Consider the following 55,333-nt stretch of genomic DNA (forward strand, 5'->3'; position numbering starts at 1 on the left):
GGCCATGCTCGACACAGGTCGCTCCCCGCAGAGCCTGTCGTCATCGCCCCTCCCCCTTTGTTCCCTAACGCCCCCCAACCTCGACATCTGTCGCAGATTGCACGGTGCGGGCGGACCGCCGCGCCAGCCAGCGCTGGCAGTGCTTAACAGCATGGGAGAATGCCGAAAGCGTCTCCAATCGAGTGATGTTTGCAACTCTTCTGATTGGCATTGCACAGCGCCAGGGGCTCAGATGGCGTGCCACCGGAAAAGGGTGGCCGGGCTTCGAACACCCGAGTTGATGTTGATGTATGCGCTTGCCAGCCGGCGCCACCTCAGCGTGGCGCCGGCTGGCAATCCGTCTGCCGGCTATGGCGGGCGGTGCGTGGGGGCCTTCGGGCCCGCCGGACTGACATCAACCCGGTGTTCGAACCACGTACCGTCCGCCACTTTTATGAGTGGCGGCTGCCGATTGCCCTGCACGGAGCCTTGCCATGAACGAATCGGACTTCCCGCCTCTGCACGCCTACCGCAGCGCCGCCACTGACGACGGTTCGCCACCGGCTTCGCCTGCGATTGACCGGAACACCTTCATTGCCAACCTCCACCGCATCGGCTCCGGTGCGGCGGCCGACGGGCAGCCCTGGCCGGAGCGTCACCAGCTGCCCGGCCGCTGCCTCGCTCTGGCCGACGCCGATTGCGCATTGACCGGGTTGCGGGTGGTGCTGGAAATGCTGCTGGCGGCCGAACGCACCCGGCAGAACGGCGAACCCGGGCAGTACGTGGGCGACCGGGTGATGGAGGGGTTGGTCATGGCTTGCCAGTCGCTGTGCGCCCAGGCGGTGGGGCGGTTGCAGCCCGAAGGGTGAATGTCATGTGCAACGCCCTTCAGCGAGAACCGCCTTCCACCCGACATGCCAGCGGCGTAGCGCCCTTCGCCGAGGGAATCGCGAGTACATTCCAGCGCTCGGCCAAGGTGCGTTCGACGCGGAAAGAAAATGACCGTGCCTCGGCGGGCATCTTCCCTTCAGAGAAGCCGATGGCTATCTCGAAGCGATCCAATCCGAAGTTCCCCGCCTCCAGTCCAGAGCCATCTTCCCGCTTCACTCCGACGTAGACGACAGGGCGCTTCACGTCCACCTTTGCTCTGGCAAGCTGGCGATCCAATTCAGCGCTGCCATCGAAGTACTGCATTCCTTCGTCGTTGGCGATAGAGCTGAGGGTCTGCTTGAACCGATTCACGCCCTCTTGGTCATGCACGCAGAACTGGATCATCTTGAAGGGCCGCTTTCCTACAGCCCATGCGCCGCCAGAGAATCCAAGTCCGACTCCAATCAGAAGTAGTGCTGTCAGGATCCTCACCATCATCAAGGCCCCAGTTTGCAGAGTGTGGCGGACAACGTCGCCGCAGGGCCAAAAATCATGACCCCAAACACATCTCCGCTCGGTCTTCTCAGGCCGCTTCCCTTGGATGAGGGAGACCTTGTCGGGGGTGAGGAATCTTGGCACGGAATGTCCTTCAGGGCACTGCACCCGCCATCGGCAGATGCTCGATCCGCCATGTCCTGGCGTAGATGAGAATGACGCTTCCGGTCGAGGTGGTCTCGATACGGAAACACTTCAGGCCGGACAACGGATAGCCGACCGCCTTCCAACGATCAAGAAGATGAGCAAGCCCCGGCTCGTCGTCCTCGACCCTGGCGAACTCTATTCCCTCCTCCCCCAGTACGCCGAAGTTCATGAGCGCCGAGCACCCGTAGGCTTCCGAGAAGCAGACGGTTGCCTGCCGGCCGTCCGGCCAGCGCACGTGGACCTTTACCTCGTCGCATACGCCAGGTTTGCTCCTATCAATGTTGATGGCCAGCAACGTGGCGTCACACCATTCGAGAGAGTTGAAATCTTGGTTCATCTACTGGAATCCACCAGATGCATACCACGGTGGTGCGACCTCGTCCGCCCCTTCCTCTCTCTCACCACTCCTGAAGCTCCCCAAGGTTGAGATCCCGAGCATAGGAGCGCCGACTACTGATCAGCACCGGCTTGGATGCGAACCTCCGGCCGTCCGAGCATTCAACGGCGAATTGGTAGCTCTGGGGTTCCGGCCCTGCAACGACCATAATGGGGACCGCGAATGTGCTTCCAACCGGTTTCGACGAAACTACACCTTCGCCCTCCCCGAGCATGCTCAGCTCACAATCGAGAGCGCGAACGTCACCCTGACCAGGCGGCACGCTTCCCGAGACGCGCACGATCATATCGCCACCCAATGTTGCACAGCCGGCCAGAACCAGACCGGCCATGACAGCTGCGGCACACCTCACCTTTCGCATCCTCGGATCCTCAGTACGCACTGCGACGTCTCACGCATACAACCATTCAGGTACGCATCAACCTCATCAATAGATACCCACCATGATACGAATGTAGTCGTCGAGCGAATCCACCCGCCGATTGACTGCAATACCCCGTTCTTTCGCGAGCGATTGAAGCTCGAATATTAAAACTCCATACCCCGAGTCCCAGCCATCAGCTTCACCAGGCGACAGTTCCTTCGAAAATCGATCTCCAGGACGGAGCTTCCCGGAGGGCAAACGAAGCTCGTCTGCAACATGCTCCAGCAGCTCCACTACGGTTTCCTGATCCAGGCCACTGTCCGCATAGTATTGGTCATAGAAGCCAGTTGGCGACAGCGCCTCTCTTTCTCTCATTTTTTCTTTCATTTCTATTCGCCTCCATCCACCGCCTGCGCTGCAGCCGCAATAGAGCATGGAGCCGACATCCCAGATCCCCTCCCATACAGTCGTCATCACGGCCACGCGCCCCAGGACCTGCCGGAACCTGCGATGCTCTGACAGCGCCTTCCCATTCGCGAACATGGCCAGTGGCGAGGTCGATGTGACCCATGCCCGACCTCGACGCTCGGCCGGAAAGTAGCGAATCAGGCACCGGGAAAGGACATCGCAAAGTGCCAGCCACGCATTTCGCTTCCCAGGCGAGACCGCCCAGCCACTTATAGCGCTATTCCGCTGTAAACAAGGCCCAGCTCTTCATCGCGCATGACCCAGCGACCAACATCACCCTCCGGGAACAGATAGAACTTCCCGGAGTAGCTTGATGCTCGTGACCACGCGCTGCGGGCAAACTGAGGAAATCTCCGCATGACTCGCGCGCCGGACAGCTCCGGCCTGCTCACCAGCCTACATTCTTCGGGCAAAGTAAGAACCCCGCTGGTCAGGTGGAAAACCAGCCACGATTCATTTGTGTCAATGTCGTGCGACTCGCGTATATTGACTGCATCTTCTGGCAACCATGAAGGCAACCATTTGGATTCACCGATTGCTTGCCTTGAGACGGCTTGATTGCGGTCTGCATACTCGGTGCTGGCAACTTCCATGCAACCAGAAAGTGCGATTGACAGCGTCACGATTGGGAGCAGCTTGGGGGCGTACATCTGAGGCATCCGAGTCATCAGCAAGGGAAGTTTCCACCGGGTCGATAGCTCCCGCACATCTGCGAGCAACTCCGCGTACGGCTCATTTGTCCAGATGATCGTCCGAGGCGGTTTGCCAGCTGATCCGCAGCGGAGTCAGCGGTGGAGTCGCCCTTGATGTTTTGATCGAACCACTATAGTTATCGAACCACTATAGTTGTAGAACCACCCGCTCGCATCCGTGGCCTGCTGGCCCGGGAAGCGCAACGCCAGCTCGAACACCACACCATCGCCATCCGGATCGGCACTCGGAAGCTGGTTGCCGAATACCTCGCTCTTGTTGCTCCACTCCCAGATCGCCACATCGCGCACCGGATCGATCACCACGTGCGGTGTGCCCAGATGATCCGGCTGCACGTAGGCCAGCTCCGGCACGCCGGTAGCCGGCACATTGATCAGCGCCACCGGGTAGTTGTCCAGCCAGATGGCCAGCTGCTCCGCCTGGCCGGTGGCCGAGTAGTTGCCCAGCCACTGCCCTGCTTCGTCGTACAGGGTGATCTGCGCTACGCCACTACCCGAGGTAGGCAGCACGCGCACGCCGCGATGGTTGTAACCGTAGCTCTCAATTGTGGCGTCACCCAACTTCACCGAGCTCATGCGGTTGGCATCGTTGCAGGTGAAAGAGAAGCCCCGCGTGGCGGGGCTTCGGATATGCAGCTCACTTAAATTCCTCCTGCACCAAGAAACAGGAGCATCAGCAGAGTAAATAATTGCAGCCCCGCAACGATGATGGCTAACCATTTCGGAATCCTGCTCGCGAACAAAAACATGATCACGTTAAGCCCTACAAACATAGCCGGTATTACAACGTAAAATGTCGCATCTCCAAGATACGGATATGGGAAGCCTCTCACAGCGCCTGGGTAGCCAGGAGCATCTCGTCCTGCGACAACAATGAATCCCAAAATAGATTTTACGAACCATACGAGCAGAAACAGAGCGAACACCAATCGGCGGCTTGAGCCCTTCTTTAGCACATTATTCATGGCCCCAAAGACCTCGCAGCGCGGGAACCGAGATACTCAAAAATCATCGGCCCCATAAGCTTATTCATGATCGGATTCGGCCCGATAACAGCTCCAACGATATGCGCACCCACCACACCGCTCCTCTGTTGAATTGAAATAGTGACCGATCCGCCAATTGGTGACCTGGCAAAGCCACATTCTTGATGGTTCTCTCGCAAGGATCAACGGTCTGATTGATCGGATTTCCTTTTATCAGACTTGGCAGCACAAGGTAGCGGCTTCCGTCTTGCTGGCCCGGGAAGCGCAATGCCAGTTCGAACGCCACACCATCACCATCCGGATCGGCACTCGGAAGCTGGTTGCCGAACACCTCGCTCTTGTTGCTCCACTCCCAGATCGCGACATCACGCGCTGGATCGATCACGACACGCGGCGTGCCCAGATGATCCGGCTGCACGTAGGCCAGCTCCGGCACGCCGGTAACCGGCACATTGATCAGCGCCACCGGGTAGTTGTCCAGCCAGATGGCCTGCTGTTGCGCCTGGCCCGTGGCCGAGTAGTTGCCCAGCCACTGCCCTGCTTCGTCATACAGCGTGATCTGGGCAGTTCCACCGGCAGGGGTACGCAGCACGCGCTCGCCGCGATGGTTGTAGGCGTTGCTTTCCTGCACGGCATTACCCTGCTTCACCGCGTTCATGCGGTTGGTATCGCTGCAGGTAAACGATCTGCTGTCAGAGCGTGGTATTCCCTGCTGCATTAGGGCTGCGTGCAGCGCGACGATTCGCTACCGTCCGCTGCCCCAGGAGCTGCCACCCACTAATCGATCCGTCTGAACAGACCACGCCTCCAAAAGATGCTGCGCGCCGGATTCACCACCATTCTTCAGTACAGAAAGAATCGCATCTAATCTACTTTTAATAGCATTGGACATTGGCAACTTCAAAAGCGTCTTCAGCGTCGCGTCCGCCGCCACGAAATCGCCAAGCCGGATGGCGGATATGTATTTTACCCATTCCGAATAGTCGCTTGTGAAGTCAAGACTGTCGACATAGAGCAACAAGTCTGCCGCCGTTCTCACTGTCTCAAGCTTTTTGGCATGCGCCTCATGCATTCCACAGAAAAAACCTTTATCCACTTCCGCGCTTGCAATCCTCTGACCTAGAGACATGTGCAGGTAGGGCAAATCATCATATGTCGGAATTACGAAGGTCCATACATAGGTAGAGGATGGCGCAGGATCCAACGTGAAACCTGAGATAACATCGCGCGTATGTAACGCAATCAAAAAATTGCCAACGACTCGCAGACCGCTCCTCTTGGCCTCGCGCTTCATTCTCCAAAGCGCAATGGACTTCATGCTAGGGCGCCGACTGTTCAGAAGAACCAGAGGCGGCGCCTGGCCGGCGATCGTACAAAGCGATAAATGCCTCCCAGCCGAATTCCTTCTCAATGGCTTGCCGCACCAATCCCGAAGTCGCGAACCAAGAGGTATTGGTATGCATGTCAAGACCTTCAGGGCCGAACTCGTCCAAGAGGTAGAGCATCTTTCTTCTAGACATCTTCGCCCTCTCGTCCCGAAGAATTGCGCGACGATGTTTTTTCATAAGCAGCCTGAATTGCTTGGCCGTTGTAACACCTAGCCGCGCAAGCTCATCCAGCAGTTCTTCGGGCTCGAAATCACCATAGTCGTGCCGGCGATGGAACAGACTCCCCACTATTTTTCTTAGAGCCCTTGCGGTCAAGGGCGCCAAGTCAATCTTCGCTCGCGAATGCAATGACTTCACTATCAACTCCACGTCCTGTCATCTACAGGCATGCTGCGAACCATCACGGAATCCAGGCCGCATTGTGCCTGGAACCATGAAGATCGACGGATCACTGCCTATCACTGCAAATTCAACGACGGCCCCTCAGTTGAACACATCGCTACATTGGGTCCGGCGAAGTCAACATTGCCACAGACCTCAGGGAACAGAGTACAGAGCGTCTTGCAGGAGGCAAGGTCGCCATTCTCACAGGCTACCTGAAGGGCAACCCGGAGGACCAGACCCGGCCCGATTGCCTTTGGGGGAAGCAGGTAGTGCGGTCTCTTTTTGTACTTCGGCTTGCCTGAATGGCCATCCAGCTGCCAACCCCATCCTGGCCGCTTGGGATCATCCTTCCAATGCTTATCCGGGTTGCCTGTGCCATCTGGCGAGCGAGTCAAATTGCGCTCACCTTTGCGTCGCGACATTTCCCCTAGAGGATCAACATAGGACAGAGGATTGCTTTCAGCGTAAGAGAATGTGGAGATGCCGCCATCCAGCCCGATGGGATCACTCTGAGAGTAGCGCCCCACGGATGGGTCGTACTCGCGCTGATAGTTGTAGAACAACCTACTCGCACTCGTTGCCTGCTGACCCGGGAAGCGCAGTGCCAGTTCGAACGCCACACCATCCCCGTCCGGGTCTGCACTCGGAATCTGGTTGCCGAATACCTCGCTCTTGTTGCTCCACCCCCAGATTGCAACATTCCGCACCGGATCGATCACCACGCGCGGCGTACCCAGATGATCTGGTTGGACGTAGGCCAACGCCGGCACGCCGGTAGCCGGCACATTGATCAGCGCCACCGGGAAGTTATCCAGCCAGATGGCCTGCTGCTGCGCCTGGCCCGTGGCCGAGTAGTTGCCCAGCCACTGTCCTGCCTCGGCGTACAGCGTGATCTGCGCCGCGCCACCGGCCGGGGTGCGCAGCACGCGCTCACCGCGATGGTTGTAACCGTAGCTTTCCAGCACGGCATCACCCTGCCTCACCGCGTTCATGCGGTTCGCATCGTTGTAGATGAACGTCTTGCTGCCGATGCTGGTGGTATTCCCCGCTGCGTCATGGTTGCGTACCTCGCCATCCACCGCAGCCAGGCGATGGCTGGTTGGGGGATAGGTGTAGCTGGCGGTGCCTGCCGAAGTGGTCAGCGGGGTGCGATTACCGGTGGAGTCAAGATTCTCAAGCCCCCCCCTTCGAAGAGGGGGCTGAGAAGGCACGCTACTCTTGTGATCCACCAGCCAAATGCTGCTTTCTCCTCAAGGCAACGAGAAAGAAGGCTGTCGCAGCTAGCAACGCGCCACACGCATCCCATATTCGGTCAAGCCACAGCATCAAAGTGAAAATGGCCAGCCACATTACAGATAGTGCAAGAAACCATCCGCGCGTCAGCTTCATAGGGCTCAATACACAGTTTGAATTCCAACCATAGCGCAGACGATACCCAATGCAACCCAATAGATTGCCGGCATCCCTTCCTCCAACTGCTGCAACGCCGGCGACAAAGGGCAAAAGCAGCGTCAGATCCGACGCACCAGATGCCGGCAAGGTCAGCCGCGTTGATAGGGGGGCGGAAGAACCCGCAGCGCAGGCGCAGCGACCTCATGCACCATGACTTCCTGCACAGGGAGCAGGTGTTATACCTCACTACATTACCAGCACGACCCGTCGCGAGGTCGCCAGGCTGTGGCACTCCGCTGCAGACCTGACCCATCGGAAGGACTGGCACGCGCACGGCCCAGGGGAACGGCAATGAAGAGCCGCCGAGTGACGTTGTGGGCGCTGGCCGCGATGATGGCCGCAGTGGGCACCGCGCACGCAGGGGAAATCCAGGTGGATCGAGGCGCTTACGCACTGCAGGCCGAAGAAACGGGGTCAGGCCCGATCACCGTGGTCTTTGAATCCGGTTTCGGCCAGGGCGCGGGCGCCTGGAAGGAGGTGGTCGCGGGTCTGGGGCGCGACTATCACAGCATCACCTACGCCCGTGCGGGACTCGGCAAGTCCGGCAGCGACGGTCACCCCAAGCGCATCGATGCGCATCTGGCCGACCTCACGGCCGTGATCGATACGCTCGCTCCCGGTCGCCGCGTGGTGCTGGTGGGTCACTCCTATGGCGGCCTGCTGGCCACGGAGTTTGCACGCCGCCATCCGGAGCGGCTGCAGGGCCTGGTGCTGGTGGACCCGGCCACGATGGGGCAGCGCCATGCGTTCAAGCAGGCCGACAGTGCACGCGTGCAGGCAGACGATGCCCAGCTGCAGGCAATGCTGCCGCCGGCCATGGCCGCCGACTATGCCGTGCTGACCGAACAGCTGGATGCACCCGGTGCGGAAACCCCGCGCACGATGCCGGACGTGCCGGTAGCGCTGCTGACTGCAACCCAGCTGGCTGCCGAACCGCTGTTCTTCGAAGAGACCGCAGCGGGCAAGGCGCTCTGGAAAGCACAGCACGCCCTGCTCTTCTCGGGATTCACGCGCGGCTCGCATCGCTACCTGGCGACCGGGCACACCCTCCAGCGCGAGGATCCTGCTGCGGTGGTGGCCGCGATTCAATCTGTCTCAGGCACTTTAAAGTAGCTGTTCCAGGCAGGGGCTTCCCCCGCTGTTCCCTGCTACTGCCCACGCAGGCGCACCGCAAAGTACCGCGCCGGGGAAAGGCCAAGCGCCTTCTTGAACATCGTGATGAAGGCCGTCACCGACTCATAGCCCAGCGTCTCGGCAACGCGTTGTACGGGTGCACCGGCGGCGAGTTCCCGAATGGCGATGAGCAGGTGCAGTTGCTGCCGCCAGCGCCCGAAAGACAGTCCCGTTTCCCGTTCGATGAGGCGGGTCAACGTGCGCTCGCCCAGGGCCAGGCGCACGGCCCACTGGCCGATGGTGCTGCGGTCTGTCGGATCCGCAGAAAGCGCCGCAGCCAGCGCACGCACCTTCGGGTGATGGCTGACCGGCAGCGACAGATGCTCAGCCGGCATCTGTACCAGCTCGTCCAGCAACACCCGCGCCAGCCGGTCGGTGTGGCTGCCATGCGGATAGTCCAGCGGCGCGTCGGCCAGGTGCAGGATCATCTCGCGCAGCATCGGCGAGATGGCCAGCGTCACGCACTGCGCCGGCAGGTCGACGATGCCGGGCTCGACGAACAGGTAGCACAGGCGCGCGTTTGCGGTGGCGCGGTTGCTGTGCGGCATGCCGCCCGGAATCCAGACGCCACACTGGGGCGGCACGATCCACAGCGCATTGGCCACTTCGCAGGTCACCGCCCCATGCAGCGCAAGAATGAGCTGGCCCTTTCGATGCTCATGCACCGGAATTTCCGCGTCGTGCTCGGCCACCTGCAGGCGGCTGGCAACCGCCGGGCGATCGGTCTCGTCCGGGTCCAGGTCAAAGCCGGGGAGCGAAATGCGAGCCATTCTCACATTGACCGGTTTTAGCGATTGATTGTCATTGTAGCGAAATTCGCCAGTGCGGCCGATCACTAGCATGAGCCGCATGCACTCCCCCTCCCCGTTCCGCCCCCACGTGTTCCAGGCAATTGCCCGGTTGAAAAGCCCTGCCCTCAGGACCGACCAGGAGGCGGTGCTCTTCTCGCTCAAATGCCTGCTCGCCGCGTCGCTGGGGCTGTATGTCTCTCTAAGGATCGGCCTGAATCGCCCGTTCTGGGTGATCGGCACGGTCTATCTGGTATCGCAGCCTCTGTCCGGGGCGACACTCAGCCGCGGCCTGTTCCGCCTGCTCGGTACCGTGGGCGGGGCCGTCGCCACCGTCGCGCTGGTGCCACGCTTCGCCAATGCACCCCTGGTGCTGAGCGCCGCGCTCGCCGCGTGGATGGCGCTGTGCCTGTACCTGGCGATGCTCGACCGCACGCCGCGTGCCTACGCGTTCCTGCTGGCCGGCTATACCACCAGCCTGATCGGGTTTCCTGCGGTGATGGTGCCGGCAGACGTGTTCACCATCGCCATCACGCGGGTGCAGGAAATCGCCATCGGCATCCTGGCGGCTACGCTGGTACATGGGCTGGTGCTGCCGCGCCGGGTTTCGTCGCGCGTGCACGCACGGGTTGCTGCCGTGCTGGATGATGCGGAACGATGGACACGGGACATGCGCGCCGGTGCATCGGACACGGTGCTGGTGACGGACCGCTCGAAAGTGGCAGCCGACCTGCTTGATCTGCACGTGTTGTCGATCCACCTGCCCTTCGACAGCGCCCACGGCGTGGCCCAGGTGCAGATCCTGCGCGCCCTGCATGACCGGATGCTGGACGTGCTGATGCTGTCCAGCGCGGTGGAAGATTCCATCGCTCGGCTGCGTTCACCGCAGGCCGGCACAATGGATGCAAGCGGCTGGCGCGATCTGCTGCAGGCCAGCCTCGCCACGCAACAGGCCGAGCTCGACCTGGCCCACGCCGACTGCCGCGTGCTGCAGGCGCAACTGCACACTGCCCGGCCCGACTGGCGCCTGCATGTACCTGCTCGCCTTGCGCGACATGCGCGTGGTGCGGCGCTTCACCGGGATCATCAGCTTGCCCTGCGCAGCGCGCTGGGCGCGTTCGTGGGCATCCTGCTGAGCTGCGTTCTGTGGATCGTCACCGGCTGGTCGGAGGGCGCCACGGCGGTGTCCATCATCGGCACGGCGTGCGTGCTGTTCGGCACGATCGAAGCGCCTGCGCCGCATGTTATGCGCTACCTGGTCGGCTCCGCCATCGGTGTCGCCGTCGGTCTTGTGTACGCCCTGGTGATCATTCCTTCGCTGTCGGGTATCGCCGGCCTGGTCGCCGCGCTGGCGCCGGTACTGCTGCTGTGCGGATCGTTCCTGGCCCGGCCGCCCTTCATCATGGCCGCGCTGGGCGTGGTGCTGACCTTCCCGCTCATCGCCGGCCTTGGTGCGACCAATGCGATCAACATCGTCGGCGCACTCAACAACAGCGTTGCGTTGTTCATCGGTACGACGGTGGCACTGTGCAGCATGCAGCTGTTCCAGACCGCCGATGCGGGCCGCAACCGCGCACGGCTGGAGCGTTCGATCCGTCGGGATATCGCACGACACGCCGCCGGACAAGGTGATGTGACACGCGCCTGGCTCAGCCGCATGCTGGATCGAATCGGGCTGCTCGCTCCCAGGCTGCAGGGCCGTTCCAGCGCAGGACACGACCTGCGGGCATTGTTTGCGGATGTTCGTGCGGCACGTGCATCCAGCCAACTCCGCGCACTGGAAAGGTGCCTGGACAATCCGCAGGTCCGGGCGCTTCATGCACTGCTGATCGAACGCATCGCCGCACATTTCAGGATCCGCTCGCACGCGCCACGCAGTGTCGATGCCCATCTTCTGGAACTGCTCGACCGCATGCGCGAGGCCGCGACGGCCAGCAGCGGGGCTGATCGGGATCACCTGTTGCATCTGCTCTGCGGGCTACGTCGCGACCTGCTGGTACCCGCGCTCACCCTTCGGCACTGACCTCATGTTTTCTGATCTCTCCATTGATGGCGTGCTGATCCCCGGCCTGCTCGCCGTGGCCGTCGCCGCGCTGGCGCTGTCGGTACTGACCTCGCGCCTGCTCGCCAGTCTCCGCCTGTACCGCTTGTTCGCCGCGCGACCATTGGTGGGCCTGTCCCTGTTCGTGATCCTGGTGGAGCTGATGATCCGGCTTTCGCCCCTGCTCGAGAAATGAAATGAAACACCTGCTTGCCGTCATCGGGCGCTGGAGCGCTACGCTGCTTGTATTCGCGATTGCTGTCGTTGCCGCACTGTCCATCTGGAAGCGTTACGAAGCACGCCCGTGGACGCGCGATGGGCGGGTGCGCGCCGACGTGGTGCGCGTTGCGTCGGACATGGGGGGATTGGTCACCCAGGTGCTGGTGCACGACAACCAGCGGGTGAGCGCCGGACAGCTGCTGCTGGTGCTGGACCAGCCGCGCTTCGCTGCCGCACTTGAGAAGGCCGACGCAGCGGCCAGCAGCGCACGCGCCACGCTGGCACTGGCCCGCCGCGAATCGACGCGGGACAACGCACTGGGCAACCTGGTCGCTTCGGAAACCCGCGAACGCAATGCCGCCAAGGTCGATACCGAGCTGGCCGCCCTGGCGCAGGCGCGGGCCGAACAGCGCGTTGCCCGGCTCAATGTGCAACGCACCGAGGTGCGTGCGACCACCGATGGCATCGTCACCAACCTGGACCTGCACGCGGGCGACTACCTGCAGCCGGGGGCACAGGCGCTGGCGCTGATCGACACCCGCAGCCTGCGCATCGAGGGCTATTTCGAGGAAACCAAGCTGGCCTGCATCACCGAGGGCGATGCCGCCGTGGCCCGGCTGATGGGCGACGACCACGACGTGCGCGGGCACGTGGATACCATCGCCGCCGGCATTGCCGACGATCAGCGCTCAAGCACCCACAACCTGCTGCCGGCGGTGGCGCCGACCTACACCTGGGTGAGGCTGGCACAGCGGATCCCGGTACGCATCCGCATTGATGATGCGCGGCCGGATACCCGCCTGATCGTCGGTCGCACTGCGAGTGTGACCATCACGCCCTCGGCACAGGGAACCTGCAAGTGAGCCTGCGAACACTACGCGGTGGGCTGCTTGCCCTGCTGCTGCCGATGACGGCCTGCGTCTCCGGCCCCGACTATCACCTGCCTGCGAATGCCGTCGCTGCCTCCACACGCGCGGCGCAGGCGTTCGTCTCGGGCAAAGAGGCATCGTTCAGCCACGACCCACCACCGGATCGGTGGTGGGAACTGTATGGCGACCCCAAGCTTGACGCCTACGTACGCGATGCACTGGCGGCCAATACCGACCTGCGCGCCGCCGATGCCAACCTTCGGCGCGCCAGCGCTGCCGTGCTGGAGTATCGCGCGCGCGGTGCCGTGCAGGCCGACGTGGATGCATCGGGCACGCTCGTCCATGCCGGTGGCTACACCCAGGCGTCGGCCGCGCCGCAGTCGTACGCGCTGGGCCTCCACCTCTCCTATCCACTGGATCTTGCAGGTGGCATCCGCCGCGGCATCGAAGCCGCCAACGCGGACGCGGAGGCGGTTGCTGCGGCACGCGACCAGGTCCGCGTGGTCGTCGCTGCGGCCGTCACCCGTGCCTATCTCCAGGTGTGCACAAGCAATCACACGCTCGCTGCAACCCGGCAGGTGCTGGCGATACAGCGCGCCACGCTGGAGGCAACCCGACGCCTTGCTGCGGGCGGACGCGGAACGGACTTCGATGTCAGCCGTGCCGGTGCAGCCGTCAATCGCAGCGCGGCGGCGGTACCGCACCTGCTGGCGGAACGGCAGGCCTCACTGTTCGAACTGGCCGCACTGATGGGCAAAGTCCCGGCAGACTATCCCAGGGAGGCCGAAGGGTGCCCACAGCCCCCTGAGCTGCAGCAGGCATTGCCGGTCGGTGACGGCTGGCAGCTGCTCCAGCGGCGCCCCGACATACGTGCCGCGGAGCGTAGCCTTGCCGCGGCCACAGCGATGATCGGCGTAGAGACTGCGGAACTTTATCCGCGGGTCACCCTGGGCGCGTCCCTGGGCACGGCGGGCATGCGACGGCAGCTGCTTTCCGCCGACAGTTTCGGGGCGAGCGTCGGGCCGCTGCTGTCATGGCACTGGCCCAACCGCCGCGTGGCCAAGGCCCGGATCGCAGCGGCCGGTGCCAATGCAGATACGGCTCTTGCTTCCTTTGACGGCGCGGTGCTGCAGGCACTTCGCCAGACCGAGACTGCGCTTTCTGCCTGCACGCAGGCGCTTGAACGCGAGCGCAGCCTGGCACAGGCGCGTGGGGACGCAGCGCGGGCCGCGGGACAGGCGCAGCAGCTCTACCTTTTCGGCAGGATCGATTTTCTCGATGTGCTTTCGGCCCAGGCCGCGCTGGCAGATGCGGAGTCCGCATTGGCCGCATCGCGCGCGGACCGGGTCGATCGCCAGATGGATCTGTTCCTGTCACTGGGCGGCGGCTGGGGCGCATTGGGTCCGGCCCCGGACGGGGCCCGTTGATCCGTTCCGGGGCGGCGACTGCACGTCACGCTGTGTGTTCAGGAAAGTGCCGCGCACACCCGTATTCATTCACGTTGTCTGCCCTATATTCCCGCCACAGCGCCGCATGCTGCGGCCATGACGGAGGCACATCCATGAAGACCACCCGTTTGCTTGCCATCGCTTTGACCACCGCCACCGCGTTGGCTGCGGCCCCCGCCTTCGCCGATCCGCCGCACCACGCCCGCGGCAACGGCCCGCCGCCGCATGCAGGTGGCCCGCACAACCGCGATGCGCCGCCGCCGGGCTGGCAGAAGAAGGCCTGGCGTCGTGGCGACCGCCTGCCTTGGGCCGAAGTGGACCGCCGCTACTGGGTGGACGACTACGCGCGCTATGACCTGCGCGAGCCGGGCCGCGACCGGCGCTGGGTCCGGCAGTCCGATAACGAGTACCTGTTGGTGGAGATCGCCACCGGGCTGATCATCGACGCGCTGCATCGCTGACACCTCCTGCGGTGTCCCTCCGCGCGGCAGACGCCGCGCGGAGGGATACTTCACGACCTGGGCTGTGACGATCGGCGGCGCTTATGCCCCCGACGCTGTACCTGCCTTCGCGGCCGCCCGGCATGCATGCCCTCCCGCAGTGCGATATACGCGCACATCAGCGCTGTGGCAAACAGTCCCATCGCCACCAGCAGTTCGAATCCCCGATCACCGAAGAGCAGGCGGAGGGAGACCTCCAGTGAGCACAGCCTGCCACAGCGCAGGCCCTGCTCGTTGAAGCCATGGATGAGCACCAGCACGCCCATCAGCCCGCACAACGCCATCAGGGCCAGGCTTGCGATGAAGATGAAAGGTCGATGGATGCGCATGCGTTCGTCGCGGTCTTCTAGGGTGACGTCAAGCGCGACGTTGTGAGCACGCGATCGGAAGCATCCAGCTCCACCGACCAGGCTTCGGTATCCAGGCCCAGCCGGTTCTCATACCACCATCGCTGCGCACAGCGACCACTGCATCCACGGCTGGCATAGCGGGTAAAGGGAGCACCGGCGTGCTCCACCACGTCAGGTTGCCCCAGCGCCTGGAGTACTTCGGCCTTGCCCGCCCCGGCCGAACCGAAGCAAGCGCGCGGGAATGCCACGCCGAGATTGCCGAGCAACCGGCAACGTACGCCAGGAACAGGCCGGCAAGCCCCCACATCAATGTCCTCATTGACAGATCCCCTCCTGCGCCGCGCGCCCGCGCATCATCCGCGCAGACCTTCCTCAACGTCAAACCGGCCTGTTGCGGCGCCCGTCATCCGTGCTAGCGTGCGCCGACCGATGATTCAGGATGAACACAGGGACGCCCGTCGATGGCAGGCAAGAGCCGGAAGGACAGGATCGCGCAGGAGATCGGCCTGTTCATGCAGCAGTACGCGCGCAAGGCGCAGCGCCATGCAGAACCCTGCGACCGGCCGTACGACCGAGGCTGGAAGCGCGGCTCAAGCGCTTGCCGCCCTAGGCAGTGGGTAGGCTGCTTTCCGCAGAGCATGACGAGGATGACCAGCCCCGTTGCATGGGCCAGGCGCGCCATTGTCGTGACGTTCTGTAGCGCGCTATGCGCCTGCGGTATGGTGATGGACAGTTCGTTCGACACCCTGCAGGAGGCGCTTGACTCCGACAGGGTGAACAAGGGGTGGATTCCCGGCTGGGTGCCGCAAGCGGCGACCGATCTGCGCGAGGTCCATGACCTCGACTCCAACACCAGCGCGCTGGCCTTCACCAAGCCTCCTGCGATACCACTGCAGCTGCCTGCGGATTGCCAGGCGACCACATTCAACAACAGTGATCCTGTTGCATTCAATCGATACTGGTGGCCTGGCAACGCGACGCTCAGTGCGTCGTACCGTGTCTTTCGCTGCGCGCCCGAATCCGGAAAATCCGTCTTCGTCGCCGTCAACACGGCCGAAGACCACGTGCTTTTCTGGCGAACCTACGCGCGCTGATGCGCGAGCGCCACCTCACTCCTCCCCAGGACCCCCATGATGCCCAACGCACGTGCACGCTCCGCCGCCCTCGCCCTTCTGCTCCCGGCGTGGCTGCCAGTCTTAGCCGCGCAGAACGCCCCTGCCGACGTCAAGGCCATCGAACAGGTGGTCGAATCGTTCCGCACCTCGCTGATCAACAAGGACAAGCCAACCTACATGAGCCTGTTCTTCTCTGACAAGCCGGAAGATATCGGCTGGCAGTTCGTTTCCGAGGACGCGCGCCTGCAGGACATCCGCAAGGCCAAGCCCGATGCGATCAAGGCGCGGCAGATTCCCGCCAACAACTTCATCGCGCTGATTGACGGGGCGGTGGCCTCGCCGAAGCTGAAAGAAGAGACATTCTCCAACACGAAGATCGAGACGGACGGCGATGTGGCTTCGGTGTGTCGTTCGACTACAGCTTCCACGACGATGGGGTGAAGACCAACTGGGGCAGGGAAATGTGGCAGCTGGTCCGGACCGAGCAAGGCTGGAAGATCTTCTCGGTGATCTACTCGATCCGCGATTCACGCAGCCCGGCCGATTGAACGTCTTGAGGACGCCGAGCGCGGATTGCGATCCATTCAGCCAGGGCATTGGCATCCGGCAATGGATCGGGCAGAGTTCGGCCACGCGCAAGGACGCTCGCAATGACCCGCCTGCTGATCATCGAAGACAACCCCGAACTGGTTGCCAACCTGTACGCCTTCTTTGAGCCACTCGGCTATGTGCTGGACGACGCCCGTGACGGCGCCAGTGGCCTGCGTCGGGCCACGCAGAACGACTACGATGCCATCCTGCTGGACCTGATGCTGCCACGCCTGGACGGGATGGCGCTGTGCCGGAAGCTGCGCCAGGAGTTCCAGAATCCGGTGCCGATCCTGATGCTGACGGCGCGCGATCCGGTCGAAGACCGCGTGCAGGGCCTGGCGCTGGGCGCGGATGACTATCTGGTCAAGCCCTTCTCGCTGAAGGAGCTGGATGCGCGGATCAAGGCCCTGGTGCGACGCGCCCAGGGCCGCCAGGTCGACAGCGTACTGGCGTGGAAGGACCTGCAGGTCGATACGCGGTCGCCGCAGGCCTGGCGGCAGGGACGCTGCATCGCGCTGACGCCTACGTCGCACAAACTGCTGATGTGCCTGGTACGCGCGGCCCCGGCCGTGGTGCGCAAGCAGGAGATGGAATACCTGGTCTGGGGCGACGAGCCACCGGACAGCGGCGCGCTGCGTACCCACATCCATGAACTGCGCCTGCAGGTGGACCGCAGCTTCGACACCACGTTGATCGCCACGGTGCACAGCGTCGGCTGGCGCATGCCGGCGTGACCCCTGCCGCTCTCTACCGCCGCCTGGCCCTGCGTACCCGCATCACGATTTCGTTCGTGCTGCTGATGGCCGGCGCGATGGGCTTCATCGTCCTGGCCGAACAGGTGGACTACGACCAGGTCAGGGCCGCGGTCATCGCCCGGACCCAGGACAGTGCCGTGCACAAGCTGCAGGCGGCACTGGCCCGTGGCGAGCGCCCCGCCCTGCCCCCGGGCAGCCACCTGTACGACAGCCATAGCGTGCCGATGGTGCTGCGCCAGTACGGCCTGGGCTACCACGGCGAAGCGGGACCAGACGAGTGGCACCTGCGTGTGTTCGACAGTGGCGGCCAGCGCTACTACCTGCTGCAGGACGCTGCACCCTATGGCTACCTGGAACACCTGATCAATGCCTTTGCCGCGGTGGTCATTTCGATCTGCGTGCTCGGCGCCTTCCTGATCGGTCGCAGGGTGGCATCGCACGTCATCGCGCCCATCACGCAGTTGGCCGATGCCGTGCAGAGCGGGCGGAAGCCCTTTCCCTGTCAGGACGCCCGCGACGAGATCGGTGTACTCGCCCGTGCCTTCGCCCGGCACAGTGATGAGCTCGAACGGTTCCTGCATCGCGAGCAATGCTTCAGCGGCGATGCCAGCCATGAGCTGCGCACGCCCTTGGCCATCATCGGCGGCGCTGCGGAAACCCTTGCCTGCCAGCTTCCGTCCGACAGCCACCTGGTCCCCAGCGCGGAGCGTATCCTGCGCACTACCCAGGAGATGCAGCGCCAGCTGTCCTGCCTGCTGCTGCTCTCACGTACCCCCGGCTCCGTGCCGCGCAACAAGGTGGCCCTGCGCCCATTGATCGAATCCTGCATGGAGCGCTGCCAACTGTGGATTTCCGGCAAGCCGGTGATCGTTGCGTTTGATGCCCGGCATGACGCCGTGCTGGACACCAACGCAGATCTGGCACACAGCGTGATCTGGAACCTGCTGCGCAACGCCTGCCAGTACACCGAAAGGGGCGAAGTGAGGATCACCCTCCACGACACCGCACTCACCTTCGCCGACACCGGACCCGGCCTGCCCTCCAGTATCGACCCACAGCAGTTCCAGCGCTTCGTGCCCGGCAGCCCGCACAGTGGCGAGGGACTGGGGCTGTCCATCGTGCAGCGCATCGTCGAGCACCTGGGTTGGAGGATGACGGTGCACTCCTCGCAGCAGGGATGCCGGTTCAGCCTGGAATGGCCCGCCTGACGGTTTCCTGACACGTGCGTGCACATGCTGGGGATTGCTCACTTCACGGCGGAAACGGCATGCAGCACCCCAAGGACAGCGGCAAGTACCCGCATGGCAAGACCGGCCTGGGCCGCATCTTCCACACCCTGATCCATTCGCGAGACGGATTCATCGCTACCTTTCGTGGCGAGGCTGCTTTTCGCCAGCTGCTGCTCCTGCACGCGCTGTTGATCACTGCAGCGTTCGTGCTGGACATCAGTACAACCGAGCGCGCGTTGGTGCTGGCGGTCTGCTTCATCAGCCTGCTGGTGGAACTGCTCAACTCGGCAATCGAGGCCGTGGTTGATCGCATCTCGCTGGAGCAGCACCCGCTGTCGAAGAACGCCAAGGACATGGGCAGCGCCGCACAGACCACCGCGTTGTTGATGGTCGGCGCGGTGTGGGGCGTGATCCTGCTGGGCTAGGCCGGCAATCCTGACAACTTCCTGATAAGGCCGTTTCGATACTGCGCGCACTCCTGTTCCGCGGACCCTGCTCGTGCGTCAATGCCTCCGTTTTCCACGGCCCCATCCGATCATCCTGGTCTGGGCCGCAGCGTTTTTCTTCACCACGATTGGAAACATCGCCCTCTGGAAGTCGCTGTGGGAACTGACCGATCTCAACGGTGTGCGCAGCATCCTGTTCCTGGCCAGCCTGCCGCTGGTGTTGTTCTGCCTGTTCAATCTGCTGCTGACGCCATTGCTGGCACTACCCTTCGTGCGCAAGCCGCTGCTGGCCGTACTCATCGTCACCAGCGCCGCCTGCAGCTATTTCATGCTGCACTACAACGTGCTGATCGATCGCAGCATGGTGCAGAACGTGTTCGAGACCAATCAGGCCGAACTGAACGCCTATCTCTCGCTGCCGCTGCTGTTGACCCTGCTGGCGCTGGGCGCGATGCCCGCTGCAGCGCTTGCCCTGGTGCGCACCGCCAGCGGAGCGGGTTCGATACGGTCGCTGCTGGTGTGGCCGGCCAACGTTCTGGCGTCACTGGTGATGCTGCTGGTGATCGGCTTTGCGTTCTACAAGGACTACTCCTCGCTGCTGCGCAATAACCGCTACATCCGCGACCAGGTACTGCCGTTGAACGTGATGCGCCATACCCACGGTTACCTGAAAAGCCTCCATAGCACCCGCCAGCAACCGCTGCGCCCGATCGGCATGGACGCGCGGCGCATACCCGGCCCGCGCCCGAAGCTGGTGGTCATGGTCGTCGGCGAGACCGCGCGGTCACAGAACTTCCAGCTCAACGGCTACCCACGCGCAACCAATCCCCGGCTCTCACGCACGGAAGGCGTCATCAGCTTCAGTGATGTCTCCTCGTGCGGAACCGCAACGGCGATCTCGGTGCCGTGCATGTTCTCGCAGATGACCCGCCAGCAATACGACAACGTTCGCGCGGCGACCGAGGAGAACGTGCTCGACATCCTGCAGCGTACCGGCGTCAGCGTGCTCTGGCGCAACAACAACAATGGCGGCTGCAAGGGCGTGTGCGAGCGCGTGCCGACCGAGGACATGCCTGCGCTGAAGGTGGCGGGCCAGTGCGTCAACACCGACGGCACCTGCTACGACGACGTGCTGCTGCACCAGCTTGGCACACGCATCGACGCGATCAACGGCGACGGCCTGGTCGTGCTGCATCAGCTGGGCAGCCACGGCCCGACCTACTTCGAGCGCTATCCGGCTGCCTCGCGGGCCTTCAGCCCGACCTGCGACAGCAACCAGATCCAGCATTGCAGCAACGAGGCGCTGGTCAACACCTATGACAACACCCTGGTGCATACCGACCGGGTGCTGGCGGAGACCATCGACCTGCTGCAAGGCTATTCGGACCGGCGCGACGTTGCGCTGATCTATGTGTCCGACCACGGCGAGTCGCTCGGCGAACGCGGCATGTACCTGCATGGCACGCCCTACTTCATCGCCCCGCGCGAACAGACCCAGGTGCCGATGGTGATGTGGTTCTCATCGGACTTCGGCCGCAACGCGGGCCTCGACATGGCCTGCCTGCGTGGGAATGCGCTGCAACGGGCGCACAGCCACGACAACATCTTCCACTCGCTGCTGGGCCTGTTCGGGGTCAGCAGCACGGTGTACCAGCGTAATCTGGATGTGTTTGCCGGATGCCGCCCGTCGGGTTCGCCGGCTGTGGCCGCCGCGCCGGCGAAGAAGCGGCACCGGCTGATGCCGGTCACCGCCCGCAACGTGGCGCGCTACTGCGCCGCCAGGGCGAAATCCAGGCCCGCACACACCGCCGCCACCTGGGCGTCGTTGCATTCCTGCGGGTTGGTGCGCGGGCTGTCCGGGTAGACCTCGGTGGTGGTGGCAAAGCGTGCGTCGGTGAAGCCGGCGCAGGCGCCGATCGAACGCGACTCGCCCCAGACCACGCCCGGCGACTGCAGCGGCAGGCCGACCAGGTTGCCGTCGGCATCGGCCGGGGCGATGTGGGTGATGGGCGCCACTGCGGCAATCAGGGCCTTCTGGAACTCGGCCTGCGGATCTTCGCTGTTGCCGATCACATAGAAGCCATCGGGAATCGTGTCGCGCTCGAACGGCTTGCCGTCGCGCGCGCAGCGCGCCGGATCGAACTCGTTCAGGTCGCTGTCGGTGGTCTCGTGCAGGTCCAGGTGCACCAGCAGGTTCGCCTTGCGCTCGCCCACCCAGGCCATCAGTGCGGCGGCTTCCTTGATCTGGCCGCCGTCACGGAAGCTGCGGTTCGGATCGATCGCATCCGGGTTCCAGCGCTGGATGCGCTCGTAGCCCCACGGGCTGACGCACGGCGCGACGATCAGGTTCAGCCGGCCCAGGTAACGCTCGGCCTGCTGTTCCAGGAACTGCAGGGCGCCGTGCACGCCGCTGGTTTCGTAGCCATGCACGCCGCCGGTGATCAGCGCGGTCGGCAGCGCCGGGTTCCAGTCGTGGTTGACCGCGGCGAACAGCGGGTAATGGTCCGGTGCATAGTCCAGCTGGCCGTACTGGATCACGTCGAAAACGCTGTCGTCCAGGCGCTCAAGGGCGGCCACCACGTCATCGTGGTAGCTGCGCTGGCGCTGCTGGCGGGCCCGCCACTGTGCGCGTTCCGCGTCGCCCCAGGGCTGTCCGGGGGTGCCGATCGGGTAGAACTGCGCAACAGTCATGGGGGTACTCCAGGGGTCGAACGGGTGGATGCAGCCGGACATTCTAAGCCTTGTCGCGCCTGCGGGTACCGCCACCCAGGCCCCGCCTTCATCCAGCCGGGGTCATCTGGTTGTAAAATCAACGGTTTTTGGCCCCTCACCCCTTGATGGCGAACGCAGCGCAGCCGGTCCTGGGTGGACCGGAGTTCCTCCGCCTGCTCGCCCGTCTCAGCGACGGCGCGATGCCGGCCAGCAGTCCCGCCCTGACCGATCGCCTCGGCCAGTGGGTGGACTGGAGCCGTGCCGTGGCCCTGTCCGGCGCGTTGGGCGGACGCCTGCCCGAGCCCGGCGAAGCTGCCGAGCGGGCCGAGGATGTACTGGCCGACTGCGCCCAGGCCCATGCCAACCTGCTGGCCTCGATCCGCGAGGACGCCGAGGCCGAGCGCCTGCTGGACCTGGCCGAGGCCGCTGCCGCACCCAACTTCGCTTCGCTGCGCCAGCGCTACCGGGTGCTGCAGCAGGCCATCCAGACCGCCACCGGGCGCCTGCGCGGCCGCCTGCGCGACCAGCTGGTACAGGTCTCGCCGGAGCTGGCGCGACTGGCCGAGGTTGATGCGGTGATGGAACAGACACTCACCCCGCGCGAGCACAGCCTGCTGGCCACCGCGCCGGCGGTGCTCGGCGCCCGTTTTGAACGCGTGCATGGCCAGCCCGGCTGGCGCGCGGCCTTCCGCCATGACATGCGCACGCTGCTGCTCGCCGAGCTGCAGCTGCGCTTCCACCCGATCGAAGGGCTGCAAGACGCCCTGCGCTCCCACTGACCGGAACACCATGTCCAGAACTGCTCTCCATGTCGTTGTTTTCCTTGTCGGCCTGCTGGCCGTGTGCTGGATCGGCATTGGCTACGTTTCGGTGCATCCGCTGGGTGCAGCGGTGGCGGCGATCATTGCGGCCTGCTACATCGCCGGCGGCGTGGAGCTGTACCGCTACCGCCAGGCCAGCAACGGCCTGCGCGCCGCACTGAATGACCTGTCCAGCGCGAAGGAAAGCCTCGCCCCATGGCTGGAGCGCGTGCCGGTAGGCCTGCGCAACGCCGTGCGCCTGCGCGTGGAAGGCGAGCGCACCGCCCTGCCCGCACCGGTGCTGACCCCGTACCTGGTCGGCCTGCTGGTGCTGCTGGGCATGCTCGGTACCCTGCTGGGCATGATGGACACGCTGCGTGGCACCGGCCTGGCCCTGCAGAGCGCGACCGACATGGCCGCGATCCGCGGCTCGCTGGCCTCGCCCGTGCAGGGCCTGGCGGTGGCATTCGGCACCTCGATCGCCGGTGTGGCCAGCTCGGCCATGCTCGGCCTGCTGGCGGCGCTGCTGCGTCGTGACCGTCTGCTGGCCGTGCAGCAGCTGGACCGCGCCATTGCCGGCGACCTGCATCCGTACTCGCAGGCCTGGCAGCGTGCCGAATCGCTGCGCCTGCTGCAGGCGCAGTCCGCAGCGCTGCCGGCGCTGGTCGACCGCCTGCAGGCGATGACCAGCACCTTTGAACAGCACAGTGCCGCCGCCAATGAGCGCCTGCTGGCTGGCCAGGCCGAGTTCCTGACCCAGAGCCAAGCGCTGCAGGAACGCCTGGCCCTGTCGCTGCAGCAGTCGCTGCGCGAAGGTGCTGAAGCCAGCGCCGCGGCCATCGGTGGCGCGCTGCAGCCGATGGCCGAGACCACCCTGGCTGGCCTGGCCCATCACGGCGAAGCACTGCATGCCCGCGTCGAGCAGGCCGTGCAGCAGCAGCTGGCCGGCCTGAGCGACGGTTTCGAACGCAGCCGGGTCGCCACCGAAGCCAGCTGGGCCAAGGTGGTGAGTGAACAGACCCAGGCGCAGCAGGCGCTGGTGAGTGATCTGCGCCAGCACCTGCAGGCCTTCAGCGATGGCCAGGGCACGCATGCCGAAGCGTTGATCGCGCGCATCGGCGAGCGCCTGCAGGCCGATGCACAGAGCAATGCAGACGCCTTGCGTGCCGCCGCCGAGCAGCAGCAGGCCCTCAACAGCGCGCTGGTCGAGCGCCAGCAGCAGGCGTTGATCGCCGCCAGCGAACATCTGGATGCGCGTGCGCAGGCGCTGCTGCAGGCACTGGAACAGCAGCACAGCGCCAACCAGTCACTGCTGCAGGATCATGAAGCGCAGCGCTCGCAGCAGTGGCAGGCCGCGCAGGCCGCCGCCGCGACTGCGCACGCCGAACTGCAGGCCAGCCTGGACAGCCGCGAGCAGCAGCGCCAAGCGCGCTGGGACGCGGTCAGCGCCGAGTTGCAGCAGGCCCACGCCGCCCTGCAGGCGCAACTGCAGGCTGGCGACGAACAGCGCCTGCAGCGCTGGAGTGATGCCCTGCAGCACGTTTCAACCGAGCTGGCCGAGCGCCTGCAGGCCAATGGCGAACGCCTGGCTGCGCAGCAGCAACAGGTCTGCGACACGCTGGCGGCGACCGCGCAGCAGATCGGCGAGAACGGTCGCGCGCAGGCCAGCGCCACGCTGGCCGAAGTGTCCACCCTGCTGCAGACCGCGGCAGCGGCACCGAAAGCTGCTGCCGACGTCATCAACGAGCTGCGCAGCACGCTCTCTGAAAGCCTGGTGCGTGACAACGCGATGCTGGAAGAGCGCGGTCGCCTGCTGGCCACCGTGCAGACCCTGCTGGATGCAATCAACCACGCATCGCACGAACAGCGCACCGCGGTGGACGCACTGGTTGGCGGTTCGGCCGAGCTGCTGGAGCGTGTTGGCAACCGCTTTACCGACCATATCGCGGCCGAGACCGGCAAGCTGGATGGCATTGCGGCAGCACTCACCGGCAGCGCGGGTGACGTCGGCCAGCTGGCCGGCGCCTTCGGTGAAGCGGTCGCGCAGTTCGGCAGTGCCGCCACCGCGCTTTCCGGCCGCCTGGAACAGATCGGTGGCGCACTGGATGCCTCGCTGGCCCGTAGCGATGAGCAGCTGGCTTATTACGTGGCGCAGGCGCGCGAGGTGGTCGACCTCAGCCTGCTGTCGCAGAAGCAGGTGATGGAAGAACTGCAGCAGCTGGCCACGCGCCGCGGCAAGGCCGGTAGCGCATGAGCGACGAGCTGGAGGTCGATGGCGGCTCGCACGCACCGATCTGGGCCGCCTTCGGCGACCTGATGTCGGTGCTGCTGGGTGCGTTCGTGCTGATCCTGGTGGGTGTGGTCGCGGTGCAGCTGGAGCTGTCGCAGCGGCTGGACCAGGAAATGAAGCAGCGCCAGGCCGAAGCCAAGCGCCTGCAGACCCTGGAACAGGCGCTGGCCGGCCCACTGGCCGCCGGTCGCGTGACCCTGGTCGATGGCCGCATCGGCATCAGCGGCAGCGTGCTGTTCGCACTGAACTCGGACCAGCTGCAGCCGGAGGGCCAGGAGCTGCTGCGCAGCCTGGCCGCACCGCTGGCCGCCTATCTGGGCAGCCGCGAAGAGATCCTGATGGTCAGCGGCTTTACCGATGATGCGCCGGTGCGCGAAGGCAACCGCCGCTTCGCCGACAACTGGGAGCTGTCCGCGCAGCGTTCGCTGACCGTGACCCGCACCCTGATCGCCGATGGCGTACCGGCTGACGCCGTGTTCGCCGCCGCGTTCGGCAGCGAGCAGCCGGTCAGTTCCAACGCCAATGAGGAAGGCCGCGCGCGCAATCGCCGTGTGGAAATCGCGCCGATCCCCAAGCCCAAGGCGGCGGATGGCAAGTAAGCCGCCCGCGCTGGAAGGCCTGCGCGCATTGGTGCGTGACCTTGATGCGGGGTCGCGCTCGCTGCCGCATTACCCACAGGTGCCGATGCTGCAGCAGGTGCAGCGCGAATGGTCGGAGCTGCGCAGCGAACTGCAGGTGCGCCGCTCGCTGCGCGCCGAGGCCCCGGCTGACGGCGGCCCGCTGAACTCAGCGGTGCTGGTGCAGCGCATGCTCGACATGATGCAGGCCGCCAGCCCCGGCTACCTGCGCCACTTCATCGACTATGTGGACACATTGTCCTGGCTACAGGCGCTGCAGGATGGCGCCGCCAGCGGCGGTGATACCGCAAAGCCGAAACGGACACGCAAGCCGCGCTGACCGTTGAATGGTAGTGCCGGCCGCTGGCCGGCAGCTACGCATCTCCTCGCGGGTTCCTGCGGTTGCCGGCCAGCGGCCGGCACTACCCTTACGGATGCCCTGTGCACCGGAACGGGATCTGCGCTGTGGTAGTGTCGGCCGCTGGCCGGCATCACCCCCAGGCCGACCACGCATACGGATACTCGCCAATCTGCCCAGCAAGACCGGCGCGCACCGGATTGCCCAGGATGTACAGGGCCTGCCGCGCCAGCGACTCTTCGGTCCTTACTGCATGATCGAAGTAGCCGGGCTGCCACACCGTACCTCGACGGCCCGCCAGGCGATTCAGGGCAAGTGCGCTCGACGATTTCATCCGGCGCGCGACGTCTGGAAGGTGAACTGCACGCAGCTCGAACATCCAGTGGACGTGATCCGGCATGACAACCCATGCGTGTGACCATACGAGCCCGCGCTGTTCGACGTAATGGAACTGGTCGATTACACATGCTGCTGCAGCTTCGCTTTCAAAGAGCCGGCGGCGCTGGTGGGTCGTGGTTGTCAGGACATAGGCCTGGCCGATGATCGAGTGACGGCCCAGGCGGAGGCGATGGCTGCTCATGCGCCATGGTGGGTCGATCATTGGGCGTTGGCTGTCAGGCCAAGCCTCGATGGGGGTTGGGAGATGTCTGAGGTTGAATGAGGTTGCCGGCCAGCGGCCGGCACTACCAGACCTCAGCCGCGCAGGGTGGCGCCACCGTCCACGTACAGGTCGCTCATCGCTACGTGCCCGGCCTGCTCGGAGAGCAGGAACATCGCCGCGTTTGCGATGTCTTCCGGGGTGGCCAGCTTGCGCAGCGGAATGCCGGCCTTGTAGGTCTCCAGGTTGCCGGCGATCACCCGTTCGGCGCCGTGCTCGTCCTGCCACATGCCGGTCTGCATCGGGGTCAGCGTCGAGCCCGGGGCGACGATGTTGCAGCGGATGCCCAACGGCGCCAGCTCCAGCCCGAGGCAGCGGGTGAACATCGTGGCGGCGGCCTTGGATGCCGCATAGGCGGCCATGCCATGCCTCGGCACACCGGCCGCATTCGAGCTGACGGTAACCATCGCGCCCTGCCCGCGCGGCGACATCACCCGCGCCAGGGCACGCCCGACATGGAACACCCCGTCGGTGTTCACCGCGAACACCCGGCGCCAGTCGTCATCGCCGGTCTCGGTCACGCCGCCCACATGCAGCACACCGGCTACGCTGGCGGCCAGCATGATCGGCCCGATGCTGGACTCGACCTGATCCACCAGGCCGTCCACGGCGGCACTGTCGGTCACGTCGAGCGCAAAGGTGTGCACACGCACATCTGCCGTAACAGGCGCCTCGCGATCGGTCGCCACTACGGTGCAACCGGCCTTGGCCAGCAACCGCACCAGTGTCTCGCCGATGCCACCGGCAGCGCCGGTCACCAACGCCACGCGGCCTTTGAAACCGGTCAACTGCATGTTGCGATCTCCTGTTGTTCGTCCCATTGGCGCAAGCGTGCCGACAACCACGGCGCCAGCTGCGCCACTGCATCGCGTCCGGTCAGCTCTGCGTGCAGGAATGGCAGTTCCAACGACTGCACCCTGCGCGCGTGTGCCCGCCACAACGCCGACCGCAACTGTGGCCGCGCCTGGTGATCTCGACCGGCACGCACATGCACCAGCGTGCCATCGAACGGCCGGTGGATATGTTCACGGATCAGTCGATTGGTGCCGGTCACGGCGCGCACCACGCCATCCAGCACGACATCCGGCAGGCTACCCAGCGCACTGCCGCCACGACGCAGGAACGCGAGAATGCGTTCCCGGCTGTCCAGTTCCGGATGCGCATCCGGGTCATGACCGGCAATCGCCAGCAGTGCCCGCAATGCGGCGATGGCATCGGGCTCCGGCTCGGCCCGCCAGCACTCGCTGGGATAGGCGTCCAGCAGTACAAGTTCGCCGACCACGCGCCCGATCTCATGCAGTCGCACCGCCATCGCCTGGGCGAGGATGCCACCCACCGACCAGCCCAGCAGATGCACCGCCCCCGTCGGCTGCAATGCGACCACACGCTGTACGTAGTCGTTGGCCATCGCCTCGATACTGCTCGGCAGCGGCTGCCGCGCGTCCAGTGCCGGCGACTGCAGGCCATATACCGGGCGTGCCGGCTGCAGTGCCCGGGCCAGGGCGCGGTAGTTCCAGGCGATGCCGCCGGCCGGGTGCAGCACGAACAGCGGCGTAGGCCCGGCCGGTTCGGTCGCGGCCAGCGCAATCACCGGCCCCAGTGCGTGATCGGCCAGCGCGGGCGGCTCGGCAATGCGAACCGCCAGCGCAGCCACGGTGGGCTGGGCAAACAAGGCCCCCAGACCGAGATCGCAGCGCCAGCGCTGTTCGATCGCCAGCAGCAGGTGCACCGCCGACAGTGAGTCACCGCCGAGACTGAAGAAATCCGCATCCACCGCCACCGGCGCATCTCGCCCGAGTGCCTGGGCAAACAGCGACGCCAGCTCCTGTTCCAACGGCGTGCGCGGCGCCAGCCCGGCGATCTCCTGCCGCGGTGGTACGGGCAGCGCGTTGCGATCCAACTTGCCGTTGGCGGTCACCGGCCAGTGATCCACGCCAACGAAGGCGGACGGCACCATGTAATCCGGCACGCGTGTGGCCAGATGACTACGCAGCATGCTGGCGTCGGCCAGTGCCGACGGCACATAGGCTACCAGCCGGGCATCGCCGGGTGCGTCGTGGCGCAGGAGCACTTCCACCCGCTCCATGCCCGGCAGTTCGCGCAAAGCCGCCTCGATCTCGCCCAACTCGATGCGCAGGCCGCGCAGTTTCACCTGATGGTCGCTGCGGCCCAGGTACTCCACCGCGCCATCGCTGCGCCAGCGCGCTATGTCGCCGGTGCGGTAGATGCGCTCGCCCGCCAGGAAAGGATCGGCAAGGAAGCGTTCGGCAGTCAGGTCCTCGCGACCGAGATAGCCACGCGCCAGCTGCACACCTCCCAGATAAAGGTCACCGGCCACACCGACCGGCACCGGCTGCATCCGCGCGTCCAGCACGTAAAGGCGGGTATTCCAGACCGGGAAGCCGATCGGCACCGGCCGCGATCGATCCTGCGCCGACGCCGGCCAGTAGCTGACGTCCACCGCGGCTTCGGTCGGGCCGTACAGGTTGTGCAGCTCGGCGTGCATGCGCGCGTGGAAGCGGTCGCGCAACGCGGCGTCCAGCGCCTCGCCACTGGTGAATACCCGTCGCAGCTGCAGGCCTTCGGACGCCGGTGCAGCGAGGAAGGCATCGAGCATCGACGGCACGAAATGCGCCGTGGTGATGCCATGCCCGCGGATCAGCCGCGCCAGTTCGGTGGGGTCGCGATGCGCATCGGGCCCGGCAACCACCAGCGTGGCTCCGCACAGCAACGGCAGGAAGAACTCCCAGACCGAGACATCGAAGGTGGCCGGGGTTTTCTGCAGCACGCGGTCATCGGCGCGGATGCCGTAGTGCTCGCGCATCCACAGCAGGCGGTTGACGATGGCACGGTGTTCGACGACCACGCCCTTCGGTTCCCCGGTCGAACCGGAGGTATAGATCACATAGGCCGCATCGCTGGGCGCCGGATCGGCCCACGGCGCGGCGAAGCTCAGCGCGGTCCACTGCTCCGGCGCGAGCACCGGTACGCCGGCCATGCGCGCCGAAACCTCCGCCGCAGCCAGAACGCACACCGGCTGCGCCGAGGCGAAGATCCGCGCCAGCCGCTCGTCGGGATGGGCAAGGTCCAGCGGCAGGTAGGCCGCGCCTGCGCGCAGCACGGCCACCAGCGCGATCACCAGCGCCAGCGAGCGCGGCAATGCCACCGCCACCACGCTGCCCGGGCCGACACCCATCGCCCGCAGCTGTGCCGCCAGCGCGAAACTGCGCGCTTCCAGCGTTGCGTAATCCATGGCAGCATCGCCGAACACCAGCGCAGGCGCGTGCGGGTCCCGATCCATGCCCTGCTGCAGCAATTCAACCAGGGTGGTCTCAGGAAGCGCGTGCGCGGTGGCGTTGAAACCCTGCAGCACCTCTTGCGCCTCCATGGGCGTGGCCAAGGGTACGGCTTCGATATCGTCAGCCTGCAGCGCCGCCGACACGAAATTCAGCAGCCGCGCCGCGTGCGCCTCGACATCCTCGCGACTGTACACCGCGGGATTGGCCTCGATCTCCAGATCCAGCAGGTGCTGGCCATCGCCACGGAAACCCAGCGCCAGGTCATCCACCGGCCCGGTGCACAGCACCTCCAGCGCCGCCTGCACGCCGGGCAGGGCCGGCGGCCTGTAGAACGGCTGCACATTCACCAGCGGGCCGTGCAGGCGCTGCTGCGTGCCGACCAGGCCCAGGTCCCGGCGCAGCTGCTCGCCCCGGTAGCGGCCGTGCCTGCGGCCCTGGCTGAGCTGGCGACCCAGGCCCCGGGCAAAGGCCTCGACGCTGCCCTCGCCGGCCGCCACGCGCAGCGGCAACACATTCATGACCATCGCCGGCACCCGCGCCGACGCGTTGCCCAACCGCCCCATGTAGGGCACGCCCAGCACCACTTCATCGGCGCCACTCATCCGCCGCAGGTACTCGGCCGCCAGCGCGGCCAGCACATCCGGCCAAGGCTGCAGCCAACGCACCGAAGCCTGCAGCAACAGCTCACGGAATGCCGCATCGAGCGGCTGCACCCAGCGCAGCGCGTCGTCACTGGCCGCGAGCGTGCCGGCCAGGCCTGCGCCTGCCGGTGCGCCCTGCATGTGCTCACGCCACCACTGCCCGGCCTGCACGCGGCGCGGATCGGCACGGTAGGCGGCATCATCGGCCAGCACAGCGGACAGTCCTGGCAGTGGCTCACCCTTGCGGCCGGCGTACAACGCGCACACGCGATCGGTGAACAGCGCCATGCCGTAGCCATCGGCAGCCAGATGATGCACCCGCAGGTACCAGACCCAGCGCTGCCCACCCAGTTCAAGCAGCACCTGCTGGCTGATCCGGTCGCGGGTGGGATCGACCGGGCTCAGCCGGTCGGCGTGCATCAGGCTGCGTGCCGCAGCGGCGGGATCCGCCTCGGCGGACACATCGCGTACGGAAAGCAGCGGTACGTGTACCGGGTCATGCCACTGTAGTGGCTGGCCATCGGCACCTTCGGCAAAGCGCAATGCGAAAGCCTCGGCCTCGCGCGCAGCCCGGTCTGCCGCTGCGACGAACGCGGCCACGTCCAGCGGGCCGTCGATCCATACCGCGTGCGCGGTATTGAATGACGGATTGTCCGGTGCCAGCCGCTGTGCAAACCACAGCCCAGCCTGGGCCTCGGTCAACGCCACCGGCGTGGCCAGCGCTGCGGCGTTCATGCGTTCTGCGCGGCCTGCAGTTGCTGCACCACACCCCACCACTGGCGCAGCGTGGTGTGCTCGGCCAACTGCGAGAACTCCAGCGGAAGGCCATTGTTGCCCCAGGCCAGGACCAGGCCGAGCATGCGCATCGAGTCCAGGTCCAGGTCGATCAGGTTGTCGTCGTCACCGATCTCGGCCGGCGTGCACTCCAGGACACGCGCCACGTCGGCACGCATCCGCTCCAGATCCAGCGCCTCACCCATGGCAGCCATCACAGCACCTCCAGCAGCTGATCGGTGGTCATCGGCACACCACAGGTGCGCGCGATCCAGTGCAGCGCCTGATCGTGATCGGCACGCGAGAAGTCGGCCACCGCATCAGCGGCGATGAAGGCCTCGATATCACGCTGGAAGGCATCGACCACGGTCGCGGTACAGCCGATATGGGCGTACACGCCGGTCACCAGCAGCTGATCACGCCCACGTACCCGCATCAGCGTCTCCAGGTTGCTGCGCTGGAAGGCGCTATAGCGATGCTTGACCAGCACATGCTCGCCCGGCTGCGGCGCCAGCGCCTCGATGATCGGCTCATGATCGGCGCTGCGACGCATGCCCGGTCCCCACAGGTCGGCCTGAAGGCCGCGGTCGCGACGGTCCTGGTCACCGTGCTGGGCGGTGTAGAACACCGGAATGCCCTGCGCGCGGCAGTGCGCCAGCAGGCGCACGATGTTGTCCACCGCCGGCCGCAAGGGCGTGCTGCCGGCGTCGAATGCCGCCAGGAAGTAGCGTTGCATGTCGTGCACCAGCAGCGCGACACGATCGCGCTGCGGCCGCCACGGGCCACGCGCCTGCGGTAGTTCGGCGGCGGTCGGCAAGGGGTAATCAGTGATACGGGGCAGCGCCATCAGCGCGTTCCTCCTGTCTGTTGCAGATGACGCGCACGCAGTTGCGCGCGCAATTCGCGGCGGCTGATCTTGCCGACCGCCGTGGTATTGAAACTGTCGACGAACACGATCTGGTCGGGCACCTTGAACGCCGCCAGGCCGCGCCCGCGCATCCAGGCCTTCAGTGCCGGCGCCTTGAACGGTTCGCCCTGCGGGATCACAAAGGCGCAGCTGCGCTCGCCCAGGTACTCGTCGGGAATCGAGACCACGGCCGCATCGAACACGCCCGGATGTGCCAGCAGGTGGTCCTCTATCTCTTCAGCAGAGATCTTCTCGCCCGCCCGGTTGATGTGGTCACCCGCACGCCCCTGCACCACCAGGTAGCCTCCGGGCAGCTGCTGCACACGGTCACCGGTACGGTAGAAGCCGTCATCGGTGAACGAGCGCGCATTGGCCACCGCATCGTTGTGGTAGCCACGGATGGTGTACGGGCCACGGGTGAGCAGATGCCCCACCTCGCCTTCGGCCACCGGCTGGTCATGGTCATCGACCACGCGCACTTCGTCGTCCGGACTGATCGGCCGACCCTGGCAAGCCACGATCAGGTCCTCCGGATCATCCAGCCGCGTGTAGTTGACCAGGCCTTCGGCCATGCCAAACACCTGCTGCAGCGTGCAGCCAAGGCCGTCGATCACTCGCCGTGCGGCTTCCGGCACCAGTTTGGCACCGCCCACCTGCAGCAGCTGCAGGCTCGACACGTCATACTTGCTGGTGGCGGCGGCCTGCGCCCACAGCAGCGCCAGCGGCGGCACCAGGCCGCAGCAGGTCACCCGCTCCCGTGCGATCAGCGGGAATGCGGCGTCCGGCCCGGGGCCGGGGCTGAGCACCACGCGGGCACCGGCATACAACGCGCCGAAGAAGCCGGGCGAGCTCATCGGGAAATTGTGCGCGGCCGGCAGCGCGACCAGGTAGACGCTGTCGCGGTCGATGCCGCAGATTTCATTGCTGGCACGGAACGAATAGATGTAGTCGTCATGCGTGCGTGGAATCAGCTTGGACAGCCCGGTGCTCCCACCGGAAATCTGCAGGAACGCCACAGACTGCGGGTCCGGATCGGCCGGCAACCGGCTGCGATCGCCCTGCAGTGCCTCCACCCCAATGAACTCCGCCGCATCGCCGTCGATCACTACATGGCGAACCGCCGGCACGTCGGCCTGCAGCGCCCGCGCCAGTCCGCGATGGTCGAAGCCATCATGCAGCCCGGTGGTGATGTAGGCACTGGCTTCGGCCTTGCTGGCGAAGTGCACCAGCTCGGTGATGCGGTGTGCCGGCAACGCGTACACCGGCACCAGTCCGGCGCGGAACAGGCCACAGACCGTTGTGACGAAGCCTGCCGTGTTGCCCAGCTGCACCAGCACCCGCTCCCCTGGCTGCAGGCCGAGCGTCAGCAGGCCGGCACCGATCCGCCCGGCCTCGTGCCACAGCTGCGCATAGCTCAGGCGCACGTCGCCGGCGACCACCGCAATGTCATCGGCATAGCGTTCTGCACGTTCGCGCAGGAACCCCGGGAAGGTCTCGCCACGCCAATGCCCAGCCTCGCGATAGCGCGCCATCAGGTCATCCGGCCACACCTGCTGCAGTGGCAGGCGGGAAGCGTCAGTGGAGGTAGTCATGCGGCAGGCTCGATCGCAGGCGCGGATTCATGGACACCCAGCGCATTCAGCAGGGCGGCGAACTTCGCAGCGGTCTCGGCCACCTCGGCCTCGGGCTGCGAGTCGGCAACGATGCCGGCGCCGGCGAACAGGCGCAGCTGCATTCCCTGCAGGCGTGCGCAGCGGATTGCCACATACCAGTCGCCGTCACCCTGCGCGTCCAACCAGCCCACGGCGCCGGCATAGAAGCCGCGCGGCACCGGTTCCAGCTCGCGGATGCGCTGCAGCGCCGCCAACCGCGGCGTACCGCAGACCGCCGGCGTAGGGTGCAGTTGCGCCAGCAGCTCGGCGGCCGACGTGTGCGGATCCTTCAGCGTGGCATGGATGCGTGTGCCCAGATGCCACATGCTGGCGGTGGCATGCAGCGCCGGGCGCGGCTGTGCATCGATGTGGCTGCAATACGGCGCCAGACCCTCGACGATCGCCTCGACCACATGACGGTGCTCGTCATGGTCCTTGGTCGAGGCCAGCAGGTTCTGCGCGGCGCGCTCGTCCTCGGCAGCATCGGCGCAGCGCCGCGCAGACCCCGCCAGCGGGTGCGACAACAGCTCAGCACCACGCTTGCGCAGCAGCAATTCCGGGGTCGCGCCCACCAGCCACGCTGGCGCCTGACCCACTTCCACCGGCAGCGGAACCGCATAGGTCGCCACCGAAGGATCCGCGCCCAGCCGTGCCAGCAGCACGTCCGGAGACAGCACCCGGTGGGTGCGTGCCACCAGGCTGCGCGCCAGCACCACCTTCTGAAGGTCCAGTTCGGGCGCGCGCAGTGCCTGCACCGCCGCAGCCACCGACGCCGCGTACGCCTGCGCCGAAGGCTCGGCCTGCAGGGCACCCTCCAGCGCTGGCGCGGCCTGTGGCTGTAGTGCCAGCGCTGGCAGCAGGCGCTCGGGCTGGTACAACGCGTCGTCGGCACGGGGTTCGAATGGGACTGCGCCAACCAGCAGGCCCGGGCCGCCGCGCTGCTGGGCAAAGAACACCGAAACGCGTTCCGCCAACGTCGCCAGCGCACCGGCCGGCAGCGTGGCGCGGCAACCGCGTGCGTGCACGTGCTGGCCAGCGTGCTGCAGCAGGAACAGCGTCGCGTCGTCGCTGCTCTCCTGCGGCGCTGGCGCAGCCTCCGGCCACGCGCCCTGCATCAGGGAATCGTTCATGGGGTCTCCTTCATCCGATGCACTGCGGCCAGCGCGCACAGCAACAGCAGCAACGCGCCGACCAGGAGGTATGGCAGGCTGGGCCCGCCGCGATACACCAGCGTGCCGAGCATCGGCCCGGCCACCATGCCCAGTCCCTGCGCGGCAGCGACAGTACCGGCGGCGGCGCCCTGCTCGTGCGCCTCCACCGCGTCGGCGGCCAATGCCTGGAACGAAGGGAATACGAAGCCCATGCCGAATGCAGCCAGTGCGTAGGCCGCAGGCAGTTGCCAGGCCTGCTGCACGCCCGCCACCGAAGCAAAGCCGATGCCTGAGATCACGGCGCCGAGGGCGATCCAGCGGCGCGGATGAACCTCCAGCTTCATCACCAGCGCCTGCGCCAGGATCAGGCCAACGCCGACCGCCGTCAGCGCGATGCCGGCCATGCGCGCACCGGCCGCCGCATCCAGGCCCAGGCGATCAATCGCGAAGAAGCCAACCGTGACCTGCGCGATGGTCACGGAAACCATGGCGATGAACGCCGCCAGCTGCGGCAGGCGCAGGCGCGGGTCGAGGCGGCTCATCGGCGCACGGCGCTGGGCGGAAACGCCCATTACAGGCGGTGTGGCCGGCAGTCGCCAGGCCAGCAGCGCCAACGCCAGCAGTGGCAACAGTGCGGCCACGTACAGCGCCAGCGACAGGTTCGTATAGGCCAGCCAACCCGCGGCAGCCGGGCCCAGCACCATGCCCAATGCGTTGGCGCTGCCCAGGCGGGCGAGGAACTTCGCACGCTGCCCGGTCGGTGCCTTGTCGGCGATCAGCGCAGCTGCGGTAGGAGGCACCGCTGCGTAGAACAGGCCGATCAGGCCGCGCGCAGCGACCAGCACCAGCACTGACACCAGCACCGGCGGCACCGCCTGCAGGGCCACGTCGATGAACACCGCCAGCGCGATGTAGACCACGGTGTAGGCACTCATCGCCAGCATCAGCACGCGCTTGCGGCCGATGCGGTCGCTGAGCTGGCCCCAGGGGCGCGCGGCCAGCATCCACAACACGCCTGCGGCGGTGACTGACAGCCCGGCATGCCACTCGGACAAACCGAGCATGCGGACCACCGGGCCGATCACGGCGACGAAGGACATCATCGCCATGGTGCCAATCAGGGCAGCCAACACCAGCGCCGGCAAGCCGGGAACGACGGGACGTGCGTGCATGAAACACCAGCCGTAACAGGAAAGGATTGGCCGGGCGCGCCTGCGCGCCCCACCCGGCACCGACCCTGCTCAGGGCCAGATGCCACCCTCAAATGATAACGGCTCGTATTTGCATTTGATACCCATTCTCTTGAATGGGCGCGCAACACTGGGTTCAGCGCATTGCACGCAGGCCGAGCAGGCCACGGCGCTTGAACCACCACTCCAGGGGCAGTGTCACCAGCGGCGGGATCGCTGCCAGCAGGGCCAGGGCACTGGCCCACCACGGCCAGCGCAGGCGCACCGCCGCGAGCAGCGTCACCGCCACATAGACGAGGAAAGCCACGCCGTGCAGCGGCCCGAACAGCTTCACCAGGGCCACGTTGGCCATCGGGCCGTACTTCATCCACATGCCGATGAGCAGGCCGGCCCAGGTCACGGCCTCGATGAAAGCGACCGCAGCGAACAGGCGTCCGGTCGGGTGCATGGGGGAACGTTGGGTCACGTGGGGCTCCGGCATCGGGGTATCAAATGCGAATGATACGCAGATGCGCGCTGCATGTAGAGTCGAGCCGTGCTCGACTGCTTCTGCCTCGGCCACTGAAGGAAACACTCAGCAGTTCAGCGGGCGCAGCGGCGAGAGCGTGTCCACCAAGGTGGACACCTACCCGGGCATATCCGGCAGAACCTGCTCCCCGATCTCGCGCAGCACGTCATCCATCGTCCGCCCGTTATCGATCAGGTTGAACATCACATGCGCCACGCCCTGCGCATGCACGCGCAGCAGATACTCACGCAGGCCATCGCGGCCGACCTTCAGGCCCAGCGGCAGCGGCTCGGGCGGCGCCTGCGGATCTGCCTGCAGGTCCAGCAGCATCGACTGCACGAACGGCTTGCCTGGCCCGCCGCGCTGTGCAAGCGCCTGCTGCCACAGGCCGATGCGCCCTTCCTGCGCGGCCTCTTCGCGGTGATAGGTGGCCCAGCCTTCGGCCTCACGCGCTATCCACTGCAGGCTCTGCCGCGCGGTACCCACCACCAGCATCGGAATGCGGGTTGCCGGCGCTGGCAGCACGTCGAAGCCACCAGTGGCCTGCAATACGGCGGTGCGCTCATCGGCGGCCGGTGACAGCGCCGCCCGCAACAACGTCCAACGCTCACGGAAGGTCGCCGCCCTGCCCTCCAGATCCTCGCCGAATGCGGCGAACTCTTCCGGGCGGTCACCCGAACCCAGGCCCAGTACGAAGCGTCCGCCGCTGATCCGGTCCAGGCTCAACGCCGACTTCGCCACCTGCAGCGGCTGGCGCAATGGCAGCACGATGGCCGCGCTGCCGACCACGATGTGCCCCGTCGCGGCCGCCAGCATGCCCAGCCACAGGAACGGATCGTCCAGCGCACTTGCTGTCGCGTCCGGACCCTGCGGCACCATCAGCGGCACATCGCGCGCCCACAACGCGGCGAAACCAAGATCGTCGGCCAACCGCGCGATGCGCCGCGCCTGATGCGGATCGGCCAGCCCCTGCGACGCCACCGGCGTCATCAGGCCCAGGCTCAAGCCCTGCCCTGGAAACAACGCAGCGTACGCGGGATTGAAATCACTCATGCCTGCAGCTTAGCGTGCAGGCATGGGGCAGCGATGACGCGCAGCCCGCCACGGGAAGAACACTGCATGCCGACGATCCGCCCTGCCCGCGTCGATGACCTGCCCGCGATCAGCGCGGTGTGCCTGGCCGCGTTCACTGCGGCGGTGGCGCCCTCGCTCAGCGCAACCGGCATCGCCACGTTCGGCAATGTCGCCGCCGCCGATGCGTTCGGTGAACGCCTGCACGGCGACAACCATATCCTGGTGGCCGAGCAGGACGGCCGTATCGTCGGCGTGGTCGAGCTGAAGGAAGGCCGCCACCTGGCGATGCTGTTCGTCGATCCCGGCTGCCAGGGACAGGGCATCGGCCATGCACTGTTCGAGGCGGTGCTGCCGCAGGTACGCGAGCCGGTCCTGACCGTACGCGCATCGCTCAATGCTGTGCCGACCTATCTGCGCTATGGCTTCGTGGTTGACGGTGAGGCCGGCGAGTTCAACGGCCTGGTCTACCAGCAGATGGTGCGGGCGGCCGCCTGAAGGCACGGGCGCCGGCCAATGCCCGGGGCGTCATGCCCCGGCGCATGTCCGTCATGAGCAAACTGAATCAGCGGGTTCCCTGCGCGTTCCTACAATGCCCTGTCACCCTGCCCTTCGAGATCCTGCCGATGCGCGTCGCGCTTTCCGTGTTGCTGCTGGCTTCGGCGCTGAGTGCCTGCGCCCCGGCCCCGGTTTCCACCGCCAACTCCGCCGAGGCACCTGCGCCGGCCAAGGGAATCGCGTGGCGCCAGGGTGACGTCGATGATGCCTTCGCCGAAGCCGCAGACAGCGGCAAGCCGGTGCTGCTGTACTGGGGCGCGGTCTGGTGCCCACCGTGCAACCAGCTCAAGGCCGGCCTGTTCAAGGACCCGGCCTTCATCGCCTTGACCGGCAAGTTCGTGCCGGTCTACCTGGTTGGCGACGAGGAAGGTGCGCAGGCCTGGGGCGAACGCTTCGGGGTGCGCGGCTACCCGACCCTGATCGTGCTGGACCCACAGCGCAATGAACTTACACGCGTGGCCGGTGGCAACGACGCCGCCGAACTGACCCGGGCATTGACCGTCGCCGCCGGGCGCCGCAGTGCAATCGCTGCCACTCTGGCCACCGCCCTGGCCACGCCGGAGAAGTTGGCTGCAGAAGACTGGCAGGTACTGAGCGACTACGGCTGGGAAGTCGACGCCAACCGCCTGGCCGGCGAGCGCAGGAGTCAGGATGTACTGCGCCAGCTGTCCAAGGCGGCACCGGATGCCGCCCTGCAGCGCCGCTTCGCCCTGCTGGCCTTGGCCACCGCCGACACGCCCGCCAGCTCGCCTACCGAAGTACGCGAGCTGCTGCAGGCCGTGCTGGCGCAGCCGGCCGAAGTCCGCCGCAACCGTGAGTTGCTGGGCTATGCAGGCGCACAGCTGGTCACGCAGGCCAGTACTGGGCCGGCCACCCGCAACACGCTGGGCCAGCAGCTGCTGGTCGCGCTGGAACGCGCAGATGCCGAGCGCGGCGACCGCGCCGACGACGCATTGTCGCGCGCACTGACGGAAGTATCGCTGGCCCGCCAGCAGCAGCCGAAGGGCGCACTGCCCGCGCCGCTGGTTGATCGGGTCAAGCAGCGCGTGGCCGCGGCCGACGCCACCGCCACTGATGCGCATGCACGCCAGGCCACGATCAGCAGCGCGGTCTACGCACTGCGCCAGGTCGGTGACGACGCCGGTGCCGAGGCGTTGTTGCTGGCGGAGCTGAAGCGCAGCGAGCAGCCCTACTATTACATGCCCGAGCTGGCCGAACTGGCCGAGCACCGCGGCGACACTGCCGGTGCGCTGGAGTGGTTGAAGCGTGCCTACGACGGTGCGCAGGGCCCGGCCACCCGCGTGCAATGGGGCGTGCTGTACGTGGAAGGGTTGCTGAAGCTGGCGCCGAACGACGCGCCGCGCATCGAGCAGGCCACCGCCTCGCTGATCGCCGAACTGGAGGCGCAGCCGTCGGGTTACCACCAGCGCACCCGCCAGCGTTTCGAGCGCCTGGCCGGGCAGCTGAAGGCGTGGAGCGGGAAGCACCAGGGTGCCGAGACGCTGGCGCGATTGCAGCAGAGGATGCAGCAGGCGTGCGGTGAACAGGTGGATGGCGCGTGCAAGGACTGGTTGAGTTGAGTTGATGAAAACGCGGGCGGCTGGTTCGCCTGCCGGCGCCTTTGTTGATGCCGGTTGTGGCCGGGGGAGGGGCTGGCCGGGACACGCCGTAAACCCATCCTTGGGGGCTCGATGGCGCCATCCATGGCGCCAACGGTCCCGGCCAGCCCCTCCCCCCGCCACCGGACGGTTTCCTGCGAGCGCGGGCAGCACTTCAGCGCGCCGGTGAGGTTCGAAAAGCGGGTTCTGGTAGTGCCGGCCGCTGGCCGGCAACCCGACCTTGCCAGCATGCCGGCCAGCGGCCGGCACTACCATTCCGCTCGTGCTGTCCTGCAGGAAGAATCAAAGCGATGAACGCGCACGCACCTCAATCCCGCCCCTTGACCTCAACCAATGTTGAGGTGCGATAACGATCTCCCCACGGCCAGCCCCCTGGCCTTCCCACGGAGATTGCTTCGATGTCGTACTCGCTTCCCCCGCTCCCCTACGCCTACGACGCCCTTGAGCCGCATTTCGATGCGCGCACGATGGAGATCCACCACAGCAAGCACCACCAGACCTACGTCAACAATCTCAACGCCGCCATCGAGCAGGCCGGCATCGCCGAGCAGCCGGTCGAGACGCTGATCGCCAACCTCGATGCCGTGCCCGAGGCCCAGCGTGGCGCGGTCCGCAACAACGGCGGCGGCCACGCCAACCACAGCCTGTTCTGGACCGTGCTCAGCACCACCGGTGGTGCACCCGATGACGAACTGGCCGCCGCCATCGACCGTGACCTCGGCGGTTTCGATGCTTTCAAGGAGGCCTTCAGCAAGGCCGCGCAGACCCGCTTCGGCAGTGGCTGGGCCTGGCTGACCCGCGATCGCGATGGTCGCCTGCAGGTGGAAAGCAGCGCCAACCAGGACAGCCCGCTGATGGGTGCAGCCGTAGGCCTGTCCGGCCACACCCCGATCCTCGCACTGGATGTCTGGGAACACGCCTACTACCTGCACTACCAGAACCGCCGCCCGGACTACATCGGCGCCTTCTTCAACATCATCAACTGGGCCGAAGTCGGCCGGCGCTACCACCAGGCCCGGGCCTCATGAGCGGCGAGACACTGCCCTACGCCGGGCCGTGGGCCGGGGTGTTCCCCGCCCCGGCCCCGGTGCCATCGGTCGAGATGCCGCCGCGTGCCCTGCGGCGGCTGCTCGGCCATTTCCCGACCGGCGTGGCCATCGTCTGCGCGCGCGATGCACAGGGCAAGCCGGTCGGCCTGACCATCAACTCGTTCGTGCCGGTCTCACTGCAGCCACCGTTGGTGCTGTGGAACCTGGCGTTGCACGCACAGAGCCTGTCCACCTTCCAGCGCGCCACGCGCTTTGCGCTCAGCGTGCTGGCGGCCGACCAGGAAGCGCTGGCCCGGCGCTTCGCCGATCCGCAGGTCCGCAACCGCTTCGACGGCCTGGCATTGCTGGATGACGACGAGGACGCCCCACCCCGCATCACCGGTGCGGTCGCCCATCTCACCTGTACCCGCCACGCGCAGTGGCCGGTGGGCGATCACCTGCTGCTGGCCGGCCGCATCATCGAAGTGCACGAGAACGGCGGCGCGCCACTGCTGTTCCATCGCGGCCGCTTCCAGCCCGGCCCGGCCGAGCTGCTGGCGGAGGTACGCGGATGAACATCGAAGCTCTGGAATGCATGCTTGCCGCCGGCAAGGACGGCGCGCTGCTGCGCTTCGGCCTGGGCAAGGGCTGGCTGGATGCCGGCAACCCGGTACGCGCGGCAACCCACCTGGGCCGTTGCGTGGTGCTTGATCCGCAGTACTCGGCGGCCTGGAAGCTGCTGGGCAAAGCCTGGCTGGCCAGTGGCCAGCCACAGGCGGCCCGTGAGGCGTGGCAGCGCGGCTTGAGCGTGGCCGGCAGCAAGGGCGACCAGCAGGCACGCAAGGAAATGCAGGTGTTCCTGCGCCGCCTGGACCGCGAACAGGCGGCCCTGGCGAAGGCGGGCTGAGTCGATCAGCCCGCGTTGGCCGATGCCGGTGCGGACATGATGTCCGGCATCGGCAGGCGGCGCGGCTTGCTCGGGAACGCGTGGCGCAGGATGCGCCAGACCACCTGGCCGAACTGGCGCGGCAGCGAGCCGTTGTTGTAGTGCTGGCCGTAGCGGCGGCAGATGTCCTTCACTTCCTTGGCGATGGCCGCGTAGCGGTTGGCCGGCAGATCCGGGTAGAAGTGGTGCTCGATCTGGTGGCTGAGGTTGCCCGACAGCACGTTGATCAGGAAGCCGCCGCTGATGTTGGACGAACCGCGCAGCTGGCGCAGGTACCAGTGGCCGCGCGACTCATTGCGCAGGCACTCCTTGGGGAAGGTTTCCGATTCGGCGGTGAAGTGCCCGCAGAAGATGATCACGTAGGTCCAGATGTTGCGCAGGCCGTTGGCGACCAGGTTGCCCAGCATCACGGTGAGGAAGAACGGACCCGCCAGCAGCGGGAAGAACACGTAGTCCTTCAGCACCTGGCGCAGCATCTTGCGCGCCACCGGGCGGGTCTGCAGCCACATCGCACGGGCACTCATGCGGCCCTTCAGCCAGCGGCCAAGGCGAAGGTCCTGCGCGGCCACACCCCACTGGAACAGCAGTGCGAAGATCGGCGCGATGATCGGCTGCAGCAGGTAAAACGGCTTCCAGCGCTGTTCGGGGAAGATGCGCAGCAGGCCATAGCCGATGTCATCGTCCATGCCACGCACATTGGTGTAGGTGTGGTGGCGGAAATTGTGGGTCTTGCGCCAGTTGTCGGCGGTGGCAACGATGTCCCACTCGTAGGTGTTGCCATTGAGCTTGGGATCACCGGTCCAGTCGAACTGGCCGTGCATCACGTTGTGGCCCAGCTCCATGTTCTCCAGGATCTTCGACAGCGCCAGCAGCAGCGTGCCGGTGATCGCGGCCGGCCACAGCAGCGGCATCCAGAACAGCGGCGAAAACGCTGCCAGGAACAGCAGGCCACGGCCACCCACGCCGAACCAGCGCACGGCGGCGGCCACGCGGCGGATGTAGCGGGTATCGGAGGCGCCGAGGCTGCCGATCACACGGTCGCGGATCGCGTCGAGTTCCTCGCCGAAGGCATGCATCTCGGCAGTACTCAGGGCACGGTCGGTGGCGCGGGTCATGGCAGGCGTCCTCAGAGATCCAGGGTCAGGTCGGTGGTCGGTGCGCTCACGCAGATCCGCACCGGCTGTGCCGATTCGGACTGCAGGTCGCCGGTGCGCAGGTGGCGGGTGGCGCCACTGACGCGGTCACAGCTACAGGTATTGCAGATGCCCATGCGGCAGCCATGCTTGGGCTTGATGCCATGGGCTTCGAGGCTTTCCAGCAACGAGCGGCCGCGCGGCACGCTCAGCTGGCGGCCACTGCGGGCAAGGGTCAGCGACACTTCGCCTTCGCTGCTGGCGTCGCGCAACGGCGCCGGCGGAGTGAACGCTTCCGCCTGGAAACCCGCGACCTGGTGCGCCAGGCGTTCGCGCGCAGCGGCAACGAATCCATCCGGGCCACAGGCCAGCACGTGGCGCTGCGCCAACGGGGTGTCATCGCCGGCGACCTGCAGATCGTGAGTATCGATGCGTGCGGCAGGCGCATCACCCTCGCGGGTGGTCAGCAGGTGCACACGCAGGTTCGGCTGGCGCGCGGCCAGCGCCTGCAGCTCATCACGGAACTGCAGCTGGGCGGCACTGCGCTCCCAGTAGAACAGGTCCACCGGCGCGGCCAGCGGGCGCTGGCAGGCGTCGCGCAGCAGGCTGCGCATCGGCGTGATGCCACTACCGGCCGCCAGCAGCAATACCGGAGCCGCGGCCGGCAACTGGAATTCTCCGAACGCAGCCTCCACGCGGAACAGCTCGCCCGGCTGCGCATGGTTGACCAGATGCTGGCTGACCCGGCCGCCCTCGACCGCCTTGACGGTGATCGCCAGTTCGCGCGGTCCCAGTGCGGTGGGGCTGTAGCTGCGCTGCCACAGGCGTCCTTCAATCTCCACGCCGAGGGTGACGTGCTGGCCCGCGCGCATGCCGGCCCAGTGCCGGTTGGTGCGCAGGACCAGGGTCGCCGCGCCCTCGCCGGCCGGCTCGCGCCGGACCAGGCGGGCCACCGGCTCGCGCAGGGTCCACAGGGGATTGAGCTGGCCCGCCCAGAAATCGAACAGCGACGGCGAGAGCCAGCGGTACGGAGAGAACAGGGATGGACGGACGACAGCGCTCATGGGCGCACTATACGGGCGCACATACACCTGTGTATACATGTGTATATTGAACCGGATTGGGTATGATTCAGCCTCGCCCCACCGGAACCGTCATGGCCGCCGCCACCGTCTTGTCGACGCCTGAAGATGCCAACAGCCCGGCCCGCCGTACGGTGAGCCGCGAAGATCTGCTGGCCGCCGCCCTGAAGCTGATCGGGCCGCACCGCAGCCTGTCCACGCTCAGCCTGCGCGAAGTGGCACGCGAGGCCGGCATCGCGCCGAACAGCTTCTACCGGCAGTTCCGCGACATGGACGAACTGGCCGTAGCGCTGATCGACGCAGCCGGCCGCTCGCTGCGCACCATCATCGGCGAGGCCCGCCAGCGCGCCACCTCCACCGCCACCAGCGTGGTGCGGGTTTCGGTGGAGACCTTCATGGAACAGCTGCGCGCCGACGACAAGCTGCTGCACGTGCTGTTGCGCGAAGGCGCGGTCGGCTCGGACGACTTCAAGCACGCAGTCGAGCGCGAGCTGCATTATTTCGAGGAAGAGCTGCAGCACGACCTGGTGCGCCTGGCCGCACTGGATGGCGCGGTGCTGCACGCTCCGGAACTGGTAGCCAAGGCCATCACCCGGCTGGTGTTCGCGATGGGCGCCACCGCCATGGACCTGCCGCCGGAGAAGGATCCGGAGCTGGTCGAACAGATCTCCACGATGATCCGCATGATCATCGTCGGCGCCCGCACGCCCGCCGCATTCCGCCGCGGCTGACGATCGCGCCCTGGGGTCGGATCCCTTTCCAAAGGAAAGGGCTCTGACCCCAACCTCACTGCCCACACGGCAACTCCATCCTCCGGACATGACCACCGGCAGGTTTGTGGTTGTTTTATGTAATGTTATAACACTCCCTGATCTGACCCGGCCGGCGCTCCACTCGGAATTGCTGCGGCTTCGTTATATAGCCCTTGCTATATTGATAAGCCGCTGCTTCCATATGCATCAGCCAGGTCGCCCTCGCCGCCTTTCTTCCCCCAAGGACGACGCCCTCATGTGCTCTATCCCCCACCGCTTCCGAAGGTTGCCGCTGGCCGCCGCCATTGCCCTGGCCCTGCCGCTGCCTGCACTGGCTGACACTCCGAAACCGACCGAACTGGACCGTGTGCAGGTCAAGGTCAGCACCGCCACGCGCAGTGAACGCCTGCTGTCGGACGTGCCGATCCGCACGGAAGTGCTGCGCAAGGAAGACATCGCGCTGCGCGCGGCCACCGACTTCTCGCGCGCCGCCGAGCTGATCAACGGCCTGCGCGTGGAGAGCAACTGCCAGAACTGCAACACCAGCGAAGTACAGCTGCTGGGCCTGCCCGGCGCCTACAACCAGCTCCTGTTCGATGGCATCCCGCTGCTGTCCACGCTGGGCAGCGTGTACGGCCTGGAACAGATCCCGGCCGGGTTCGTCGACCGCATCGAAGTGGTCAAGGGCGGTGGATCGGCGCTGTACGGACCGGGCGCGGTTGCCGGTGTGATCAACCTGATTCCGCCGCTGCCGGCGCGCAGCGGCGGCCATGTGCAGGCCGGCGTGGATGTGCTGGAGGGTACACCTCAGAAGAACGCCGACGTTCGACTGGACCTGGTCGCCAAGGACGCAGACGCCGGTCTGTCGGTGATTGCCCAGCGCAACTGGAACAACGGCATCGACTACAACGGTGACGGCTACACCGAGATCACCCGCAAGAACCTCAAGGTCGGCGGGCTGCAGGCCTGGTACGCGCCCACGCCGGGCACGCGGCTGCGCCTGGACCTGCAGGTGACCGATGAAACCCGCCGCGGCGGCAATCGCCTGGACCAGCCAGAGTACCTGGCCAACATCGCCGAATCGCTGGATACGAAATACCGCCGCGGCAGTGTGTCGTGGGACCAGGAGATCACCGCCGACGTCGATTTCCGCCTGGCCTACGCCTTCGCCGACATCGACCGCGACAGCTTCTACGGCGGCCTGGGCGACGTGGTCACCGATCCCTCGGCGCCCGGCCATGACCCGTTGCAGCTTGACCGCAACCTGGCCGGCAGCGCGGCCTCGCGTTCATGGCGCCAGTACGGCCACACCCACAACCCGCTGCACTACATCGACAGCCAGTTGAACTGGCGGCTGGGCGCGCATGCACTGGCCTTCGGTGTGCAGTACAAGCACGAGGCGCTGGGCGACGACAACCGTACCGGTGATGGCCAGCGCCTGGCGGTGCTGGAAGACGCCACCTTCCACAACATCGGCGCCTTCATCCAGGACGAGTGGAGCCTGCGCGACAACGTCGACCTGGTATTGGGTGCGCGCGTGGACAAGAGCTCGGAACTGGACAGCGCAGTGTTCTCGCCGCGTATCGCGCTGGCCTGGCAGGCGACCCCGAACCTGAAGTGGCGCGCCGGCATCGCCACCGGCTTCCGTGCCCCGGAGATCTTCGTCGAGGACGTGCATGTCGATACGCTGGGTGGCGAGCAGGTGCGCGTGCGCAACACGGACGGTCTGAAAGAGGAACGCGCGTTGACCACCCTGTTCGGCTTCGACTGGCGTTCGGACCCGGCCAATCCGGTGTGGAGCTGGGATGCCACCGCCTCCTATGCACGCATCCGCGACACCTTCGCGCTGGGCGAGATCCAGCGCGGCGATGACGGCCAGCTGAGCCAGCTGCGCTACAACGCTTCCGGCTCCAACGTGCTGGGCGCGGAAACCAACCTCGGCTGGCAGCCGTCGCCGCAGTGGCGCCTGACCGCCGGTGCCTCGTGGTACCGCTCACGCTTCCGCGAACCGCAGCGCATCTTCGATGACACCGGCGACGGCGGTGACACCGTGATCGAAAGCCGCGACTACCTGAAGACACCGCGCTGGACCGGCCTGGCACAGCTCAGCTGGATTCCGGCCGAACCGTGGGAGACCTTCGTCGCGCTGCGCCATACCGGGCCGATGTCGGTGCTGAACAACCGGCTGGGCGAGCTGCACCGCACACGTTCGTTCCTGGTCACCGACCTTGGTGCGCGCTGGCACCGGCATCTGGGCGCACAGGCGCAGCAGGAAGTGTCGGTAGCTGCGGGCGTCAAGAACGTATTCGACCAGCGCCAGAAGGACCTCGAAGTGGGCGCGCTGCGGGACAGCGACTATGTCTACGGGCCGCGCTTCGCGCGCTCGTGGTACCTCAACCTGCGCTATGCGTTCTGAAGCACTGCGGACGCTGTTGCTGACCGGCGCGCTCCTGCTGGCCGTACCGGCGATGGCGGCAGACCTGCACGCGCAGGTCGCCGCCTCGTTGATGCGGCCAGAACAGCGGTCACTGCGGCCCATGCAATGGTCGCCGCCACCGAAGCTGGTGGCGCTGTACTTCGGCGCCGACTGGTGTGCACCGTGCCATGCCTTCGTACCCACGCTGCGCAGTGTGCGCGACGCGTTGCGCGAGACCGGCGCCGATACCGAAGTGGTGTACGTCAGCCTGGATGAGAGCGAGGCTGCATTGCGGCGCTACATGCACGCGCAGGACATGCCGTGGCCGGTACTGGACCCGCGCCGCGCCGCGCGCATGCCCGCACTGCAGGCACTGGCCCGGCTGGGACCACCGAACCTGGTGCTGATCGATGCGGATGGGAAGGTGCTGGCCAACGGATGGCAGGGCCGGCGCTATGAAGGCCTGCAGCCAGTGTTGAAGGAATGGACGAAACGCGCGTGCGCGCAACAGCAGGCGCGCTGCCCGCCTGGATTGTAGATCCACGCCATGCGTGGATGCTCCCTGTCATCGCGCGAACAGCAGCCGAGCATGGCTCGGCTCTACAGGAAACGTGGCTCAGCCGCCCTCGGCCCTGCGCACGAATGCCTCGAACAACGCCAGCGTCTGTTCGCTGACATGGTGCTCGATGCCCTCCGCATCGCGCCGCGCGGTGTCTGCGTCCACGCCCAGCGCCAGCAGGAAACGCTCCACGGTCTGGTGCCGCTGGCGGCTGGCATGGGCCAGCGCCTCGCCTTCCGGGGTCAGGAACACGCCGCGGTACGGCCGCTGCACCACCCAACCATCACGGGCCAGGCGCCGCAGCATCTTCGCCACGGTGGGCTGGGCCACACCCAGGCGCGTGGCAATGTCGACCTGGCGGGCCTCGCCGCCATCGGCCAGCAGGTCCGAAATCAGCTCGACATAGTCCTCCACCAGTTCCATCCGGTGCGCCTCGCGCACTTGCCGGAAGCTCTCGACCTGGCGCTCGGCCTCGATCAAGGGGGTGCTTTTCAGCGATGTCGAATCGTCGGTCTTGCCCACGCCTGCGCCTGTCCTTCCGGGGTGATCCAGTGTTGAACCTGAATTCTGGACCAGTAACGCGATAAAGACGATTGTTTCACATTGCTAATGACTATAGCAGGAGCTATATTCGGACCCATGAACACCCTGGCGCCCCGCGACCCTCCGGCCTCCACTCCGGCCAGCCTGGGTGCGCTCAACGCCTCGGTCGCGGTGCCCGACAAGGGCCATTGGTGGTTCCGCCTGCTGGCCTTCCTTGGTCCGGGCTACATGATCTCGGTCGGATACATGGACCCAGGCAACTGGGCCACCGACCTCGCCGGCGGTTCGCGCTTCGGCTACCTGTTGCTGTCGGTCATCCTCATTTCCAACCTGATGGCGGTGATCCTGCAGGCGCTGTCGGCACGGCTCGGCATCGCCACCGGCATGGACCTCGCGCAGGCCTGCCGCGCCCGCTACCCGAAGCCGGTGAACCTGGCGCTGTGGGCGCTGTGCGAGGCGGCGATCATCGCCTGCGACCTGGCCGAGGTGATCGGCACCGCGATCGCGCTGAAGCTGCTGTTCGACCTGCCACTGCTCTGGGGCGCGGTGATCACTGCGCTGGATACGCTGCTGGTGCTGCTGCTGATGAACCGCGGCTTCCGTGCGCTGGAAGCCTTCGTGATCGCGCTGCTGATGGTGATCTTCGCCTGCTTCGTGGTGCAGATCGCGATGGCTGCGCCGCCAGTGATGGCGGTGCTGGGAGGCTTCATTCCGCGCGCGCAGGTGGTGACCGATCCGCACGCGCTGTACATCGCGATCGGCATCATCGGTGCCACGGTGATGCCGCACAATCTCTACCTGCATTCGTCCATCGTGCAGACCCGCGCCTACCCGCGTACCAATGAAGGCCGCCGCAGTGCGCTGCGCTGGGCGGTTACCGATAGCACTCTCGCGTTGACACTCGCATTGTTCATCAACGCCAGCATCCTGATCCTGGCGGCGGCGGTGTTCCATGCCAATGGTCGTTTCGACGTGGAAGACATCGAGCAGGCGCACCAGCTGCTGGCGCCGATGCTGGGCGTGGGCGCGGCGGCGACGTTGTTTGCGATCGCGTTGCTGGCCTCCGGCCTGAACTCGACGGTGACCGCGACGCTGGCCGGCCAGATCGTGATGGAAGGTTTCCTGCACCTGCGAATGCCGCCGTGGCTGCGACGGCTGATCACCCGCGCACTGGCGATCATTCCGGTGGTGGTGGTGATCCTGCTGTTCGGCGACCAGGGCGCGGTGAAGCTGCTGGTGCTGAGCCAGGTGGTGCTGTCGATGCAGCTGCCGTTCGCGATCATCCCGCTGGTGCGGATCGTGACCGACAAGGTGACGATGGGGGCGCTGGTGGCCCCGCGCTGGCTGGGCGCGATCGCCTGGGTGATCGCGCTGGTGATCGTGGTGTTGAACGTGAAGCTGCTGGTGGATACCTTCAACGGCGCATAGCGTGAAATGCCAAGGCGCCGTTGAAGAGTCGAGCCATGCTCGACTCATCGCACCCGGCACGAACAGCAGCCGAGCATGGCTCGGCTCTACAAATGTAACGCGATCGCGGCCTCGATCTGCTGCGGCGACTGGAACCCGGCCAGGCGCGTGCGTTCGTTACCATCACGGAACAGGGACAGCGTCGGCGTCTGCCGCAGCCCCAGTTCCCTGAAGAACGCCTCACCCAGCACTTCCAGCTGCACGCGAAGCAAGGTGGTGCCCTGCCCCGCCACGCTGTTGGCCACGCGGTGCAGCGACACTTCCAGCATCCGGCACCCGGGGCACTGGTCCTTGTGGAAATCCACCAGCACCCGCGGGTGCTCGGCCAGCAGCTGCTGGAACTGCTCAGGCGTGGTGGCGTCGATGATCTGCATCGTGGTTGCTCCAGTAGTGGGCCAGGACCGCATCGGTCCAGGCGTCGATGGCTTCGGCATGACGCTCGCCATGCGGCATCTGTTCGATCTCCAGCGGCGGGTAGTCGCTGCGGAAATAGCGGATCAGCCGGTGCACGGCACCACAGTAGTACTCCTGCCCCCACTGCGTTTCGCCGGTGCCGAACACCGCCAGCTGGCGTGGCTGCTGACCGCGCTCGGCAATGCCAGCCACCCACGCCTTCATCTCCGCTGGCGTGCGCCCGGCGTTGTCGGTCCAGCAGCCCAGCAGCACCAGGTCGGCCTCGCCGGCAGCCAGCGGCGGCGCCTGCCGCAGGTCGTCGGCCTCCTGCCAGTGCACCGCATGACCTGCGGCGCGGCAGCGCTCGGCGATCTGCCGGCCGAGCTCGCGGGTGTTGCCGCTCAAGGAGGCGACCACCATCAGGATGCTCAGCGCGGTGCCGGGCTCAGAGGTCGTCGAAGCCGTTGTCGACGTTGGTCTTCTTGTAACTTGCATTGCGCATCTCGAAGAAGTCGGTCTTGGTCTCGGTGAAGTTGTCGGCGTAGGCCCTGATCCAAGGCATCACGTTGTCGGTGGTGTCGCTGTACAGGCGCTCGATGCCGAGCATGCCGGCCATCTTGTTGGCGCGGTACTTCACGTAGCGCACCATCTCGTCCACGTCGATGCCATCGATGCCATCCAGCACCTCCGACGACCACTGCGTCTCAAGCTCGATGGCATGTTCGAATGACTGGTGCACATAGGCGGTCAACTCATTGGTCTGCAGCTCGGGGTTTTCGCCGATGATGGCGCGGATCAGCTCGCTGATGAACTTGGTATGGGCCAGCTCGTCGCGATTGATGAAGCTGATGATCTTGCCGGTGCCGTTCATGCGGTTCTGCCGCACCATGTTGTAGAAGTACGCGAACCCGGAATAGAAATTGATGCCCTCCAGGATCGAGGACTGGATCAACGACTTGAGCAGGGTCTCGGCGGTCTTCTCGCGCATGAAGTCGTCGTACGCACCCATGATCGGGGCATTGCGCTTGATGATGGTCGGGTGGGTGCGGGCGATCTCGAAGATCCGGTTCTGGTTCGGCAGGTCGGTGATCGAGGCCAGCACGTAGCTGTAGCTCTCGTTGTGGATCACTTCCTGCTGGCCGATGATGGCTGCGTTGGCATGCGCGGCCGGGTCGGTGATGTACTCGGCCACGTTGTAGATGAAGCGCGTCTGCGGTGAATCCAGCGTGGCCAGCAGGCCGATGATTGAATCGTAGGCGTTCTTTTCGCGCCCTGACAGCTCGCCGTACTGGCGCGCATCCAGCTTCATGTCCACTTCGTCGGGAATCCAGAAGTTGGTCGACAGCTCCTTGTAGGCCCGATAGAACGACGGGTACGGGATATCGTTCCAGTTGAGGATGCCGCTGGTCTGGCCGTTGATGATGCCGGTGCTGCGGTTGGGATGGCGCGGTTCGAGGATCTTGATGCGGTCGAGGGGGGTTGCCATGGGCTTCTGCCTTCGTTCTCTTTCTATCGTGTTGCCGGCCAGCGGCCGGCACTACCGTGGGTCGCCGGTGGTCAGCTGGCGCACCACTCGCATTCGCTGATGTCGATGTCGTTGGAGCGCACGTAATAGGTGGTCTTCAGGCCTTCGCGCCAGGCGCTCAGGTGCAGCTCCAGCAGCGTGCTCGCACGGATGGTGCTGGGCACGTACAGGTTGAAACTGATCGACTGGTCGACATGCCGCTGGCGGCGCGCGTTCTGGCGCACGCTGGCGAACTGGTCGACCTTGTAGGCGCCCTTCTCGTAGTACGGCCAGGTCTCCAGCGACAGTCCCGGTGCTGCCACCGGCCGCCGGAAGTCCTTCTTCTCCTCGTAGTAGAACGCGCTGTAGATCGGGTCGATCGAAGCGGTGGAACCGGCAATCTGCGCGGTGCTCATGTTCGGCGCCACGGCCAGCAGCCATCCGTTGCGCAGGCCGTGCGTGGCGACCTCGCGGGCCAGGCTGTCCCATGCGGCGCCAGTGTAGTCGCGGTCACGGAAGTAGCGCCCGTTGTGCCAGTCGCTGCCCGCGAACATCGGGTAGCTGCCCTTCTCCTGCGCCAGTTGCGCGCTGGCCTGGATGGTCAGGAAGTTGATGCGTTCGTAGAGACGGTCGGCCAATTCTTCGGCATCCGGAGATTCCCACTGGATCGCCTGCTGCGCCAGCAGGTGGTGCCAACCGAACGTGCCCAGGCCGATGGCGCGGTACTTGCGGTTGGTGATCGTGGCCTGCGGCACCGGCAACGCATTGAGGTCGATCACGTTGTCGAGCATGCGCACCTGGATCGGGATCAGGCGCTCCAGCACATCGGTGGCCAGCAGGTCATCCGGCGCACTGATCGCCCGGCCGAGGTTGATCGAGGACAGGTTGCAGACCACGAAGTCGCCCGCACGGCGCGTGGTGACGATCTGGTCGCCGCTGACGATCTCCTGGATCATCCGCGTCGGGCTCATGTTCTGCAGGATCTCGGTGCACAGGTTGCTGGAATAGATCATGCCCGCGTGCTTGTTCGGGTTCCTGCGATTGACTTCGTCGCGGTAGAACAGGAACGGGTTGCCGGTTTCCAGCTGGCTGAGCATGATCCGCTTGAACAGATCGATGGCCTTCACCGTTCGGCGGCTGATGCGCTCATCGGCCACCAGCTCGGCATAGCGGTCGCGGAAGCTGCCCGAACCGCGCTTCTCATCGTAGAAGTCCTGCAGGTACCAGCCCTTGGCCTGCTTCACCTCGTGCGGGTCGAACAGGTACCAGTCGGCGCGGCGTTCCACCGCTTCCATGAACAGGTCGGGTACGCACACCGAGGTGAACACATCGTGCGCGCGCAGGCGCTGGTCGCCGTTGTTCAGGCGCAGGTCCATGAAGGCTTCGATGTCGCGATGCCAGATGTCCAGGTACACCGCCACTGCGCCCTTGCGCTGGCCAAGCTGATCAACCGACACCGCCGTGTTGTTGAGCTGCTTGATCCACGGCACCACGCCGCCGGAGGAGTTGGCCACGCCACGGATCGGTGCGCCGCTGCTGCGCACGTAGCCCAGGTAGGCACCGACGCCGCCGCCGTGCTTGGACACGCGCGCGATATCGGTGTTGGAGTCATAGATGCCCTGCAGGCTGTCGTCCACCGTGTCGATGAAGCAGCTGGACAGCTGGCCGCCCACCTTGCCGGCATTTGCCAGCGTCGGCGTGGCCACGGTCATGTACAGGTTGGACAGCGCCCAGTACGCCTCGCCAACCAGCTGCATGCGGCGTTCGCGCGGCTTTTCCTCCTGCATCAGGTACAGCGCAATGGTCAGCCAGCGCTCCTGCGGCAGTTCATAGACCTCGCGGCTGCGGTCGCTGGCCAGATAGCGGGTGGCCAGCAGGTACAGGCCGTTGTAGGCGAACAGGCGGTCGCGTTCCGGATCGATCATCTCACCGGCCTGCTGCAGCTCTTCCTTCGAATAGCAGCGCAGGATGTCGTTGCTGTAGATGCCGCGGTCAGCCAGGCTTTCCTGCAGGCCCACGTAAGAGCCGTACTTCAGGCTGACATCGTAGAAGCGGTTGCGGCTGGCACGCTTGTACAGGCGGCGCAGGTAGATGCGCGCGGCGAACTGTTCCCACTCGGGCGCGACCAGGTCCACCCGCGATTCGGCCTCGCGGATCAACAGATCGACCAGGTCATCGGCGCTGATGCTGGGCTTGCGCTCGACCATTGCCTGCACCACGCGGCGGTAGTCGCTCACATCCAGCTGCGGGAACTCGGCATGCACGGCATCGATGCTGCGCTGCAGGCGCTCGGCGTCGAACGGCAGGCGGCGGTTGCCGGCCTCCTTGGTGATCCAGGTCGGTACGCGCTCGCCACCGGCGCGCAAGGCGTCGCCAGCGCCGGCCGGATCGGCCACGCGGGAGGTACTGTCGGTCATGGTGGTGAAACTCCAGGCTCGCACGCGCATTGGCGGTCGATGCCATGGCGGCCCTGGACGCGATACCGGCGCACGGGGCGAACGGGTGGATTGCCAGGGTGCGGGAACGTAGGTCGTCGGCATCTGCCTGCGCCTGCGGCCGGTATCCGGGCCGTGGGGGGCGACCTGCGTCCGCACGATGGCGGCCGCGTCGACACGGCAAGCCTTCAGGGGCGGGCCGCGGGACGTTTGCTGCATGTCCGGCGGCGGCGGCTGACCGGGAGTGACAGCCACAACATAGTGGGGATGACGCGCACCGTCAACACAAGATGCGGTAATCACGACATGCCGCGACGATCAGTCGCAGGATGCCGTGTTGCAGCGGTGACGCCTTGTCGACATGCCCTGCGTCCCCAGTTCGGTACAACATCCACTTTCCCCGGAACACCGCCCCATGCGCGCTGCCCAGTACTCCTCCTTCGGCAACCCGGCCGACGTCCTCGCCATTGCCGATGCCGCCCTGCCCGAGCCCGGCCCCGGCGAGGTGCGCATCCGCACCGTGCTGGCCTCGATCCACAACCACGACCTGCTGACCGTGCGTGGCCTCTACGGGTACAAGCCGACATTGCCGGCGATCGGTGGCAGTGAAGCACTGGGCCTGGTCGATGCACTCGGCGATGGCGTGGACGGCCTGCAGATCGGCCAGCGGGTAGCCGCCGCCTCGGTGCACGGCACCTGGGCCGAGGCCTTCGTCGCACCGGCACGCATGGTGATTCCGATGCCGGAGGCGATCCCGGACGAGATGGCCGCACAGTTGATCGCGATGCCGCTGAGCGCGCTGATGCTGCTGGAATTCCTGCACGTCCAAGCAGGCCAGTGGATCGTGCAGAACACCGCCAACGGCGCGGTCGGCAAGTCGCTGGCGATGCTGGCAAAGGCGCGCGGCGTGCACGTGGCCAACCTGGTGCGCAATGCCGCGGCCGTAGCGCAGTTGCAGGCGCTGGGCATCGATCATGTATTCGACACCTCGGTGGACGGCTGGAAGGATCGCGTGCGTGAGGCGACCGGCGAAGCACAGGCCGCGG

The 55,333-nt window shown here is 66.0% G+C and carries 53 protein-coding genes and 4 pseudogenes (1 of these 57 cut by a window edge); 27 read left to right on the forward strand and 30 right to left on the reverse strand.

The features are described 5' to 3' along the window. Positions 1 to 473: 473 nt before the first annotated feature. Positions 474 to 848, forward strand: coding sequence for a hypothetical protein (locus ACM0PB_RS18105; protein ID WP_065185692.1), 375 nt, complete (start codon positions 474 to 476; stop codon positions 846 to 848). 19 nt (positions 849 to 867) lie between these two features. Here ACM0PB_RS18105 and ACM0PB_RS18110 read toward each other — a convergent pair whose 3' ends face one another. The 9 genes and pseudogenes from ACM0PB_RS18110 to ACM0PB_RS18150 form a co-directional block, all read right to left on the reverse strand. Further along, positions 868 to 1,347, reverse strand: coding sequence for a hypothetical protein (locus tag ACM0PB_RS18110; RefSeq protein ID WP_240431616.1), 480 nt, complete (start codon positions 1,345 to 1,347; stop codon positions 868 to 870). 151 nt (positions 1,348 to 1,498) lie between these two features. Next, positions 1,499 to 1,888, reverse strand: a complete 390-nt coding sequence (locus ACM0PB_RS18115; protein ID WP_070489794.1) for a hypothetical protein — start codon at positions 1,886 to 1,888, stop codon at positions 1,499 to 1,501. Between the two features lie 487 nt (positions 1,889 to 2,375). After that, a complete protein-coding gene (locus ACM0PB_RS18120; protein WP_414604562.1) occupies positions 2,376 to 2,786 on the reverse strand; it encodes a hypothetical protein in 411 nt (136 codons plus the stop codon). A 203-nt stretch (positions 2,787 to 2,989) separates the two neighbouring features. Next, complete coding sequence (locus tag ACM0PB_RS18125) at positions 2,990 to 3,430, reverse strand: YbbD-related protein (protein ID WP_329888958.1); 441 nt, start codon at positions 3,428 to 3,430, stop codon at positions 2,990 to 2,992. A gap of 192 nt (positions 3,431 to 3,622) precedes the next feature. Then, a pseudogene (locus tag ACM0PB_RS18130) lies at positions 3,623 to 4,093 on the reverse strand (RHS repeat-associated core domain-containing protein); the annotation flags it as partial. Positions 4,094 to 4,723: 630 nt separating this feature from the next. Beyond that, positions 4,724 to 5,207, reverse strand: a pseudogene (locus ACM0PB_RS18135) (RHS repeat-associated core domain-containing protein); the annotation flags it as partial. A 14-nt stretch (positions 5,208 to 5,221) separates the two neighbouring features. Then, positions 5,222 to 5,794, reverse strand: coding sequence for a hypothetical protein (locus tag ACM0PB_RS18140; RefSeq protein WP_141750807.1), 573 nt, complete (start codon positions 5,792 to 5,794; stop codon positions 5,222 to 5,224). A 1-nt stretch (position 5,795) separates the two neighbouring features. Next, a complete protein-coding gene (locus ACM0PB_RS18145) occupies positions 5,796 to 6,221 on the reverse strand; it encodes a hypothetical protein (RefSeq protein ID WP_204325523.1) in 426 nt (141 codons plus the stop codon). A gap of 452 nt (positions 6,222 to 6,673) precedes the next feature. After that, positions 6,674 to 7,414 (reverse strand): annotated as a pseudogene (locus ACM0PB_RS18150) (RHS repeat-associated core domain-containing protein); the annotation flags it as partial. Positions 7,415 to 7,991: 577 nt separating this feature from the next. On the opposite strand from ACM0PB_RS18150, the gene ACM0PB_RS18155 reads away from it, so the two are divergent. Next, entirely contained in the window at positions 7,992 to 8,813 is an 822-nt protein-coding gene (locus ACM0PB_RS18155; RefSeq protein ID WP_329888960.1) for an alpha/beta fold hydrolase, read from the forward strand. A gap of 35 nt (positions 8,814 to 8,848) precedes the next feature. Here ACM0PB_RS18155 and ACM0PB_RS18160 read toward each other — a convergent pair whose 3' ends face one another. After that, positions 8,849 to 9,643 carry an AraC family transcriptional regulator gene (locus ACM0PB_RS18160; RefSeq protein WP_414604568.1) on the reverse strand — a complete coding sequence of 265 codons (795 nt, stop codon included), beginning with the start codon at positions 9,641 to 9,643 and terminating at the stop codon, positions 8,849 to 8,851. 166 nt (positions 9,644 to 9,809) lie between these two features. Between ACM0PB_RS18160 and ACM0PB_RS18165 the strand changes: the two genes are divergently transcribed. From ACM0PB_RS18165 to ACM0PB_RS18185, 5 genes are all read left to right on the forward strand, one after another. Next, positions 9,810 to 11,684: an FUSC family protein gene (locus ACM0PB_RS18165; RefSeq protein ID WP_329888961.1), complete on the forward strand. Its 1,875-nt coding sequence runs from the start codon at positions 9,810 to 9,812 to the stop codon at positions 11,682 to 11,684. Between the two features lie 4 nt (positions 11,685 to 11,688). Further along, complete coding sequence (locus ACM0PB_RS18170; RefSeq protein ID WP_065179218.1) at positions 11,689 to 11,898, forward strand: DUF1656 domain-containing protein; 210 nt, start codon at positions 11,689 to 11,691, stop codon at positions 11,896 to 11,898. A gap of 1 nt (position 11,899) precedes the next feature. After that, entirely contained in the window at positions 11,900 to 12,784 is an 885-nt protein-coding gene (locus ACM0PB_RS18175; RefSeq protein ID WP_329888962.1) for an HlyD family secretion protein, read from the forward strand. Then, positions 12,781 to 14,217, forward strand: a complete 1,437-nt coding sequence (locus ACM0PB_RS18180; RefSeq protein ID WP_414604561.1) for an efflux transporter outer membrane subunit — start codon at positions 12,781 to 12,783, stop codon at positions 14,215 to 14,217. Before ACM0PB_RS18175 ends, ACM0PB_RS18180 begins: the two co-directional genes overlap by 4 nt. Before the next feature lie 134 nt (positions 14,218 to 14,351). Further along, positions 14,352 to 14,699: an RcnB family protein gene (locus ACM0PB_RS18185; RefSeq protein ID WP_065185701.1), complete on the forward strand. Its 348-nt coding sequence runs from the start codon at positions 14,352 to 14,354 to the stop codon at positions 14,697 to 14,699. A gap of 50 nt (positions 14,700 to 14,749) precedes the next feature. Here the strand turns inward: ACM0PB_RS18185 and ACM0PB_RS18190 are convergent, their stop codons facing one another. After that, positions 14,750 to 15,067 carry a hypothetical protein gene (locus ACM0PB_RS18190; protein ID WP_005416890.1) on the reverse strand — a complete coding sequence of 106 codons (318 nt, stop codon included), beginning with the start codon at positions 15,065 to 15,067 and terminating at the stop codon, positions 14,750 to 14,752. Positions 15,068 to 15,084: 17 nt separating this feature from the next. Next, positions 15,085 to 15,336 carry a hypothetical protein gene (locus ACM0PB_RS18195; RefSeq protein ID WP_414604560.1) on the reverse strand — a complete coding sequence of 84 codons (252 nt, stop codon included), beginning with the start codon at positions 15,334 to 15,336 and terminating at the stop codon, positions 15,085 to 15,087. A gap of 213 nt (positions 15,337 to 15,549) precedes the next feature. Here ACM0PB_RS18195 and ACM0PB_RS18200 point away from each other — a divergent pair, with 213 nt between their 5' ends. The 6 genes and pseudogenes from ACM0PB_RS18200 to ACM0PB_RS18225 all read left to right on the forward strand — a co-directional run bounded on the left by ACM0PB_RS18200 (position 15,550) and on the right by ACM0PB_RS18225 (position 21,088). Further along, positions 15,550 to 16,182 (forward strand): YbbD-related protein, encoded by a 633-nt coding sequence (locus ACM0PB_RS18200; protein WP_262219946.1) that lies wholly within the window; start codon positions 15,550 to 15,552, stop codon positions 16,180 to 16,182. Between the two features lie 36 nt (positions 16,183 to 16,218). Next, a pseudogene (locus ACM0PB_RS18205) lies at positions 16,219 to 16,751 on the forward strand (Cif family virulence factor). Between the two features lie 102 nt (positions 16,752 to 16,853). Further along, the gene (locus tag ACM0PB_RS18210) at positions 16,854 to 17,528 is read left to right on the forward strand and encodes a response regulator transcription factor (protein WP_262219945.1); all 675 of its coding nucleotides are present in this window, start codon (positions 16,854 to 16,856) and stop codon (positions 17,526 to 17,528) included. Next, positions 17,525 to 18,757 (forward strand): HAMP domain-containing sensor histidine kinase, encoded by a 1,233-nt coding sequence (locus ACM0PB_RS18215; RefSeq protein ID WP_164093419.1) that lies wholly within the window; start codon positions 17,525 to 17,527, stop codon positions 18,755 to 18,757. Before ACM0PB_RS18210 ends, ACM0PB_RS18215 begins: the two co-directional genes overlap by 4 nt. A gap of 59 nt (positions 18,758 to 18,816) precedes the next feature. Beyond that, the gene (locus ACM0PB_RS18220) at positions 18,817 to 19,203 is read left to right on the forward strand and encodes a diacylglycerol kinase (RefSeq protein WP_262219944.1); all 387 of its coding nucleotides are present in this window, start codon (positions 18,817 to 18,819) and stop codon (positions 19,201 to 19,203) included. Between the two features lie 73 nt (positions 19,204 to 19,276). After that, positions 19,277 to 21,088: a phosphoethanolamine transferase gene (locus tag ACM0PB_RS18225; RefSeq protein WP_065185704.1), complete on the forward strand. Its 1,812-nt coding sequence runs from the start codon at positions 19,277 to 19,279 to the stop codon at positions 21,086 to 21,088. Here ACM0PB_RS18225 and ACM0PB_RS18230 read toward each other — a convergent pair. Continuing rightward, on the reverse strand, positions 20,992 to 21,915 hold the full coding sequence (locus ACM0PB_RS18230; RefSeq protein WP_065185705.1) for a M14 family metallopeptidase: 924 nt from the start codon (positions 21,913 to 21,915) through the stop codon (positions 20,992 to 20,994). The two genes, ACM0PB_RS18225 and ACM0PB_RS18230, sit on opposite strands and share 97 nt — an antisense overlap. A gap of 146 nt (positions 21,916 to 22,061) precedes the next feature. Here ACM0PB_RS18230 and ACM0PB_RS18235 point away from each other — a divergent pair, with 146 nt between their 5' ends. Genes ACM0PB_RS18235 through ACM0PB_RS18250 form a run of 4 tightly spaced genes read left to right on the forward strand, consistent with a single transcriptional unit; the run spans position 22,062 to position 25,983 of the window. After that, positions 22,062 to 22,715 carry a DUF3348 family protein gene (locus tag ACM0PB_RS18235; protein WP_065185706.1) on the forward strand — a complete coding sequence of 218 codons (654 nt, stop codon included), beginning with the start codon at positions 22,062 to 22,064 and terminating at the stop codon, positions 22,713 to 22,715. A gap of 10 nt (positions 22,716 to 22,725) precedes the next feature. After that, on the forward strand, positions 22,726 to 24,990 hold the full coding sequence (locus ACM0PB_RS18240) for a DUF802 domain-containing protein (RefSeq protein WP_065185707.1): 2,265 nt from the start codon (positions 22,726 to 22,728) through the stop codon (positions 24,988 to 24,990). Then, a complete protein-coding gene (locus ACM0PB_RS18245) occupies positions 24,987 to 25,625 on the forward strand; it encodes an OmpA family protein (RefSeq protein WP_065179209.1) in 639 nt (212 codons plus the stop codon). Before ACM0PB_RS18240 ends, ACM0PB_RS18245 begins: the two co-directional genes overlap by 4 nt. Continuing rightward, complete coding sequence (locus tag ACM0PB_RS18250; RefSeq protein ID WP_065179208.1) at positions 25,615 to 25,983, forward strand: DUF2894 domain-containing protein; 369 nt, start codon at positions 25,615 to 25,617, stop codon at positions 25,981 to 25,983. The genes ACM0PB_RS18245 and ACM0PB_RS18250 overlap by 11 nt, the downstream gene beginning before the upstream one ends. Positions 25,984 to 26,134: 151 nt before the next feature. On the opposite strand, the gene ACM0PB_RS18255 is transcribed toward ACM0PB_RS18250, so the two are convergent. The 10 genes from ACM0PB_RS18255 to ACM0PB_RS18300 form a co-directional block, all read right to left on the reverse strand. Then, the gene (locus ACM0PB_RS18255; protein WP_065179207.1) at positions 26,135 to 26,581 is read right to left on the reverse strand and encodes an REP-associated tyrosine transposase; all 447 of its coding nucleotides are present in this window, start codon (positions 26,579 to 26,581) and stop codon (positions 26,135 to 26,137) included. A gap of 113 nt (positions 26,582 to 26,694) precedes the next feature. Continuing rightward, a complete protein-coding gene (locus ACM0PB_RS18260; RefSeq protein WP_329843825.1) occupies positions 26,695 to 27,453 on the reverse strand; it encodes a 2,3-dihydro-2,3-dihydroxybenzoate dehydrogenase in 759 nt (252 codons plus the stop codon). Continuing rightward, positions 27,444 to 31,334 (reverse strand): non-ribosomal peptide synthetase, encoded by a 3,891-nt coding sequence (locus tag ACM0PB_RS18265; protein ID WP_414604090.1) that lies wholly within the window; start codon positions 31,332 to 31,334, stop codon positions 27,444 to 27,446. The genes ACM0PB_RS18260 and ACM0PB_RS18265 overlap by 10 nt, the downstream gene beginning before the upstream one ends. Continuing rightward, complete coding sequence (locus ACM0PB_RS18270) at positions 31,331 to 31,588, reverse strand: phosphopantetheine-binding protein (protein WP_065179204.1); 258 nt, start codon at positions 31,586 to 31,588, stop codon at positions 31,331 to 31,333. Before ACM0PB_RS18270 ends, ACM0PB_RS18265 begins: the two co-directional genes overlap by 4 nt. Next, entirely contained in the window at positions 31,588 to 32,220 is a 633-nt protein-coding gene (locus ACM0PB_RS18275) for an isochorismatase family protein (protein ID WP_139727224.1), read from the reverse strand. Before ACM0PB_RS18275 ends, ACM0PB_RS18270 begins: the two co-directional genes overlap by 1 nt. Continuing rightward, a complete protein-coding gene (locus ACM0PB_RS18280; RefSeq protein ID WP_414604559.1) occupies positions 32,220 to 33,872 on the reverse strand; it encodes a (2,3-dihydroxybenzoyl)adenylate synthase in 1,653 nt (550 codons plus the stop codon). Before ACM0PB_RS18280 ends, ACM0PB_RS18275 begins: the two co-directional genes overlap by 1 nt. Next, complete coding sequence (locus ACM0PB_RS18285; protein ID WP_139727227.1) at positions 33,869 to 35,062, reverse strand: isochorismate synthase; 1,194 nt, start codon at positions 35,060 to 35,062, stop codon at positions 33,869 to 33,871. The genes ACM0PB_RS18280 and ACM0PB_RS18285 overlap by 4 nt, the downstream gene beginning before the upstream one ends. Next, positions 35,059 to 36,255 carry an MFS transporter gene (locus ACM0PB_RS18290; RefSeq protein ID WP_065196141.1) on the reverse strand — a complete coding sequence of 399 codons (1,197 nt, stop codon included), beginning with the start codon at positions 36,253 to 36,255 and terminating at the stop codon, positions 35,059 to 35,061. Before ACM0PB_RS18290 ends, ACM0PB_RS18285 begins: the two co-directional genes overlap by 4 nt. A gap of 154 nt (positions 36,256 to 36,409) precedes the next feature. Beyond that, positions 36,410 to 36,721 carry a DUF3817 domain-containing protein gene (locus ACM0PB_RS18295; RefSeq protein ID WP_414604567.1) on the reverse strand — a complete coding sequence of 104 codons (312 nt, stop codon included), beginning with the start codon at positions 36,719 to 36,721 and terminating at the stop codon, positions 36,410 to 36,412. 177 nt (positions 36,722 to 36,898) lie between these two features. Continuing rightward, a complete protein-coding gene (locus tag ACM0PB_RS18300; RefSeq protein WP_139727231.1) occupies positions 36,899 to 37,834 on the reverse strand; it encodes a TIGR03571 family LLM class oxidoreductase in 936 nt (311 codons plus the stop codon). A gap of 66 nt (positions 37,835 to 37,900) precedes the next feature. Here ACM0PB_RS18300 and ACM0PB_RS18305 point away from each other — a divergent pair, with 66 nt between their 5' ends. The 5 genes from ACM0PB_RS18305 (at position 37,901) to ACM0PB_RS18325 (ending at position 41,964) form a co-directional block, all read left to right on the forward strand. Then, positions 37,901 to 38,350 carry a GNAT family N-acetyltransferase gene (locus ACM0PB_RS18305; protein WP_414604558.1) on the forward strand — a complete coding sequence of 150 codons (450 nt, stop codon included), beginning with the start codon at positions 37,901 to 37,903 and terminating at the stop codon, positions 38,348 to 38,350. A gap of 128 nt (positions 38,351 to 38,478) precedes the next feature. After that, positions 38,479 to 39,990 (forward strand): thioredoxin family protein, encoded by a 1,512-nt coding sequence (locus ACM0PB_RS18310; RefSeq protein ID WP_414604566.1) that lies wholly within the window; start codon positions 38,479 to 38,481, stop codon positions 39,988 to 39,990. 437 nt (positions 39,991 to 40,427) lie between these two features. Further along, positions 40,428 to 41,057, forward strand: coding sequence for a superoxide dismutase (locus ACM0PB_RS18315; RefSeq protein WP_414604557.1), 630 nt, complete (start codon positions 40,428 to 40,430; stop codon positions 41,055 to 41,057). After that, positions 41,054 to 41,632, forward strand: a complete 579-nt coding sequence (locus ACM0PB_RS18320; RefSeq protein WP_053498541.1) for a flavin reductase family protein — start codon at positions 41,054 to 41,056, stop codon at positions 41,630 to 41,632. Before ACM0PB_RS18315 ends, ACM0PB_RS18320 begins: the two co-directional genes overlap by 4 nt. Further along, entirely contained in the window at positions 41,629 to 41,964 is a 336-nt protein-coding gene (locus ACM0PB_RS18325; RefSeq protein WP_053498539.1) for a tetratricopeptide repeat protein, read from the forward strand. The genes ACM0PB_RS18320 and ACM0PB_RS18325 overlap by 4 nt, the downstream gene beginning before the upstream one ends. A 5-nt stretch (positions 41,965 to 41,969) precedes the next feature. On the opposite strand, the gene ACM0PB_RS18330 is transcribed toward ACM0PB_RS18325, so the two are convergent. Beyond that, a complete protein-coding gene (locus tag ACM0PB_RS18330) occupies positions 41,970 to 43,118 on the reverse strand; it encodes a fatty acid desaturase family protein (protein ID WP_005416924.1) in 1,149 nt (382 codons plus the stop codon). 11 nt (positions 43,119 to 43,129) lie between these two features. Further along, the gene (locus tag ACM0PB_RS18335; protein WP_176556924.1) at positions 43,130 to 44,200 is read right to left on the reverse strand and encodes a ferredoxin reductase; all 1,071 of its coding nucleotides are present in this window, start codon (positions 44,198 to 44,200) and stop codon (positions 43,130 to 43,132) included. Positions 44,201 to 44,292: 92 nt separating this feature from the next. Here ACM0PB_RS18335 and fabR point away from each other — a divergent pair, with 92 nt between their 5' ends. From fabR to ACM0PB_RS18350, 3 genes are all read left to right on the forward strand, one after another. Next, entirely contained in the window at positions 44,293 to 44,949 is a 657-nt protein-coding gene (fabR, locus tag ACM0PB_RS18340; RefSeq protein ID WP_005416927.1) for an HTH-type transcriptional repressor FabR, read from the forward strand. 277 nt (positions 44,950 to 45,226) lie between these two features. Next, positions 45,227 to 47,386 (forward strand): TonB-dependent receptor plug domain-containing protein, encoded by a 2,160-nt coding sequence (locus ACM0PB_RS18345; RefSeq protein ID WP_065179193.1) that lies wholly within the window; start codon positions 45,227 to 45,229, stop codon positions 47,384 to 47,386. Beyond that, positions 47,376 to 47,924, forward strand: coding sequence for a thioredoxin-like domain-containing protein (locus ACM0PB_RS18350; protein WP_065185719.1), 549 nt, complete (start codon positions 47,376 to 47,378; stop codon positions 47,922 to 47,924). The genes ACM0PB_RS18345 and ACM0PB_RS18350 overlap by 11 nt, the downstream gene beginning before the upstream one ends. Positions 47,925 to 48,002: 78 nt before the next feature. Here the strand turns inward: ACM0PB_RS18350 and mntR are convergent, their stop codons facing one another. Then, positions 48,003 to 48,467: a manganese-binding transcriptional regulator MntR gene (mntR, locus tag ACM0PB_RS18355; protein WP_005416934.1), complete on the reverse strand. Its 465-nt coding sequence runs from the start codon at positions 48,465 to 48,467 to the stop codon at positions 48,003 to 48,005. Positions 48,468 to 48,584: 117 nt separating this feature from the next. On the opposite strand from mntR, the gene ACM0PB_RS18360 reads away from it, so the two are divergent. Continuing rightward, positions 48,585 to 49,916 carry an Nramp family divalent metal transporter gene (locus ACM0PB_RS18360; RefSeq protein ID WP_414604556.1) on the forward strand — a complete coding sequence of 444 codons (1,332 nt, stop codon included), beginning with the start codon at positions 48,585 to 48,587 and terminating at the stop codon, positions 49,914 to 49,916. 86 nt (positions 49,917 to 50,002) lie between these two features. Here the strand turns inward: ACM0PB_RS18360 and ACM0PB_RS18365 are convergent, their stop codons facing one another. From ACM0PB_RS18365 to ACM0PB_RS18380, 4 genes are all read right to left on the reverse strand, one after another. Further along, positions 50,003 to 50,329 (reverse strand): thioredoxin family protein, encoded by a 327-nt coding sequence (locus ACM0PB_RS18365; RefSeq protein ID WP_005416939.1) that lies wholly within the window; start codon positions 50,327 to 50,329, stop codon positions 50,003 to 50,005. Then, the gene (locus ACM0PB_RS18370) at positions 50,301 to 50,768 is read right to left on the reverse strand and encodes a flavodoxin (RefSeq protein WP_080375118.1); all 468 of its coding nucleotides are present in this window, start codon (positions 50,766 to 50,768) and stop codon (positions 50,301 to 50,303) included. The genes ACM0PB_RS18365 and ACM0PB_RS18370 overlap by 29 nt, the downstream gene beginning before the upstream one ends. A 25-nt stretch (positions 50,769 to 50,793) precedes the next feature. After that, positions 50,794 to 51,834, reverse strand: coding sequence for a ribonucleotide-diphosphate reductase subunit beta (locus ACM0PB_RS18375; RefSeq protein WP_005416944.1), 1,041 nt, complete (start codon positions 51,832 to 51,834; stop codon positions 50,794 to 50,796). A 71-nt stretch (positions 51,835 to 51,905) separates the two neighbouring features. Continuing rightward, positions 51,906 to 54,269, reverse strand: a complete 2,364-nt coding sequence (locus ACM0PB_RS18380) for a ribonucleoside-diphosphate reductase subunit alpha (RefSeq protein ID WP_414604555.1) — start codon at positions 54,267 to 54,269, stop codon at positions 51,906 to 51,908. 433 nt (positions 54,270 to 54,702) lie between these two features. Between ACM0PB_RS18380 and ACM0PB_RS18385 the strand changes: the two genes are divergently transcribed. Then, positions 54,703 to 55,333, forward strand: partial view of a zinc-binding dehydrogenase gene (locus ACM0PB_RS18385; RefSeq protein ID WP_374082852.1) — the 5' portion only. Its footprint extends 347 nt past the window's final position; 631 of the gene's 978 nt are visible here — the first part of the coding sequence; its start codon is at positions 54,703 to 54,705; the stop codon falls past the right edge of the window.

The organism is Stenotrophomonas sp. AR029, assembly GCF_047520695.2.
GTDB classification, from domain to species: domain Bacteria; phylum Pseudomonadota; class Gammaproteobacteria; order Xanthomonadales; family Xanthomonadaceae; genus Stenotrophomonas; species Stenotrophomonas sepilia.

What these genes read in the sequence shown, in the direction of transcription:
- ACM0PB_RS18300 (WP_139727231.1), bottom strand. Translation starts at nt 37,834, where the DNA reads ATGAGTGATTTCAATCCCGCGTACGCTGCGTTGTTTCCAGGGCAGGGC.
- ACM0PB_RS18110 (WP_240431616.1), bottom strand. Translation starts at nt 1,347, where the DNA reads ATGATGGTGAGGATCCTGACAGCACTACTTCTGATTGGAGTCGGACTT.
- ACM0PB_RS18240 (WP_065185707.1), top strand. Translation starts at nt 22,726, where the DNA reads ATGTCCAGAACTGCTCTCCATGTCGTTGTTTTCCTTGTCGGCCTGCTG.
- ACM0PB_RS18270 (WP_065179204.1), bottom strand. Translation starts at nt 31,588, where the DNA reads ATGGCTGCCATGGGTGAGGCGCTGGATCTGGAGCGGATGCGTGCCGAC.
- ACM0PB_RS18315 (WP_414604557.1), top strand. Translation starts at nt 40,428, where the DNA reads ATGTCGTACTCGCTTCCCCCGCTCCCCTACGCCTACGACGCCCTTGAG.
- ACM0PB_RS18170 (WP_065179218.1), top strand. Translation starts at nt 11,689, where the DNA reads ATGTTTTCTGATCTCTCCATTGATGGCGTGCTGATCCCCGGCCTGCTC.
- ACM0PB_RS18140 (WP_141750807.1), bottom strand. Translation starts at nt 5,794, where the DNA reads ATGAAGTCCATTGCGCTTTGGAGAATGAAGCGCGAGGCCAAGAGGAGC.
- ACM0PB_RS18210 (WP_262219945.1), top strand. Translation starts at nt 16,854, where the DNA reads ATGACCCGCCTGCTGATCATCGAAGACAACCCCGAACTGGTTGCCAAC.
- ACM0PB_RS18120 (WP_414604562.1), bottom strand. Translation starts at nt 2,786, where the DNA reads ATGACGACTGTATGGGAGGGGATCTGGGATGTCGGCTCCATGCTCTAT.
- ACM0PB_RS18160 (WP_414604568.1), bottom strand. Translation starts at nt 9,643, where the DNA reads ATGGCTCGCATTTCGCTCCCCGGCTTTGACCTGGACCCGGACGAGACC.
- ACM0PB_RS18350 (WP_065185719.1), top strand. Translation starts at nt 47,376, where the DNA reads ATGCGTTCTGAAGCACTGCGGACGCTGTTGCTGACCGGCGCGCTCCTG.
- ACM0PB_RS18220 (WP_262219944.1), top strand. Translation starts at nt 18,817, where the DNA reads ATGCAGCACCCCAAGGACAGCGGCAAGTACCCGCATGGCAAGACCGGC.
- ACM0PB_RS18105 (WP_065185692.1), top strand. Translation starts at nt 474, where the DNA reads ATGAACGAATCGGACTTCCCGCCTCTGCACGCCTACCGCAGCGCCGCC.
- ACM0PB_RS18175 (WP_329888962.1), top strand. Translation starts at nt 11,900, where the DNA reads ATGAAACACCTGCTTGCCGTCATCGGGCGCTGGAGCGCTACGCTGCTT.
- ACM0PB_RS18115 (WP_070489794.1), bottom strand. Translation starts at nt 1,888, where the DNA reads ATGAACCAAGATTTCAACTCTCTCGAATGGTGTGACGCCACGTTGCTG.
- ACM0PB_RS18375 (WP_005416944.1), bottom strand. Translation starts at nt 51,834, where the DNA reads ATGGCAACCCCCCTCGACCGCATCAAGATCCTCGAACCGCGCCATCCC.
- ACM0PB_RS18295 (WP_414604567.1), bottom strand. Translation starts at nt 36,721, where the DNA reads ATGCACCCGACCGGACGCCTGTTCGCTGCGGTCGCTTTCATCGAGGCC.
- ACM0PB_RS18320 (WP_053498541.1), top strand. Translation starts at nt 41,054, where the DNA reads ATGAGCGGCGAGACACTGCCCTACGCCGGGCCGTGGGCCGGGGTGTTC.
- ACM0PB_RS18305 (WP_414604558.1), top strand. Translation starts at nt 37,901, where the DNA reads ATGCCGACGATCCGCCCTGCCCGCGTCGATGACCTGCCCGCGATCAGC.
- ACM0PB_RS18290 (WP_065196141.1), bottom strand. Translation starts at nt 36,255, where the DNA reads ATGCACGCACGTCCCGTCGTTCCCGGCTTGCCGGCGCTGGTGTTGGCT.
- ACM0PB_RS18325 (WP_053498539.1), top strand. Translation starts at nt 41,629, where the DNA reads ATGAACATCGAAGCTCTGGAATGCATGCTTGCCGCCGGCAAGGACGGC.
- ACM0PB_RS18280 (WP_414604559.1), bottom strand. Translation starts at nt 33,872, where the DNA reads ATGACTACCTCCACTGACGCTTCCCGCCTGCCACTGCAGCAGGTGTGG.
- ACM0PB_RS18230 (WP_065185705.1), bottom strand. Translation starts at nt 21,915, where the DNA reads ATGACTGTTGCGCAGTTCTACCCGATCGGCACCCCCGGACAGCCCTGG.
- ACM0PB_RS18250 (WP_065179208.1), top strand. Translation starts at nt 25,615, where the DNA reads ATGGCAAGTAAGCCGCCCGCGCTGGAAGGCCTGCGCGCATTGGTGCGT.
- ACM0PB_RS18275 (WP_139727224.1), bottom strand. Translation starts at nt 32,220, where the DNA reads ATGGCGCTGCCCCGTATCACTGATTACCCCTTGCCGACCGCCGCCGAA.
- ACM0PB_RS18260 (WP_329843825.1), bottom strand. Translation starts at nt 27,453, where the DNA reads ATGCAGTTGACCGGTTTCAAAGGCCGCGTGGCGTTGGTGACCGGCGCT.
- ACM0PB_RS18155 (WP_329888960.1), top strand. Translation starts at nt 7,992, where the DNA reads ATGAAGAGCCGCCGAGTGACGTTGTGGGCGCTGGCCGCGATGATGGCC.
- ACM0PB_RS18245 (WP_065179209.1), top strand. Translation starts at nt 24,987, where the DNA reads ATGAGCGACGAGCTGGAGGTCGATGGCGGCTCGCACGCACCGATCTGG.
- ACM0PB_RS18380 (WP_414604555.1), bottom strand. Translation starts at nt 54,269, where the DNA reads ATGACCGACAGTACCTCCCGCGTGGCCGATCCGGCCGGCGCTGGCGAC.
- ACM0PB_RS18190 (WP_005416890.1), bottom strand. Translation starts at nt 15,067, where the DNA reads ATGCGCATCCATCGACCTTTCATCTTCATCGCAAGCCTGGCCCTGATG.
- ACM0PB_RS18330 (WP_005416924.1), bottom strand. Translation starts at nt 43,118, where the DNA reads ATGACCCGCGCCACCGACCGTGCCCTGAGTACTGCCGAGATGCATGCC.
- ACM0PB_RS18265 (WP_414604090.1), bottom strand. Translation starts at nt 31,334, where the DNA reads ATGAACGCCGCAGCGCTGGCCACGCCGGTGGCGTTGACCGAGGCCCAG.
- ACM0PB_RS18285 (WP_139727227.1), bottom strand. Translation starts at nt 35,062, where the DNA reads ATGAACGATTCCCTGATGCAGGGCGCGTGGCCGGAGGCTGCGCCAGCG.
- ACM0PB_RS18335 (WP_176556924.1), bottom strand. Translation starts at nt 44,200, where the DNA reads ATGAGCGCTGTCGTCCGTCCATCCCTGTTCTCTCCGTACCGCTGGCTC.
- ACM0PB_RS18125 (WP_329888958.1), bottom strand. Translation starts at nt 3,430, where the DNA reads ATGTACGCCCCCAAGCTGCTCCCAATCGTGACGCTGTCAATCGCACTT.
- ACM0PB_RS18310 (WP_414604566.1), top strand. Translation starts at nt 38,479, where the DNA reads ATGCGCGTCGCGCTTTCCGTGTTGCTGCTGGCTTCGGCGCTGAGTGCC.
- ACM0PB_RS18370 (WP_080375118.1), bottom strand. Translation starts at nt 50,768, where the DNA reads ATGGTGGTCGCCTCCTTGAGCGGCAACACCCGCGAGCTCGGCCGGCAG.
- ACM0PB_RS18360 (WP_414604556.1), top strand. Translation starts at nt 48,585, where the DNA reads ATGAACACCCTGGCGCCCCGCGACCCTCCGGCCTCCACTCCGGCCAGC.
- ACM0PB_RS18185 (WP_065185701.1), top strand. Translation starts at nt 14,352, where the DNA reads ATGAAGACCACCCGTTTGCTTGCCATCGCTTTGACCACCGCCACCGCG.
- ACM0PB_RS18255 (WP_065179207.1), bottom strand. Translation starts at nt 26,581, where the DNA reads ATGAGCAGCCATCGCCTCCGCCTGGGCCGTCACTCGATCATCGGCCAG.
- ACM0PB_RS18200 (WP_262219946.1), top strand. Translation starts at nt 15,550, where the DNA reads ATGGCAGGCAAGAGCCGGAAGGACAGGATCGCGCAGGAGATCGGCCTG.
- ACM0PB_RS18365 (WP_005416939.1), bottom strand. Translation starts at nt 50,329, where the DNA reads ATGCAGATCATCGACGCCACCACGCCTGAGCAGTTCCAGCAGCTGCTG.
- ACM0PB_RS18345 (WP_065179193.1), top strand. Translation starts at nt 45,227, where the DNA reads ATGTGCTCTATCCCCCACCGCTTCCGAAGGTTGCCGCTGGCCGCCGCC.
- fabR (WP_005416927.1), top strand. Translation starts at nt 44,293, where the DNA reads ATGGCCGCCGCCACCGTCTTGTCGACGCCTGAAGATGCCAACAGCCCG.
- ACM0PB_RS18235 (WP_065185706.1), top strand. Translation starts at nt 22,062, where the DNA reads ATGGCGAACGCAGCGCAGCCGGTCCTGGGTGGACCGGAGTTCCTCCGC.